This window comes from Alcanivorax sp. MD8A, assembly GCF_002888555.1.
In the GTDB taxonomy this organism is placed as follows: Bacteria; Pseudomonadota; Gammaproteobacteria; order Pseudomonadales; family Alcanivoracaceae; genus Alcanivorax.
Genome location: NZ_AQOQ01000006.1, coordinates 57,672 through 115,342, shown reverse-complemented (window position 1 = coordinate 115,342; position 57,671 = coordinate 57,672). Strand labels below are relative to the sequence as shown.

Annotated in this window: 54 protein-coding genes (2 of these 54 cut by a window edge); 42 read left to right on the top strand and 12 right to left on the bottom strand. The window is 57.8% G+C overall.

The window, feature by feature from the left end; all coding sequences use genetic code 11:
• From sdhA to sucD, 7 genes are all read left to right on the top strand, one after another.
• Positions 1-216: the 3' portion of a succinate dehydrogenase flavoprotein subunit gene (sdhA, locus tag A15D_RS05000; RefSeq protein WP_102791017.1), read on the top strand. The gene continues 1,560 nt to the left of window position 1, outside the view; only the last 216 of its 1,776 coding nucleotides appear in the window; the start codon falls outside the window, past its left edge; its stop codon occupies positions 214-216.
• 14 nt (positions 217-230) lie between these two features.
• Positions 231-947, top strand: coding sequence for a succinate dehydrogenase iron-sulfur subunit (locus A15D_RS04995; protein WP_022986642.1), 717 nt, complete (start codon positions 231-233; stop codon positions 945-947).
• A gap of 390 nt (positions 948-1,337) precedes the next feature.
• Entirely contained in the window at positions 1,338-4,172 is a 2,835-nt protein-coding gene (locus A15D_RS04990) for a 2-oxoglutarate dehydrogenase E1 component (protein ID WP_102791016.1), read from the top strand.
• A 13-nt stretch (positions 4,173-4,185) separates the two neighbouring features.
• The gene (gene odhB / locus A15D_RS04985; RefSeq protein WP_102791015.1) at positions 4,186-5,421 is read left to right on the top strand and encodes a 2-oxoglutarate dehydrogenase complex dihydrolipoyllysine-residue succinyltransferase; all 1,236 of its coding nucleotides are present in this window, start codon (positions 4,186-4,188) and stop codon (positions 5,419-5,421) included.
• Between the two features lie 65 nt (positions 5,422-5,486).
• Positions 5,487-6,929 (top strand): dihydrolipoyl dehydrogenase, encoded by a 1,443-nt coding sequence (lpdA, locus tag A15D_RS04980; RefSeq protein ID WP_102791014.1) that lies wholly within the window; start codon positions 5,487-5,489, stop codon positions 6,927-6,929.
• Positions 6,930-7,001: 72 nt separating this feature from the next.
• Complete coding sequence (sucC, locus tag A15D_RS04975; RefSeq protein WP_022986638.1) at positions 7,002-8,171, top strand: ADP-forming succinate--CoA ligase subunit beta; 1,170 nt, start codon at positions 7,002-7,004, stop codon at positions 8,169-8,171.
• Complete coding sequence (gene sucD / locus A15D_RS04970) at positions 8,168-9,043, top strand: succinate--CoA ligase subunit alpha (protein WP_102791013.1); 876 nt, start codon at positions 8,168-8,170, stop codon at positions 9,041-9,043. Before sucC ends, sucD begins: the two co-directional genes overlap by 4 nt.
• A 47-nt stretch (positions 9,044-9,090) precedes the next feature.
• Here sucD and A15D_RS04965 read toward each other — a convergent pair whose 3' ends face one another.
• Positions 9,091-9,327: a PA3496 family putative envelope integrity protein gene (locus A15D_RS04965; protein WP_102791012.1), complete on the bottom strand. Its 237-nt coding sequence runs from the start codon at positions 9,325-9,327 to the stop codon at positions 9,091-9,093.
• Between the two features lie 399 nt (positions 9,328-9,726).
• Between A15D_RS04965 and A15D_RS04960 the strand changes: the two genes are divergently transcribed.
• The 5 genes from A15D_RS04960 to sixA all read left to right on the top strand — a co-directional run bounded on the left by A15D_RS04960 (position 9,727) and on the right by sixA (position 15,974).
• Positions 9,727-11,391 carry a hypothetical protein gene (locus A15D_RS04960; protein WP_102791011.1) on the top strand — a complete coding sequence of 555 codons (1,665 nt, stop codon included), beginning with the start codon at positions 9,727-9,729 and terminating at the stop codon, positions 11,389-11,391.
• Entirely contained in the window at positions 11,388-12,299 is a 912-nt protein-coding gene (locus tag A15D_RS04955; protein WP_102791010.1) for a TIGR01777 family oxidoreductase, read from the top strand. The genes A15D_RS04960 and A15D_RS04955 overlap by 4 nt, the downstream gene beginning before the upstream one ends.
• 141 nt (positions 12,300-12,440) lie before the next feature.
• Complete coding sequence (gene htpG, locus A15D_RS04950) at positions 12,441-14,291, top strand: molecular chaperone HtpG (protein WP_102791009.1); 1,851 nt, start codon at positions 12,441-12,443, stop codon at positions 14,289-14,291.
• Between the two features lie 178 nt (positions 14,292-14,469).
• Positions 14,470-15,501: an NAD(P)H-dependent glycerol-3-phosphate dehydrogenase gene (locus tag A15D_RS04945; protein ID WP_102791008.1), complete on the top strand. Its 1,032-nt coding sequence runs from the start codon at positions 14,470-14,472 to the stop codon at positions 15,499-15,501.
• Positions 15,498-15,974 carry a phosphohistidine phosphatase SixA gene (gene sixA, locus A15D_RS04940; RefSeq protein ID WP_102791007.1) on the top strand — a complete coding sequence of 159 codons (477 nt, stop codon included), beginning with the start codon at positions 15,498-15,500 and terminating at the stop codon, positions 15,972-15,974. The genes A15D_RS04945 and sixA overlap by 4 nt, the downstream gene beginning before the upstream one ends.
• 247 nt (positions 15,975-16,221) lie before the next feature.
• Here sixA and A15D_RS04935 read toward each other — a convergent pair whose 3' ends face one another.
• From A15D_RS04935 to xthA, 4 genes are read right to left on the bottom strand one after another with little or no spacing between them, the layout of a single operon-like run.
• Positions 16,222-17,451, bottom strand: coding sequence for a serine/threonine-protein kinase (locus A15D_RS04935; RefSeq protein WP_199175764.1), 1,230 nt, complete (start codon positions 17,449-17,451; stop codon positions 16,222-16,224).
• Between the two features lie 51 nt (positions 17,452-17,502).
• On the bottom strand, positions 17,503-18,003 hold the full coding sequence (locus A15D_RS04930; protein ID WP_102791006.1) for a two-component system response regulator: 501 nt from the start codon (positions 18,001-18,003) through the stop codon (positions 17,503-17,505).
• 44 nt (positions 18,004-18,047) lie between these two features.
• Positions 18,048-19,076 carry a hypothetical protein gene (locus A15D_RS04925; protein ID WP_102791005.1) on the bottom strand — a complete coding sequence of 343 codons (1,029 nt, stop codon included), beginning with the start codon at positions 19,074-19,076 and terminating at the stop codon, positions 18,048-18,050.
• A gap of 5 nt (positions 19,077-19,081) precedes the next feature.
• The gene (gene xthA / locus A15D_RS04920; RefSeq protein WP_102791004.1) at positions 19,082-19,897 is read right to left on the bottom strand and encodes an exodeoxyribonuclease III; all 816 of its coding nucleotides are present in this window, start codon (positions 19,895-19,897) and stop codon (positions 19,082-19,084) included.
• Between the two features lie 162 nt (positions 19,898-20,059).
• On the opposite strand from xthA, the gene A15D_RS04915 reads away from it, so the two are divergent.
• The 6 genes from A15D_RS04915 to A15D_RS04890 all read left to right on the top strand — a co-directional run bounded on the left by A15D_RS04915 (position 20,060) and on the right by A15D_RS04890 (position 25,242).
• A complete protein-coding gene (locus A15D_RS04915) occupies positions 20,060-20,875 on the top strand; it encodes an alpha/beta fold hydrolase (RefSeq protein ID WP_102791003.1) in 816 nt (271 codons plus the stop codon).
• Positions 20,872-21,729, top strand: coding sequence for an alpha/beta fold hydrolase (locus A15D_RS04910; protein WP_102791002.1), 858 nt, complete (start codon positions 20,872-20,874; stop codon positions 21,727-21,729). Before A15D_RS04915 ends, A15D_RS04910 begins: the two co-directional genes overlap by 4 nt.
• Before the next feature lie 105 nt (positions 21,730-21,834).
• The gene (locus A15D_RS04905; protein WP_102791001.1) at positions 21,835-22,296 is read left to right on the top strand and encodes a MaoC family dehydratase; all 462 of its coding nucleotides are present in this window, start codon (positions 21,835-21,837) and stop codon (positions 22,294-22,296) included.
• 402 nt (positions 22,297-22,698) lie between these two features.
• The gene (locus tag A15D_RS04900) at positions 22,699-23,652 is read left to right on the top strand and encodes an alpha/beta hydrolase (RefSeq protein ID WP_102791000.1); all 954 of its coding nucleotides are present in this window, start codon (positions 22,699-22,701) and stop codon (positions 23,650-23,652) included.
• Complete coding sequence (locus tag A15D_RS04895) at positions 23,645-24,730, top strand: diguanylate cyclase domain-containing protein (RefSeq protein WP_102790999.1); 1,086 nt, start codon at positions 23,645-23,647, stop codon at positions 24,728-24,730. Before A15D_RS04900 ends, A15D_RS04895 begins: the two co-directional genes overlap by 8 nt.
• Complete coding sequence (locus tag A15D_RS04890) at positions 24,727-25,242, top strand: DUF2505 domain-containing protein (RefSeq protein WP_102790998.1); 516 nt, start codon at positions 24,727-24,729, stop codon at positions 25,240-25,242. Before A15D_RS04895 ends, A15D_RS04890 begins: the two co-directional genes overlap by 4 nt.
• A gap of 21 nt (positions 25,243-25,263) precedes the next feature.
• Here A15D_RS04890 and A15D_RS04885 read toward each other — a convergent pair whose 3' ends face one another.
• Positions 25,264-26,058 (bottom strand): SDR family oxidoreductase, encoded by a 795-nt coding sequence (locus A15D_RS04885; RefSeq protein WP_158245778.1) that lies wholly within the window; start codon positions 26,056-26,058, stop codon positions 25,264-25,266.
• Positions 26,059-26,146: 88 nt separating this feature from the next.
• Here A15D_RS04885 and A15D_RS04880 point away from each other — a divergent pair, with 88 nt between their 5' ends.
• Positions 26,147-26,380 (top strand): hypothetical protein, encoded by a 234-nt coding sequence (locus A15D_RS04880; protein WP_233192081.1) that lies wholly within the window; start codon positions 26,147-26,149, stop codon positions 26,378-26,380.
• Positions 26,381-26,419: 39 nt separating this feature from the next.
• Here A15D_RS04880 and A15D_RS04875 read toward each other — a convergent pair whose 3' ends face one another.
• From A15D_RS04875 to A15D_RS04855, 5 genes are all read right to left on the bottom strand, one after another.
• Complete coding sequence (locus tag A15D_RS04875) at positions 26,420-27,736, bottom strand: dicarboxylate/amino acid:cation symporter (RefSeq protein WP_102790996.1); 1,317 nt, start codon at positions 27,734-27,736, stop codon at positions 26,420-26,422.
• A 124-nt stretch (positions 27,737-27,860) separates the two neighbouring features.
• On the bottom strand, positions 27,861-28,475 hold the full coding sequence (locus A15D_RS04870) for a hypothetical protein (protein WP_102790995.1): 615 nt from the start codon (positions 28,473-28,475) through the stop codon (positions 27,861-27,863).
• Complete coding sequence (locus A15D_RS04865; protein WP_102790994.1) at positions 28,472-29,767, bottom strand: ammonium transporter; 1,296 nt, start codon at positions 29,765-29,767, stop codon at positions 28,472-28,474. Before A15D_RS04865 ends, A15D_RS04870 begins: the two co-directional genes overlap by 4 nt.
• A 155-nt stretch (positions 29,768-29,922) precedes the next feature.
• Positions 29,923-30,405 (bottom strand): EVE domain-containing protein, encoded by a 483-nt coding sequence (locus A15D_RS04860; protein WP_102790993.1) that lies wholly within the window; start codon positions 30,403-30,405, stop codon positions 29,923-29,925.
• Positions 30,402-30,785, bottom strand: a complete 384-nt coding sequence (locus tag A15D_RS04855; protein WP_102790992.1) for a hypothetical protein — start codon at positions 30,783-30,785, stop codon at positions 30,402-30,404. The genes A15D_RS04860 and A15D_RS04855 overlap by 4 nt, the downstream gene beginning before the upstream one ends.
• Positions 30,786-30,865: 80 nt before the next feature.
• On the opposite strand from A15D_RS04855, the gene prmB reads away from it, so the two are divergent.
• The 4 genes from prmB to A15D_RS04835 all read left to right on the top strand — a co-directional run bounded on the left by prmB (position 30,866) and on the right by A15D_RS04835 (position 35,655).
• Positions 30,866-31,792, top strand: coding sequence for a 50S ribosomal protein L3 N(5)-glutamine methyltransferase (gene prmB, locus A15D_RS04850; protein ID WP_102790991.1), 927 nt, complete (start codon positions 30,866-30,868; stop codon positions 31,790-31,792).
• A gap of 87 nt (positions 31,793-31,879) precedes the next feature.
• On the top strand, positions 31,880-32,977 hold the full coding sequence (gene aroC / locus A15D_RS04845; protein ID WP_102790990.1) for a chorismate synthase: 1,098 nt from the start codon (positions 31,880-31,882) through the stop codon (positions 32,975-32,977).
• A 32-nt stretch (positions 32,978-33,009) separates the two neighbouring features.
• Complete coding sequence (locus A15D_RS04840) at positions 33,010-34,158, top strand: MFS transporter (RefSeq protein WP_102791043.1); 1,149 nt, start codon at positions 33,010-33,012, stop codon at positions 34,156-34,158.
• Between the two features lie 246 nt (positions 34,159-34,404).
• The gene (locus A15D_RS04835) at positions 34,405-35,655 is read left to right on the top strand and encodes an MHYT domain-containing protein (RefSeq protein WP_102790989.1); all 1,251 of its coding nucleotides are present in this window, start codon (positions 34,405-34,407) and stop codon (positions 35,653-35,655) included.
• A gap of 2 nt (positions 35,656-35,657) precedes the next feature.
• On the opposite strand, the gene A15D_RS04830 is transcribed toward A15D_RS04835, so the two are convergent.
• Positions 35,658-36,527, bottom strand: a complete 870-nt coding sequence (locus tag A15D_RS04830; RefSeq protein ID WP_102790988.1) for a LysR family transcriptional regulator — start codon at positions 36,525-36,527, stop codon at positions 35,658-35,660.
• Positions 36,528-36,698: 171 nt separating this feature from the next.
• Here A15D_RS04830 and leuC point away from each other — a divergent pair, with 171 nt between their 5' ends.
• The 19 genes from leuC to A15D_RS04735 form a co-directional block, all read left to right on the top strand.
• Positions 36,699-38,117: a 3-isopropylmalate dehydratase large subunit gene (leuC, locus tag A15D_RS04825; RefSeq protein WP_102790987.1), complete on the top strand. Its 1,419-nt coding sequence runs from the start codon at positions 36,699-36,701 to the stop codon at positions 38,115-38,117.
• Positions 38,118-38,137: 20 nt separating this feature from the next.
• On the top strand, positions 38,138-38,776 hold the full coding sequence (leuD, locus tag A15D_RS04820) for a 3-isopropylmalate dehydratase small subunit (RefSeq protein WP_102790986.1): 639 nt from the start codon (positions 38,138-38,140) through the stop codon (positions 38,774-38,776).
• Between the two features lie 41 nt (positions 38,777-38,817).
• Entirely contained in the window at positions 38,818-39,258 is a 441-nt protein-coding gene (locus A15D_RS04815) for a hypothetical protein (RefSeq protein WP_102790985.1), read from the top strand.
• 42 nt (positions 39,259-39,300) lie between these two features.
• Positions 39,301-40,377, top strand: coding sequence for a 3-isopropylmalate dehydrogenase (gene leuB / locus A15D_RS04810; RefSeq protein WP_022986606.1), 1,077 nt, complete (start codon positions 39,301-39,303; stop codon positions 40,375-40,377).
• Between the two features lie 68 nt (positions 40,378-40,445).
• The gene (asd, locus tag A15D_RS04805) at positions 40,446-41,558 is read left to right on the top strand and encodes an aspartate-semialdehyde dehydrogenase (protein WP_022986605.1); all 1,113 of its coding nucleotides are present in this window, start codon (positions 40,446-40,448) and stop codon (positions 41,556-41,558) included.
• Positions 41,559-41,570: 12 nt separating this feature from the next.
• Positions 41,571-42,587 (top strand): aspartate-semialdehyde dehydrogenase, encoded by a 1,017-nt coding sequence (locus A15D_RS04800; RefSeq protein WP_102790984.1) that lies wholly within the window; start codon positions 41,571-41,573, stop codon positions 42,585-42,587.
• A 164-nt stretch (positions 42,588-42,751) separates the two neighbouring features.
• Positions 42,752-45,937 (top strand): FimV/HubP family polar landmark protein, encoded by a 3,186-nt coding sequence (locus A15D_RS04795; protein WP_102790983.1) that lies wholly within the window; start codon positions 42,752-42,754, stop codon positions 45,935-45,937.
• Positions 45,938-46,040: 103 nt separating this feature from the next.
• Positions 46,041-46,847 (top strand): tRNA pseudouridine(38-40) synthase TruA, encoded by an 807-nt coding sequence (truA, locus tag A15D_RS04790; RefSeq protein WP_102790982.1) that lies wholly within the window; start codon positions 46,041-46,043, stop codon positions 46,845-46,847.
• A 49-nt stretch (positions 46,848-46,896) separates the two neighbouring features.
• A complete protein-coding gene (locus A15D_RS04785; RefSeq protein WP_102790981.1) occupies positions 46,897-47,553 on the top strand; it encodes a phosphoribosylanthranilate isomerase in 657 nt (218 codons plus the stop codon).
• Positions 47,546-48,757, top strand: coding sequence for a tryptophan synthase subunit beta (gene trpB, locus A15D_RS04780; RefSeq protein ID WP_102790980.1), 1,212 nt, complete (start codon positions 47,546-47,548; stop codon positions 48,755-48,757). Before A15D_RS04785 ends, trpB begins: the two co-directional genes overlap by 8 nt.
• A gap of 13 nt (positions 48,758-48,770) precedes the next feature.
• Entirely contained in the window at positions 48,771-49,574 is an 804-nt protein-coding gene (trpA, locus tag A15D_RS04775) for a tryptophan synthase subunit alpha (protein WP_102790979.1), read from the top strand.
• A 10-nt stretch (positions 49,575-49,584) separates the two neighbouring features.
• Positions 49,585-50,463, top strand: a complete 879-nt coding sequence (accD, locus tag A15D_RS04770) for an acetyl-CoA carboxylase, carboxyltransferase subunit beta (RefSeq protein ID WP_102790978.1) — start codon at positions 49,585-49,587, stop codon at positions 50,461-50,463.
• The gene (locus A15D_RS04765; RefSeq protein ID WP_102790977.1) at positions 50,456-51,736 is read left to right on the top strand and encodes a folylpolyglutamate synthase/dihydrofolate synthase family protein; all 1,281 of its coding nucleotides are present in this window, start codon (positions 50,456-50,458) and stop codon (positions 51,734-51,736) included. Before accD ends, A15D_RS04765 begins: the two co-directional genes overlap by 8 nt.
• 3 nt (positions 51,737-51,739) lie before the next feature.
• Positions 51,740-52,378, top strand: coding sequence for an SPOR domain-containing protein (locus A15D_RS04760; RefSeq protein ID WP_102790976.1), 639 nt, complete (start codon positions 51,740-51,742; stop codon positions 52,376-52,378).
• 152 nt (positions 52,379-52,530) lie between these two features.
• The gene (locus A15D_RS04755) at positions 52,531-53,022 is read left to right on the top strand and encodes a CvpA family protein (RefSeq protein WP_022986595.1); all 492 of its coding nucleotides are present in this window, start codon (positions 52,531-52,533) and stop codon (positions 53,020-53,022) included.
• Positions 53,023-53,073: 51 nt separating this feature from the next.
• Positions 53,074-54,597, top strand: a complete 1,524-nt coding sequence (gene purF / locus A15D_RS04750) for an amidophosphoribosyltransferase (RefSeq protein WP_022986594.1) — start codon at positions 53,074-53,076, stop codon at positions 54,595-54,597.
• A gap of 40 nt (positions 54,598-54,637) precedes the next feature.
• Positions 54,638-55,846, top strand: coding sequence for an O-succinylhomoserine sulfhydrylase (locus tag A15D_RS04745; protein WP_102790975.1), 1,209 nt, complete (start codon positions 54,638-54,640; stop codon positions 55,844-55,846).
• Between the two features lie 49 nt (positions 55,847-55,895).
• On the top strand, positions 55,896-56,807 hold the full coding sequence (locus tag A15D_RS04740) for a MoxR family ATPase (protein WP_102790974.1): 912 nt from the start codon (positions 55,896-55,898) through the stop codon (positions 56,805-56,807).
• Positions 56,808-56,819: 12 nt separating this feature from the next.
• Positions 56,820-57,671, top strand: the 5' portion of a protein-coding gene (locus tag A15D_RS04735; protein WP_102790973.1) for a DUF58 domain-containing protein. 108 nt of this gene lie beyond the right edge of the window; the window shows 852 of its 960 coding nt (coding positions 1-852); it begins with the start codon at positions 56,820-56,822; its stop codon lies beyond the right edge, outside the window.

Genomic DNA, 57,671 nt, shown 5'->3' with positions numbered 1-57,671 from the left:
AACCTGCTGGAAGTGGCTGAAGCGACGGCGATTGCTGCTGAAGGTCGTACCGAGAGCCGTGGCGCCCATTCCCGCTACGACTACCCGGATCGTGACGATGAGAACTGGCTGTGCCACTCCATCTTCGACCCGAAAGCCAAGAAGCTGGGCAAGCGTGACGTGAACTTCAAACCGAAGACGGTCGACACTTTCCAGCCCAAGGCTCGGACCTACTAACGGAGAGTACTACGATGAAAGTTAGTATCTATCGCTACAATCCGGAAACGGACCGCGAGCCGAGCATGAAGGAGTATGAGGTTGATACCCAGGGTAAAGACCTCATGGTGCTGGACATCCTGGCTCTGGTAAAAGAACAGGATCAGTCCCTGGCATACCGTCGCTCCTGTCGTGAGGGTGTATGTGGCTCTGATGGCATGAACATGAACGGCAAGAACGGCCTGGCCTGTATCACTCCGTTGTCCCAGGTGGCACCGGGTGTACTGGAAGGCAAGAAACCCCTGATCCTGCGCCCGCTGCCGGGTCTGCCGGTCATTCGTGACCTGGTGGTGGACATGGGCATGTTCTACAACCAGTACGAAAAGGTACAACCGTACCTGCAGAACAACACTCCGGCTCCGGCCATCGAGCGTCTGCAGTCTCCGGAAGAGCGTGCCAAGATCGACGGTCTGTATGAATGTATTCTGTGTGCTTGCTGTTCAACCAGCTGCCCGAGCTTCTGGTGGAATCCGGACAAGTTCCTGGGTCCGGCGGCGCTGTTGCAGAGCTACCGCTTCCTGGCGGACAGCCGCGACAATGCCACTGAAGAGCGTCTGTCCAAACTGGACGACCCCTTCAGCCTGTTCCGCTGTCACGGCATCATGAACTGTGTGAGTGTTTGCCCTAAAGGTCTTAACCCGACCCGGGCCATCGGTCATATCCGTTCCATGTTGCTGGAGCGGGGCATCTGACCCTGCAGAAAAAGGCGGCCGTCATGGCCGCCTTTTTTGTTTGTAAATGACGGCTTGGCGTTGAATTTCTCTGTCTATTCGACGTTTTGCCAATTGTGGTCAAGAAGAGACTGATTCATAAATGAATTTATGAAATCGATGTCTAACAAAACCGCAATAAAAGGGCTACACTAGGCAGCGTTCGAGGCAACCCCTCGAGAGATACGGCATCGACCTGTCATGGCCTTACCCGGCCTAAGCAGGGTTTTGTTGTATCTTGTGGGTGGAGCAGGGCTTAAAAGGCGTTGCTCCTGACAAACAGAAGCGTACGGGAACAGGGTCACTCCCCTGTGGTCGCAGTTACACTTACCACAGCGTGTGACATCCTTCCCGCGGAAGGAACGAGCTAAAATGCAAGACAGTTCCATGCAGCGACAATGGCAGTCCTCGCACATTGGAGGAGCCAATGCTGCCTATGTCGATGAACTGTACGAATCCTATCTGACCGATCCTAATTCTGTGCCAGAAGACTGGCGCGTCTATTTCGAAAAACTCCCCAGTGTTGATGCCGCCGTCGAATCTGACGTTCCCCATGCGGCTGTACGCGAATATTTCCTGCTTCAAGCCAAAAATCGCTCCCGGGTGCAAAAGTTCGGTGCCGGTGCTGTCAGCACTGAGCATGAACGGCGCCAGGTGCGGGTGTTGCATCTGATTGCGGCGTACCGCAACCGGGGGCATCAGGTCGCGAAGCTGGATCCGCTGGGGCTGATGGAGCGTGAAGACGTTCCTGATCTCGAACTGGCGCATCATGGCCTGAGCCCGGCAGACCTGGATACCGTTTTCCAGACCGGCAACCTTTTCATTGGCAAGCCGGAAGCCACCCTGCGAGAAATCGTTGATTGTCTGCAAACGACTTACTGCTCCAGCGTTGGGGCAGAGTACATGCATATCGTCAACACCGCAGAAAAACGCTGGCTGCAGCAGCGCATGGAAGGCGTTCGTTGTCACCCCGAATATGGCAAGGACATCAAGGGACATATTCTTGAGCGTCTCTCCGCCGCCGAAGGCCTGGAAAAGTACCTGGGCAGCAAATACCCCGGTACCAAACGCTTTGGTCTGGAAGGCGGTGAGTCACTGATTCCGTTGATGGATGAAATGATCCAGCGGGTAGGCAGCTATGGTGCCAAGGAAATGGTCATCGGCATGGCCCACCGTGGCCGTTTGAATGTGCTGGTGAATACCCTTGGCAAGAGCCCCAAGGATCTTTTCGAGGAATTCGATGGCAAGAGCTTCATCGAATCCGGCTCCGGTGACGTGAAGTACCACCAGGGCTTTTCCTCCAATGTGTTGACCTCCGGTGGCGAAGTGCATCTGGCCATGGCGTTCAACCCCTCCCATCTGGAGATCGTCTCTCCGGTGGTGGAAGGCTCCGTTCGTGCTCGCCAGGATCGCCGTAATGATGAAGGCGGTGATCAGGTTGTGCCCATCCTCATTCACGGTGATGCGGCGTTTGCCGGTCAGGGCGTGGTGATGGAAACCTTCCAGATGTCCCAGACCCGCGGTTTCTACACGGGAGGCAGTCTGCATATCGTCATCAATAACCAGGTGGGCTTTACCACCAGCCGTCGTGAAGATGCCCGTTCTACCGAATACTGTACTGACGTCGCGAAGATGGTGCAGGCGCCGATCTTCCACGTAAATGCGGATGATCCGGAAGCGGTCTACTTCGTGACCCAGCTGGCGGTGGACTACCGCATGCAATTCAAGAAAGACGTGGTGATCGACATGATCTGCTACCGTCGTCTTGGTCACAACGAAGCGGACGAGCCGTCTGGCACCCAGCCGCTGATGTACAAGAAGATCAAGAGCCACCCGACCACTCGCACCCTGTACGCTGAGCGCCTGATCAATCAAGGCGTAATCAGTGAGCAGGAAGCCCAGAAAGCAGTGGATGATTACCGCGACATGCTGGATGCGGGGAACCACGTGGTGAAGTCCCTGGTGCGCGAGCCCAACAAGGCACTGTTTGTAGACTGGTCCCCCTACATCGGTCACCAGGTGGAAGATGACTGGGATACCTCGACTGCGCTGAAAAAATTGCAGGATCTTGCCAATCGTCTGGAAACCCTGCCGGAAGGCTTTGTGCCCCAGCGTCAGGTGAAGAAAATTGTGGAAGACCGCCGCAAGATGACCGCTGGCGCCATGCCCCTGAACTGGGGTTACGCGGAAACGCTGGCGTATGCGTCGTTGCTGGATCAGGGCTTCCATGTTCGGCTGACCGGTCAGGACTGTGGCCGTGGCACCTTCTCCCATCGCCATGCGGTGCTGCACAACCAGAAGGATGGCGAGCAATATGTTGGCCTCCAGCATCTTTATGGCGAGCAGCCGCGCTTCGACATCTACGATTCTTTGCTGTCGGAAGAGGCCGTGCTGGGCTTCGAATACGGTTATGCCACCACCACGCCGAAATCGCTGGTGATCTGGGAAGCCCAGTTCGGCGATTTCGCCAACGGCGCCCAGGTGGTAATTGACCAGTTCATTTCGTCTGGTGAAGCCAAATGGGCGCGTTTGTGTGGCTTGACCATGCTGTTGCCGCATGGTTACGAAGGGCAGGGCCCGGAGCACTCTTCCGCCCGTCTTGAGCGCTTCCTGCAACTGTGCGCCGAGCACAACATGCAGGTCTGTGTGCCGAGCACCCCTTCCCAGATCTTCCATCTGTTGCGTCGTCAGGCGGTACGCCCGCTGCGCAAGCCGTTGGTGGTGATGAGCCCGAAAAGCCTGTTGCGGCACAAGAAAGCCGTTTCTTCTCTGGAAGACCTGGCCCAGGGCAAGTTCGAGACCGTGCTGGATGACCAGGCGGACCTGAATCCCGAGAAGGTGAACCGGGTGGTGCTGTGTTCCGGCAAGGTCTACTACGACCTGCTGGAAAAACGGGACAGCGATGGCCGCACCGACACCGCTCTGGTGCGAGTGGAGCAGCTTTATCCGTTCCCTGAGCAGCGACTGAAAGAAGTGCTGGAGACCTACCCGAACCTGAAACACCTGGTGTGGTGCCAGGAAGAGCCGATGAACCAGGGTGCCTGGTACTGCTCTCAACACCACATGTACCGGGTTGCGTATCAGGTGGGTGTCGCCCAGGTGCATTACGCAGGTCGTGAAATGGCCGCGGCGCCAGCCGCCGGGTCCATGTCCCTGCACGTCGAACAACAGCAGCGTCTGGTTCAGGACGCCTTTGAGATCAAGTAAATAAGGATTAGTCATGGCGACTGAAATCAAAGCCCCGCAGTTTCCCGAATCCGTAGCCGATGGCACCGTTGCCACCTGGCACAAGCAGGAAGGCGAAGCGGTAAAGCGTGACGAACTGCTGGTGGATATCGAAACCGACAAAGTGGTTCTGGAAGTAGTGGCCCCCGCAGATGGGGTGATCAGCAAGATTCTGGCTGGCGAAGGTGACACGGTTGAGAGCCAACAGGTTCTGGCCAACTTCGAAGAAGGTGCCAGCGGTTCTGCTCCTTCTTCCGAAGCCAAGGACGCCTCTGCAGAGAAGGAAGAGGCTGCTGCTCCGGCGGCTGAAGCCAGCGACGACAGCAGCGCGTCTGACCAGGCCGGTCCTGCCGCTCGCAAGCTGATGAGCGAGCACGGCATTGCTGCCAGTCAGGTGTCCGGCTCCGGTAAGGGTGGCCGTATCACCAAGCAGGACGTGGAAAAGGCCATCGGCGAGAAAGCCGAGCAGCGTGCCAGCCAACCGGCACCGCAGCAGCCCGCCACCGCCGAAGTGCCTGCCGCACCGGGTGAGCGCGAAGAGCGTCGGGTTCCGATGACCCGTCTGCGCAAGCGTATTGCCGAGCGTCTGGTGTCAGCCCAGCAGGACGCGGCCATGTTGACCACCTTCAACGAGGTCAACATGAAGCCGATCATGGAGATGCGCAAGAACTACCAGCCGGAGTTCGAGAAGGCCCATAACGTGCGTCTGGGCTTCATGGGCTTCTTTACCCGTGCCTGTGTGGAAGCGCTGAAACGTTTCCCGGCGGTGAATGCGTCCATTGATGGTGACGATATTGTTTACCACGGCTACTACGACGTGGGTGTAGCAGTGTCTACCGAGCGTGGCCTGGTGGTGCCGGTGATTCGTGATGCAGATCAGCGAGGTCTGGCAGAAGTGGAATCCCAGATCATCGACTTCGGTCAGAAAGCCCAGAAAGGCAAACTGTCCATTGAAGAGATGACCGGGGGCACCTTTACCATTTCCAATGGTGGTGTGTTCGGTTCCCTGATCTCCACGCCGATTCTCAACCCGCCGCAGACCGCCATTCTGGGTATGCACAAGATCCAGGAACGCCCCATGGCTGTGGATGGCAAGGTAGAGATCCTGCCGATGATGTATCTGGCTCTGTCCTATGACCATCGACTCATTGATGGCAAGGAAGCGGTGCAATTCCTGGTAACGGTGAAGAACTTCATCGAAGACCCGGCACGTCTGCTGCTGGATATCTAACGCCTGCACGCAACACGCCCCACGCTGCCGCGGCAGGGTGGGGCAGTTTCCCGAGAGGAAAGAACATGTCTGACAAATTCGACGTCGTCGTTATTGGTGGTGGCCCGGGCGGTTATGTAACTGCCATTCGCTGTGCCCAACTGGGGTTGAACACTGCCTGCATCGAGAAACGTATTAACAAACAGGATGAGCCGGCATTGGGCGGCACCTGTCTGAACGTGGGGTGTATCCCTTCCAAGGCCTTGCTGGATTCTTCCTGGAAGTACCACGAGACGGAGTCATCACTGGCTGACCATGGCATCAAGATCAAGGGTTCCGACCTGGATCTGGGCACCATGCTGCAGCGCAAGGACACCATTGTTAAGAACCTGACCGGCGGCATCGCGCAGCTGTTCAAGGCCAACAAGGTGACCTGGCTGCAGGGCACTGGCCAGCTGAAAGCCGGTAAACAGGTAGAATTCCAACCGCTGGATGGCGGCGAGACACAGACCATCCAGGCTGAACATGTGGTGCTGGCCGCCGGGTCCGTGCCGGTGGATATTCCCGTTGCGCCTGTGGACCAGAACCTGATCGTGGACTCTACGGGGGCACTCGAGTTCGACAAGGTACCCAAGCGCCTCGGCGTGATCGGTGCTGGCGTAATCGGGCTGGAGCTTGGCAGTGTCTGGAATCGTCTGGGCAGTGAAGTGGTTGTACTGGAAGCTGTGGATGCGTTCCTGCCGATGGTCGACAAGCAGATTGCCAAGGATGCCCAGAAGCAACTGGAAAAACAGGGTCTGGATATTCGTCTGGGTGCCCGTGTGACCGGTTCTGAAACTACCAAGACCAAGGTCAAGGTGACCTACAGCGACAAGGATGGCGAGCACACAGAAAGCTTCGACAAGCTGATTGTGGCCGTTGGCCGTCGCCCCTATACCGAAGGCCTGCTGAGCCAGGATGCCGGTGTCAGCCTCGATGAGCGTAACTTCATCTACGTAGACAGCCAGTGCCGCACTGATGTGCCCGGCGTTTACGCCATTGGTGATCTGGTGCGTGGACCGGCGCTGGCCCACAAGGCCATCGAGGAAGGTGTCATGGTGGCCGAAGTCATCATGGATGAGCACACCCAGGTGAACTATGACGTGATCCCCGGTGTGATCTATACCCACCCGGAAGTGGCATGGGTGGGCAAGACCGAAGAAGAAGTGAAGGAATCCGGTGATGCCTACAAGACCGGTGTGGTGCCGTTTGCTGCCAATGGCCGAGCCATGGCTGCTGGCGAAACCGGTGGCATGGTGAAGTTTGTGGCGGACGAAAAGACTGACCGCATCCTTGGCATGCATATCGTTGGCCCGCAGGCTTCCGAGCTGATTCATCAGGGTGTGGTAGCAATGGAATTCGGCGCTACTGCAGAAGATTTGCAAATGATGGTGTTCGGTCACCCGAGCCTGTCAGAAACCGTTCATGAAGCTGCATTGGCTGTGGATTATAAAGCCATTCATGTGGCCCAGCGTCGTCGCAAGAAATAACGACACCGAACGGCAGCGAAAAATCGGCGCCCGCAAGGGCGCCAAATCATTCAACAGGATGGAAGTATTGGCATGAATCTCCATGAGTATCAGTCAAAGCAGCTTTTTGCTGACTATGGTCTGCCAGTCTCTACCGGTTTCGCTTGTGACACTCCTGAAGAGGTTGCAGCCAAAACCAAAGAGATCGGCGGTGACAAGTGGGTTGTGAAAGCCCAGGTGCACGCTGGCGGCCGTGGTAAGGCGGGTGGTGTAAAGCTGGTGGACAGCGCTGAAGAAGCCGCTGCCTTTGCCGAGCAGTGGCTGGGCAAGAATCTGGTGACTTTCCAGACCGATGAGAAAGGTCAGCCGGTGACCAAGATTCTGGTCGAAACCTGCACCGACATCGCCAAGGAACTGTACCTGAGTGCGGTCCTGGACCGTGCCAGCCGTCGTGTCGTTTTCATGGCCTCCACTGAAGGTGGTATGGACATTGAGACCGTGGCTGAAGAAACCCCGGAAAAGATCCTGCGTGCAGAGATTGATCCGCTGGTGGGTGCGCAGCCCTATCAGGCGCGTGAGATCGCGTTCCAGCTGGGTCTGGAAGGCAAGCAGGTCAACCAGTTTGCCAAGATTTTTGTGGGTCTGGCGCAACTGTTCATCGACAAGGATCTGGCCCTGATCGAGGTTAACCCGCTGGTGATCACCGAAGCCGGTGACCTGCACTGCCTGGATGCCAAGATCAACGTGGACGGCTCAGCCCTGTACCGTCATGCGGATATCAAGGCACTGGAAGATCCTTCCCAGGAAGATGCGCGCGAGCGTCGCGCGGCCGAGTGGGAGCTGAACTACGTAGCGCTGGACGGCAACATTGGTTGCATGGTGAATGGCGCAGGCCTGGCCATGGGCACCATGGATCTGGTGCAGCTGAAAGGTGGCGCACCGGCCAACTTCCTGGACGTGGGCGGTGGCGCGACCAAAGAGCGTGTAACCGAAGCCTTCAAGATCATCCTGTCCGACGACAAGGTGAAAGGCGTTCTGGTTAACATCTTCGGTGGCATCGTGCGTTGTGACCTGATTGCTGAAGGCATCATCGGCGCGGTAGAAGAAGTGGGTGTGACCGTACCGGTGGTAGTTCGTCTGGAAGGTAACAACGCTGAGCTGGGCGCGCAGAAACTGGCCGAGAGCGGCATGAACATCATCGCCGCAGAAAGTTTTGAAGACGCTGCCGAGCAGGTAGTGAAAGCTGTTGGAGGTGCCGCATGAGCGTCCTGATCGACAAGAACACCAAGGTTATCTGCCAGGGTTTCACTGGTAGCCAGGGCACCTTCCACTCCGAGCAGGCCATCGAATATGGCACGCAAATGGTCGGTGGTGTAACCCCGGGTAAAGGTGGCCAGACCCATTTGGGCCTGCCGGTTTTCAACACCGTGGCGGAAGCCGTTGCTGAAACCGGTGCCACTGCCAGCGTCATTTACGTACCGGCTGCGTTCTGCAAGGACTCCATTCTGGAAGCCGCTGATGCAGGCATCGAGCTGATCGTCTGTATCACTGAAGGCATTCCTGCACTGGATATGCTGTATGTGAAGGAATACATCACCCGCAAGGGCGGTGTGCGCCTGATCGGCCCGAACTGTCCGGGCGTGATCACTCCGGGTCAGTGCAAGATCGGCATCATGCCCGGTCACATCCACCAGCCGGGCAAAGTGGGCATCGTGTCCCGCTCCGGTACCCTGACCTATGAAGCGGTAAACCAGACCACCAAGCTGGGCTTCGGTCAGTCCACCTGTATCGGTATCGGTGGTGACCCGATTCCAGGCATGACCTTCATCGACGCGCTGGAACTGTTCCAGAACGATCCGCAGACGGAAGCCATCATCATGGTGGGTGAGATCGGCGGTACCGCTGAAGATGAGGCGGCTGCCTACATCAAGGAAAACGTGACCAAGCCGGTAGTGAGCTACATTGCGGGCGTTACTGCCCCCCCCGGCAAGCGTATGGGCCACGCTGGCGCCATCATCGCTGGCGGCAAGGGCACTGCAGACGAGAAGTTTGCGGCCCTGGAAGCGGCAGGTGTGAAGACCACACGTAACCCGGCCGGTATCGGCCTGGCGCTGAAAGAACTCACTGGCTGGTAACAGCCGATGAGCAACAAAAAAGGCCGGCAAAATGCCGGCCTTTTTTGTTAGTGGAGCATATCGTCGTCGAGCTCAAAGGACTCGTAATCATTGAGTTCCTTGCGCAGACGGCGCTCCTCCAGGCGATCTTCGATGCGATGGCGCATGTCCATGTTGAAGGCGCGGCTGCGCGCACTGCGCGCTTCCTGCTCTTCCTCATCCATATCGTCATCCAGGATATCGAAATCTTCGTTCATCAGCAGGTCTTCCGAATCGTAATCTTGATCTGTACGACGGTTACTCATGGTGGCCTCCTGTTGTGACCTCCTCAAACAACCACATTGTTCGGCCTGTTGGTCCGGATCCCCGGTTTTCCAAAGTCCACAGCGCCTATATATCGTCTCGAATTGGTCCATACAAGCATTTTTTTATTACCGTTGACGGGCGGTTTTTGAGGGCAGCCTGAAGGACGTTTCTGTGCCCTGAACGGCGGCCAGCAGAGGGTGGCTGGGCCGGCAGAGTGTGAAACAGATCAACCCTGACCATGATTGAGAAAAATCAGTCACTTAAGTGCTGGAATGCCGGGCGGCAGCTTTGTAAAGTGAGCTTCAGGTAGGATTGTCGTGGTTCCCTGGGTCGATTGCCCGGGGACAGCCAATGCCTGCGAATCGCTGAGGCGGGCTGTTCAGGAGAGAGAATAAAAAATGGCAGAGCTGCTAATCATTATCGGGGTGAGTGCAATTATTGTGACAACCCTGGGGCTGATGAACGAAGCCAGTCACCGGGGACACAGCCCGGTATTTTTTCTGGTTCCTGTGGCGAGCCTCGGGCAGGTCCAGGGTAATTGGGAAGGCTACCGTTGGTGGGCACTGGGGCGAGTAGCGGCGGTACTGGTTACGGCCGTCGGCATTGCCATGTACGTCACCGATAGCAGCGACATTCGAGGCCCAGGCAGTCAGCTCACTCACCAGACCGGGCAGGTGCAACGGGGTGAGAAAATGGCGACGACGACCTCTTTTGTGACCTCGGAAGAGGCTGCCTTGCTACTGGTAAAAGGGCAGGGCAAGCCATTGTCCGGCCGACTTCATGGCGAAAGCTTTCGTTATGACCGGGTGGCGCTGATCGATGGCGTGCTGACGGTGAGTCAGGGCGAAGATTTTCTCCCCGGGCTTGAAGTGCGTGTGCTGGTGGGATGGAAACCGTCCGAGATTACCGAGCGCCGTAGCGTGTTGGTGAACCCTTCCGATGACAATGCGCCGGTTGTACATCTTTCCTGGAAAGAGCCGGGTCAGGATTTCCCTGAAACCCGTATTTTCGAAGGGGGGTATCGGATGGAACTGGCCATGGCACCGCTGGATACGGGGCAGCTTTCCGGTTCTCTGTCTCTGGTCATGCCCGACAGCTTTAAAAGTTATCTGAGTGGCGAGTTCACTGCGTATACCAATCATCTCCGTTATGTCGGAGGCCAGGTTGACTTGCACTTTGATCATGAAGACACCCTGGCTTACGTGGCTCGTCAGTACTTCACGACCCAGTTTCCTGAAGGGGCACTCAAGTCAATCAAGACCCGTCACGTGATCCTGCGTCGTGCAGAATCCACCGGAGAGGTCACCAGCCGGGTAACTCTGACGAACGGGGCGGTGGAAGAGCGCGTGGTGCGGCTTGAGAAGAGTGATGTGGGCTGGTCGGTAGAGCCGGGGTCCATGAACACCCAGGTCATTACCCCTCCCAGAGAAGGCAGCATGGAGCTGGTGACGCCGGGGGCGCAACCCAGACAGGAAGCGCCCAAGGAAGTCCTGCCGCCGGTGGTGCAGACATTCCCCGAGCTGGTGGCCTACGTGGACCAGTCCGTGGTGCTGGAAACCCACAGTGGGCGCCAGCACGACGGGGTGTTGCGACGGGTGTCCGCCAAGCGATTGTGGCTGGAAATCAATGTCGGTAGTGGCGTGGTCGAGCGCAGTATTCCTGAGGAGGAACTGGCCTCGCTGACCCTGAATACAGGGCAGAAAATCCTCTTGCAGGAGCCCGAGCCAGCAGACCTGGAAAGCGGGCCCATGGCCACTCAAGGGAGCCCCAACAGCGCTGATCTGACTGGGGCGGCAGACTCCCCGGAGGTTGAGACTGCCCCGGCGGAAAGCAGTGGAAATCTGACGTCGCCCCCGGTCGTGGTCGATGATGAGCAGACCCGGCAATACCGGGAGTTAATCGGGAAAAATGTCACCATTACCGCAGATGAAGGGCCTGCGCGCACTGGTATCCTTCAGGCGGTAGATCAGGATCATTTGACCTTGAGTGTGCCGATGGGCGCGGGCAATATTGAGTTTTTCTACGATCTCAACAGTATCCGTTCTATCGAGGCTGCACGTTGAACATTCTTTTAACCGGTGGAAGTGGCTTCATTGGTCGTCATCTCTGCCGGCGTCTTGCTGCACATGGTCACCACCTGATTATCCTTACCCGTAAACCGCGGCGGGTAGCCCGAGGCTTGCCCGAAGAGGCTCGGCTTGTGTCATCGCTGGATGATATCGCTGACGATGAAATCATTGATGGCATTGTGAATCTGGCCGGCGAGAGCCTGTTTGCTGGCCGCTGGAGTCGCCGTCGCAAGGAGGTATTGTTGGCATCCCGGGTCGGGGTGACCCAGGATATCGTGAGCCTGGTGTCGCGCCTTGAGCGCAAACCGGCCGTGCTGGTATCCGGATCAGCGGTGGGCTTTTACGGTGATGCGGGTAATGCGGAGCTCACGGAAGACAGCTCAGCACGAAAGAAGGATTTCGGCTATCGCCTCTGTGACGCCTGGGAGCAGGCGGCCCGCCCGGTGTCCCGTCAGGGGCTTCGGTTGTGTTTGATTCGTACCGGCATTGTGCTCGGGCGTGATGGCGGCATGCTCAAGCAATTACTGCCGCTCTACAAGCTGGGCCTGGGTGCGAAGATGGGTGACGGCAACCAGTGGCTGAGCTGGGTACACATCGATGACATGGTCGCCATCCTGGTCCGGGCTCTGGAAACGCCAGGCATAGAAGGGGTCTTTAACGCCTGTGCGCCTGCGCCGGTGACTCAACGCGAGTTCCATCAACTACTGGCCAGCAAACTGCATCGGCCCGCGTTGCTGCGGGTGCCTGCCACGGCGTTGAAAGTCGGCTTGGGGGAATTGTCCGGCATGCTGCTCGGCGGGCAGCGGGTCTATCCCCGCCGATTGGAGCAGCAGGGCTTTCTGTTCCGTTACCCGGACCTTGCGTCGGCGGTGGACCACCTGATTTCGCGCAAGAAAGCCTAGGGAGCCTCTGAAAAAACACGTTGCAGGCCCGGTTTTTCTCGCGGGTCTGCAATTCAGGCGCGGCTGCGCCGTCCCCTCCCTTGAAAATCCCACCGTTGCCCTTATTTTTCTGGCAGTTTGCTACTGCTTCAGGAGTCTGTTGTGTCTACAGAAAAACAAACCCACGGTTTTCAGGCAGAGGTGTCCCGCCTGTTGCACCTGATGATCCACTCGCTGTACAGCAACCGCGAGATTTTCCTGCGTGAGCTGGTATCCAATGCCTCGGATGCCTGCGACAAGCTGCGTTTTCAGTCTCTGGATAATCCAGCCTTGATCGGGGAGGGCGCGGAGCCGGCAATCACCCTGACCATCGACAAGGAGGCGGGAACGCTGACCGTGGCCGACAACGGCATTGGGATGGATGAAAGCGATGTGGTGGATAATCTCGGTACTATTGCCCGTTCTGGTACAGAGAAGTTTCTTGCCCAGCTAAGTGGTGACCAGAAGAAGGATGCCCAGCTCATCGGCCAGTTTGGTGTGGGTTTTTATTCCGCGTTTATTGTTGCTGAAAAGGTCACCGTCGAGACGCGCAAGGCCGGCAGCGATAAGGCCTCGGGGGTGCGTTGGGAGAGTGACGGCCAGGGTGAGTTTACGGTGGAAGGTATTGAGCGTTTGCAGCCTGGTACTGCCGTGATACTGCATCTGCGTGACGATGCCCGGGATTTTCTGGATCCGTTCAAGATTCGCCAGGTGATCAATCAGTATTCCGACCACGTTGCCTTTCCGATTAATTTGCTGACGCCCGCTGACGGTGACGCTGAGGAGAGCAGTGAAACCCTCAACTCGGCTACTGCACTGTGGCAGCGCCCACGGCAGGAAGTTTCCGATGAGGAATACCAGAGCTTTTACAAGCATATCAGCCATGACTTTCAGGATGCCTTGAGCTGGAGTCACAACAAGGTTGAGGGCGCCCTGGAATACACGAGCCTGCTTTACTTGCCGGCCCGTGCCCCGTTTGACTTGTATCATCGCGATGCCAATCGCGGCCTGAAGCTGTATGTGCAGCGTGTTTTCATCATGGATGATGCCGAGCAGTTTCTGCCTCAGTATCTCCGCTTTGTGAAGGGCGTGATCGACGCGCCCGACCTTCCCTTGAATGTCAGCCGTGAGCTCCTGCAGGACTATGGGCCTGTGCAGAAAATTCGTGCGGCTCTGACCAAGCGTGTTCTGCAGATGCTCAAGAAGCTGAGTAACGATGAAGAGCAGTACAAGGCGTTTTGGAGTCAGTTTGGTCAGGTTCTAAAAGAAGGTATTGGCGAGGATGCGGATAACCGTGAAGCTATCGCCGCGCTGTTGCGTTTTGCGTCTACGCATGAGGAAGAGGGCGTTACCCGTCTTGATGCCTACCTTGAGCGTAAACCGGCTGAGCAAGAGAGCATCTATTATCTGCTTGCTGACACTCCCTCTGCGGCGCTGAACAGTCCGCACCTGGAGGTATTCCGTAAAAAGGGCATTGAGGTCCTGTTGCTCAGTGACCCCGTCGACGAATGGATGGTGAGTTATCTGGACAGCTATAAGGAAGTGAAACTGGTCAATGCCGCACGCGGAGAGCTGGATCTGGACGAGGCTGCCGGGGAGGCAGAAAGCGATAACCCGCTGGTGGCCCGATTGAAAGACAGCCTGGCAGAGCAGGTAGAAAGCGTCCGCGCGACTCGCCGACTGGTGGATTCGCCTTCTTGTCTGGTGTTGGCTGAAGATCAACTGGGCCCACAAATGCGCCGGATGCTGGAAGCGGCCGGTCAACCGGTACCGGAGAACAAGCCGGTGCTGGAAGTGAACCTGGATCATGATCTGCTCAAGGCGCTGGGGACGGTGGACGACGGTGAGCGTTTCAACGACCTTGCCGCGTTGTTGCTCGATCAGGCCATGCTGGCCGAGGGGCAGTTGCCGAAAGATCCGGCGGCCACGGCTCGTCGCATGCATCAGATGCTTGTCAATGCAGTGAACAATTAACAATTAACAGTGAACAGCTGCGCGGATAAGGTTTGATGCTGTATTCGTGTTTGGAGGCCGCGCCCAACGGTGGGCGCGGCCTTCTTGTTTGTCGAAAACACCAGCCTCAAACGCGTCACTGTTCACTATTCACTGTTAACTGCTTTATGATGCCCAAAAGCAGTAAAAAGGCGTTCTTATGACGCAGCAGAAATACAATGCCGCCATCCTGGGTGGAGGCAGTTTTGGCACTGCCATGGCCAGTATCCTGGCCGCTAATGGCCACGGCGTGAGCCTCTGGGTTCGTGACCCGGAAACTGCCGCGGCCATTAATCTGGACCGGGAAAACAGCCGTTACTTGCCTGGGGCTGAGTTGCCCGACGGTGTGACGGCCACCGACAGCCTTGAGGAAGCCCTCAATGCCGCTGATATGGTGTTTGTGGCGATTCCGAGCAAGGCGTTTGCCGAGGTGCTCGAGCAAGCTCGTCAGTGGGTGCCCGATGGCACTCTGGTGATCAGCTGTACCAAGGGCATCTATGCCGATGGCTTTTTACTGATGAGCGAGTTGTTGCATCAGTACTGGCCACACACCCGTATCGGTGTGCTCAGTGGCCCCAACCTGGCCAAGGAAATCGTCGAGCAGAAATTTACCGGGACAGTGATCGCCAGTCCCGACAGTGAGCTGTGCCAGACTGTCCAGTCGGCGCTGAGCTGCGACTACTTCCGGGTGTATGACAACCCGGATATCTATGGGGTCGAGCTTGGCGGTGCGCTCAAGAATATCTATGCGGTGGCGTCAGGCATGGCGGCGGCCATTGGTGTGGGTGAAAACAGCCGTAGCTTCCTTATCACCCGTGCGTTGGCTGAAATGAGCCGCTTTGCGGTGGAACTGGGCGCCAACCCGATGACGTTCCTGGGCCTGTCCGGGGTCGGGGATCTTATCGCCACCTGTACTTCCAGCCTCTCCCGGAACTATCAGGTTGGCTTTCAGCTTGGGCAGGGAAAATCCCTGGATGAAGCGGTGGCCACCTTGGGGCAAACGGCAGAAGGGATTAACACCATCAAGCTGGTGGCCGACAAAGCCTCTGAATTGGATGTCTATATGCCCTTGGCGACGGCACTGCATGAAATCGTCTACAAGCAGCAGCCTCTCCAGTTGATGATCCAGAATCTGATGAGTGGTGAATACAAGCACGATGTGGAATTCCAGCTAGCCGGGGCCAGCCAATGAAGCTGTTTATCAGCCGCCATGGACAGGCGGTGGCTATGGCGCCCAGCGACGATCTGCGGCCACTGACTGACAGTGGTCGCGTTGCGTTACTGGCACATTGGCAGCAAATGCGCGAGAGCGGCATTGTGGTGTCTGCATTGGTGGCCAGCCCTTATGTGCGGGCCCAGCAAACCGCAGACTGCATTGACCAGGTTTACGGAGGCTTGGCGAGGCAGGAATGTGAGTCTCTTGTGCCAGAGGCATCGCCCCAGGCCCTGTTTGACTGGTTGTTGGCGAACCCGCCAAGAGAGAATACCGTTCTGGTCAGTCATATGCCGTTTGTTGCCCAGCTGACAGCCCTGTGGACGGGGCATACCAGCCGCATTGGTTTCTCTGTGGGGACGGTAGCGTGTCTGGACATGGATGTGGCGGCAGCCGATGGTGCCAGGTTGATGTGGCTGCGTAGTCCCGGGGAGAGCATGGCGAGCCGTTAGTCGGCCAGAATCGACCCTCGATAGCGGAACTTCGACCGTTCGCCGATTGGCACTGGGCAGCCAAACGCCCGCTGACGTAATCTGACCTTGATGACGCATGAACGCATGGCAGACTCCTGACCGCGTCATCGGAACCACCCCTAAGGGGGGAAGGCGATGACTCCTTGCATCGTGACATTAGGCAGAAATTGAAGCACCAACCCCGGTTGGTGCTTTTTTTATGGCTGGCAGGAAGCCCTTTAGCCCGCTAGTCCTGGGGTGATTTTCCTGGTTTTTCCGCTTGCCACTCCAGTCGCTCAATGGCTTGGCCATCAGAGCCCACCAGATTCAGGGTGATAGGGAGCCGTGACAGGAATGTCATCCCTTCCAGTTGGCGCAGGCCTTTCAGGTATTCTTTTACGCGGCCGCTGATCCAGGGGTGGATGGTCGCCTTGATCGTTAATGACTGGCAGCGGCTGCCTCGCTGTTCATGCCAGTCCATCAATGCCGATTTCAGTACCGGGAAATGAGACTGGAACTGTTCAAAGTCGTCGGCGACCAGATACACATCATAGCGGTACAGGTTGCCGCGCCAGCTGAAGCCTTCCTTGCTTTCTTTCAAGCGTAGACGTGGGGTCAGTGCTGCGCTGGGGCTGTTGTCCTGGGGCCGGTAACGTGCCCGGTCTTTTGTGTAGTGCTCCGGGGCTCGCTCAAGCGTTTCAAGCTGTGCAATAACGTCATTTCCACTTTCCGGGCGATCGGCCGGGTCTTTGGCCAGCAACTTGCGAATGAGGGGCTGGTAGTGCCGTAGCTTGAGGGGGAGCAGGGGGACCGGTTCGCGTAAATGGGCCAAGGCCATAGCCGCATGATCCGGTGCCTTGTAGGGCGGTTCACCGCAGAGCATCTCGTAAAAAACACAGCCGAGGGAATACAGATCTGACTGTGGTGTCAGCACCTGGGAACGATGCTGTTCCGGACTCATGTATTTGGGGGTGCCCATCACGGTATTTCGCTGGGTCAGATCATTGTTGCGTAGCGCATTCGTCGCGATGCCGAAGTCCATTAGCAGGGCAGAGCCGTCACCACGGAACATGATGTTGTCAGGTTTGACGTCGCGGTGAACGAAGCCGTGCTGCCCGGCATAGTCCAGGGCGCTGGCCAGCTGGCGCAGAACGGATTCTGCCTCACTGGTCTCCATGCCGTTACGGATACGCTGCTTGAGGTTGCCCCCAGTCACGTACTCCATGCTCAAATAGTAATAGCCCTCATATTCGCCAACGTCGTATACCGGCACGATATGAGGGTGGTTGAGACTGGCAACAGTACGGGCTTCACGCATGAATTGCTCGGCAAAGCGTGGTTCCAGCGCAAGGGAAGGGGTCAGGATCTTGATCGCCACCTGGCGCTCAAAGGAATGCTGGGTGGCCAGAAACACATGGGCCATCCCGCCCTTGCCTAGCCGTTCGGTAATACGATATCCCGGAAGTCTTAAGGCCATGATTTACTGCTTTTGTGTCGTCCTGACAAAGTTCCCGATTTTTTACAGGGATCATTGTTCCCCGTACAGGGCTTTCATCTGCGCTTCCGACCGTCTGGCCTGTGCCAGTTTGGCCTCCAGCCGTTTTTTCTGCCGATCCAGGCCCAGAAAAAAGTTTACCTTGCTCTGCAACAGCATGGGCTCAATGGGTTTGAACAGGTAATCCACGGCGCCGCAGCGGTAGCCTTGCTGCACAAAACGGGTTTCCTTCGACAGCGCAGTGACAAAAATGATGGGAATGGTCTGGGTGCGCTGATGAGATCGCATTAACTCGGCTACTTCGAAACCATCCATGCCGGGCATCTGCACATCCAGTAACACCAGTGCATAGTCATGCTTTAGCAGGCGGGCGAGAGCAGCATCGCCACTGGTGACACTATCGAGCTCACAATCGAGATCTTCCAGTACCACTTCGAGGGCGACCAGATTCTGGGGCGTGTCATCGACCATCAATACCCGTGGGCGGGGCAGGTCGTTGTCCGCAATGGTGGTGGCGTTGGTGTTGTTATCCATGCTGATCCCGGTGGTAAAGGTCGTTTCCCCGTGGTTTGAGAGTATCAGTTTTGGGTACTGTCGTCCTGTTCTTCCAGCTTCCACTGCTGGACGGCGACTTGTTGTTTTATCTGTTCGAGAATGTCCATCAGGGTGTCGCGCAACAGGCTGTCGAGTTGCTCGCCTTCTTCGCCCATGGCAGCGCCAATGGCGTCATGCAGCAGCTGTTCCAGTTGCGGGCGATGGGCGGGTGAGGCCAGATCGTCGACCAGCTGATCGACGAACGCCGACCCTGTTTCGCGCACTGCCTCCCCTAGCAGCGCGATGGCTCTGGGACCCGCGACGGGGATCGCGGCCAATCGCCGTCCTGCCTGGGTCCGAATGATGGCTTCATCGGTAAGGTGGGCAAAGTAGCCAGCCAGTTCATCGCGGTATTCCCCATGGGTCTTGCGTGTCGCAGTCGCAATGCGCTCAGCGATGAACTGCACCAGCCGGTCCTGCCGTGGGGCCAGAACCTCAGACTCGATACGATGCAGTAATGGGCTGCCGCCTCCGATTTCCTTCTGGGCGCCGCTCAGCACATTGATGACCACCCGATCAGAAATTTCTTCGACCACCACGGTGTAGTACTTGATCAGGGTCTGGCCCAGCCAGGTCTGGGACAGATCAATAATGCCCATGCGTTGTAGCCGCAGCAGCAGGCTGACGACACGAAGAATCCGCAGCCAGCGGAAACTGCCGACCGGAATACACCCCAGCAAGTCATACCAGTGCGCGAAAGGGTAAAAAAACCAGCGGTGGTAGGTGTTTCGGACAATGGCCGCAATCCAGCGAACGACAAATTCGGTCAGATACACTGCCACAAAGCAGAGATCATAGAACAGGAAGTCGTTGTGAATGGTATCGCGGTAAAAATCATGAAACGCCGGCAACAGGGTCGCGAGGCCGGACTGAACAAACTGCACCTGAAATAACCAGTCGAACAGGATCAAACCCAGGTTGAACAGCACCAGGGCGATCATGAACAGGTCGATCAGGAAGCCGACGGAATCCAGATTGGCCTTGAGTTTTTCAGGGTGCAGTTTGATCTTCATGGCGCCTAGCCCTTGAAGCTTGCCCAGACCGGGCAGTGGTCAGACGGCTTTTCCATGCCGCGCAGCTCGTAGTCCACACCGGTCTGATTGAGTTTGGCCATCAGTGACTCGGTGGCCAGCAAGGTATCGATACGCAGTCCCCGACGGGGTTCACGTTCGAACCCGCGGGAGCGGTAATCAAACCAGGAAAACACATCATCGGTTTCCGGGTTCTGGTGACGGAAGGTATCCGTCAGCCCCCATCCAGTCAGTCGTGCCCACCATTCGCGCTCTTCCGGCAGGAAGCTGGTCTTGCCTTCGCGCAGCCAGCGTTTGCGGTTGGCTTCGCCAATGCCAATATCAAGATCGGTTGAGGAGATGTTGAAGTCGCCCATGACAACCACCTGCTGTTCCGGGCTTTGGTGCTGATCAAGGTAGTTCTGCAGATCCTGATAGAACTTTTCCTTGGCAGGGAATTTGACCGGGTGCTCGCGGTTTTCCCCCTGAGGGAAATAGCCGTTCAGGACGGTGATCAAGGAGCCATCACGATGCTTGAGTGTGCCAATGATCATGCGGCGCTGTGTATCGTCTTCATCGGTAGGGAAGCCGTATTGCACCGATTCCAGTGGCTCGCGGGTAATCAGCGCGACACCGTAGTGGCCTTTCTGGCCGAAATAGTAGGGGTGGTAGCCCATGTCCCGTACTGCCTGCTCAGGGAATTCCGGGTCGTGGACCTTGGTTTCCTGCAGGCCGATCAGGGCCGGCTGATACTTGTCGATGACCGCCTGGAGTTGGTGCAGACGGGCCCGAATGCCGTTGATATTGAATGAAATCAGGGTCATAGCGCCTCCTTGGTGCGCGCATTGTACACCATTGGCCGGTGTCCGAGGCGGGACTGCCTATGGCGTTATCGGACATGGCCCGGGGTAAACAGAGTTGGCTATGATGGTGGTTTTGTCGCACCTGACACACAGCGGGTCCTTGTGGACCTTGAGGGAGATTCCATGTCTGAAGTTTCTGGCCAAAAGCCGGTATTGGCCTTTGCCCATGCCAATGGTATTCCTGGCCACAGTTATGACACTTTTCTGGCCCCTCTCAAGGATGAATACACCCTCCATGTCGTTGACCGGGTTGGCCATAATCCGGCTTATCCCGTGGATTCTGGCTGGCACAGTTTGAGTCTGGAGTTGGAAGCTGAGCTGGCGCCATTGCCGAAGCCCCTGGTAGGCGCGGGCCATTCGTTGGGTTCCGTGTTGATGTATCTGGTTGCCCAGCGACGCCCGGAGTGGTTTTCTGCGCTGATCATGCTGGACCCGCCGATGATGAATGGCATCCATGGGGTGCTGATTGCGGCTGCCAAGCTGGCAAAGCAGGTTGATCGTGTGACGCCAGCGGGCAAGAGCAAGGGGCGCTTGGATTTCTGGCCTGACTGGACAGCGGTGGAAGGCTATTTCGGTTCACGGGGCCTGTTTCGTGCTTTCGATTCCCGTTGTCTGCAGGACTACCTCAAAGCCGGGCTGGAGCCGTTTAACGAGGGCTGGCGTCTGCGCTTCCGACCTGAAGTTGAGGTGGCGATTTTTCGCGAAACCCCAACGTCAGCAACCCGCATGCCACGACTGCGGGTGCCGGGGGCGATCGTCACAGGGCGTCATTCGCCAGCCCCGTTCCTGCATAGCGCGCAACGCCATGTGCGGCGCCATGGCATGTTGCACCGTATCGCGGACGGTTCTCACATGTATCCGCTGGAAAAACCCGACGCGACGCTCGCCTTGTTTCGGGAAACCCTGGATAGCCTGTTGGCACAGGAGGCTACGGTATGAAGCCGGTAGAACGACGTTTTTTGGTGTTTGGCCAGACCCTGACCGCGTTGCAGTGGGAGGGAGAGGGGGAGCCTGTGCTGGCCTTGCATGGCTGGCTTGATAATGCAGCGTCCTATGTGCCCCTTGCCGGGCATGTAGCGCGCCCGATGGTAGCGATGGATTTTTCCGGGCATGGCCATTCGGGACACCGCCCCCCTGAGGTGGTGACCCACCTGGTAGATCATGTAAGAGATGTCCAGGCCGTGGCGGATCAGCTGGGTTGGGAGCGTTTCACCTTGGTCGGACATTCCATGGGCGCGGGGATTGCCTGCCTGTTCGCAGCTGCTTGCCCGGAGCGAGTGTCCCGGCTGGTGCTGATTGAAGGGCTGGGCCCACCGGCGACGCCGGGCAAGGAGGTCGCAACGACCTTGCGCAAGGCGCTGGATGACATGCAGGCGCTGGAGGGCAAGCGCAAGCCGGTATACACCGAGGTGGCCGATGCCGTTGCGGCACGCACCAAGGGCTTTGGTGGGCTCAGTCATGAGGCGTCGGCGTTACTGGTAGAGCGGGGGTTGATGCCGGTGGACGGCGGCTGGACCTGGCGTGCCGACAGTCGCTTGCGGCTTACCTCGTCCCTGCGGCTGACAGAAGAGCAGGTAGAGGGCTTTCTGCGTCACATTACCGCACCGGTTTGTCTGGTGCTGGGCGAGCAGGGTATGGGAGGGCAGGGCACCTTTGATCATCGTCTGGAGTGGCTTGCCAGTGTCGAGGTGGTGCGGTTGCCCGGGCGCCATCATCTTCACATGGAGCAGCCCGGTGAGGTGGCTCGGGCCATCGAAGATTTTCTCCAGCGTCACCCTGTTGTCACAGACTGACCAAAACCATCAGGGCTGTGCGCCAGTGCGCCGCATTGGGTCATGGTGCCTGCCGGTGGCAGCTCGTTAAGCTGATGAAAAACACCGGTATTCGAGGAGTAACACATGAAAGTGGTTGAGGTTGCCGATCTGGCCAGCTACGTAGGGAAGGAACTGGGTGCATCCGAGTGGTTCCAGATTGATCAGGATCGCATCAATGCCTTTGCCGATGCCACCCTGGACCATCAGTTCATCCACGTGGATCCGGAGCAGGCCAAGAACACCCCATTTGGCACCACCATTGCTCATGGTTACCTGACGCTGTCCATGCTGCCGTATCTGCAGGCCACCATTGATGGCTTCCTGATGCCCAAGGGCATGAAGATGGCCATGAATTATGGCTTCGACAAGCTGCGCTTTATGGCGCCGGTGAAAGTGGACAAACGCGTGCGTGCGGTAGCCACGCTGATGGAAGCCACCGAAAAGCGTGAAGGTCAGTGGCTGCTGAAGTTCAATTTCGTCGTAGAAATTGAAGGCGAAGACAAGCCTGCCCTGATGGCAGAGTGGCTGTTGATGTACTTCGTCTGATACCCCTCTTGGTCAGGTCTGCTGTCTCCTGGTGGCAGGCCTGTTTTTTCCTTGTCGCGGCCAAGCTGATCGCTCATTCGAGCAGCAATCCTGATTCCGCAGGCCCGAGCCCTTTCGTGTTTCTTCCTGAGCCCTGGTTATTGCACGACACGTAGCGTGTTTCGGAGCAGCTGCGGGGGCATGCCTGTCAGTGTCGCTTCGGGTGGCCAATACCCTCTGTCAGTGGCAGGTCTTGATCATTGTTTGAGCTTTGCTGTTCAACTGTTTGATTTAGCACGCTTTGGGCTGGTGTTTTGTCCTCTCCGCATGCTGGTAATACCTGCCGATTCGACGTAATGTAAGCCTAATGTATTAGGCTGATGCCGCTGTGGCCTGTCAGTCTCGTCCTACTCAGGTGAAAGCATGTGGCACCGTTCCCGACAATGGCTACGCCGTCTGGTGGATAACCGTTCTGCCATCTTCCGTGATGCGCGGCTGGGGCTGACCCATGCGCGGGATATTCCTGCCATGTTCCTGCCGGGGGACGATGAGCCGGGCATTCGTTCGGAGTTGTCGCGTCGCTCCTATGCCAGCTTTGGTGAAGCGGCCCTGTCACTGGCGCAGCTTCTGGTGCCGGCCACCCGCGAATCCATCAGTCAGGGTACCCTGGTCTGCTATCCGCCGCGTATTCGCCATGAGCAACATTCTACCCGCTGGTTTTTCATCAACGGCATGGGCACTGCGGCCCCTGTGGCTATCCTCAATGCCAGTGAGATCGCGCGGGTGTTTCGGCGTCCTGTAACCCTGATCCACACCCCTACCTGGGGCGTCATCCGGGATGTGGCGGAGTCGATTACCGCACGTACCCTGCGCAAGGACGGCAAGTTGTCTCGCCCGGCGCTGAATGTGCTGGTTGATGCGTTGGAGCGTAATGAACAGGTGGTGCTGGTTTGCCACTCTCAGGGCGCGATTGTCGCCAGTTATATCGTGCGCAAGCTGTTGCGCAGCTCGAGTACCCGTCATCTGGTCAAAAAGCTGGAGCTTTATTGCATCGGTGGGGTGGCCGATAGCCTGGAAGTGGATCCACAGTTGACGCTGGCGGCGGGACATACCGTGCCTTATGTGGAACATTTCGCCAATGGGCGAGATTACCTTTCGCAGATTGGTATCCTGTCGCATCTGGACAGTACTGCGGGAACGGTCTATTGCCTGGCCGAAAGACGAGGGCATTTGCTTAATGCTCATTATTTACCGGCAATTGCCCGGGGGGATTATTGCCAGCGACGTTCACGACTCTACCAGTATGTGCGGGGACGTGAGCCGGGGCCCAAAGGGGCGTTGGCTGTAGTGAACAAGGAAATGGGGCTACATGGATAAGACAGAAAAGCCTCTGTTGCTGTTTGTTGATGATTCCAAGGTCATGCGACTGGCAGCAGACAAGATGTTGGGTGGGGAATTCCGGGTTGAGGTTGCAGAAGACGGTCTGCAGGCCTGGACTATCATTAGCCAGAACCCGGCTATCAGTGTGGTGTTTTCCGATCTGGCCATGCCGGAAATGGACGGCTATGCACTGCTCGAAAAAATCCGCACCAGCGACGACGACGGCATTGCAGGCCTGCCCGTCATCATCGTCACCGGTGCCGAGAATGATGAAGAAGCCCGCACCAAGGCGCTGCGACTCGGTGGCACGGACTTTATCAGCAAGCCGTTCAATTCCACCGATTTGCTGGCTCGCGCACGGGCGCATTCTCACTATCAGCAGGAGCGCAAGGAGCTGGCCCGTCAGGCCATGATTGACCCCCTCACGCGCCTGGGGAACCGTCGTTATCTGCAACACCGGCTGAAGCAGGAGCTGGCGCTGTCTGCCCGACAACAAACGCCTCTGTCAGTGGTGCAGATCGAGGTTTACCAATTCAATCAACTTTTCGTACAGCTGGGTAAACGCCGGGCTGATATGGTGCTGATGAAGCTGGCCCAGGTCTTGCGCAGCGTAGTACGCAAGGAAGACTCGCTAGCTCGTAGCAGTGTCGCCCAGTTTACGGTGTTGCTGCCTTCTGCCCGTGCAGAAGGCGCTCGGCGTTTTGTTGAGCGTGCCATGAAAGTCAGCGAGAAGCTGGCGTTTCAGCACCGTGGCAAGGTGCAACGCTTGCCACTGAATATTGCCGTGCACACCCCATCCAGTTTGGGCAACAGCGCGCCGGGACAGGTCGGCAAGGTGCTGGATGAGTACATGAAAAATGCCCGCAATGCCGGGGCGGATGCGGTGGTGTCTGATGGCGATGATGCCTGCCAGCAAGCGGATCCTCGCCCGCTACTGACGGTGGAACAGGCGCTGGCGCTGCTGCAGTCAGGCAAGGAACATGTGGTGGTGAATGCACTGCCAGATCTTAAACGCCAGTTGATGCCGCTGCTGCAACTGATGCGGCGGGTGTCAGCAGGTCAGGAGACAGTATGAGAGTGGTAGTCGATCGGGAGTACCCGGTCAGTGTCGAAAAACTGTATGACATCATGACCAGCAAGGCGTTTTTCGAGCAGCGTTTTGCCTGGGGAGGGATTGACGATTACCGGTTTGATGCCTTCGAGCAAACCCCGGAAGGGCTGCTGATCCGGATTGCCCAGCCGGTGCGTATCAAGACTGACAAGATCCCCGGCTTTGCCCGCCGCTTTGTGCCGGAACAGGGAGAGCTGGTGACGGAGTTTCTGTGGCGGCCAGCGTCGGAGTCCGGGGGCAAGGGTTATCAGGCCCGTTATCGCTTTCAATTGGGGGGCGTGCCGATGAATGTGGAAGGCACCATGACATTGGCAGAAGAAGGGCAGGACCACGCCATCCAGCGTACTGAAGTGACGCTCAGCTCTTCTGTGCCTCTGGTAGGCAAAAAACTGGTCTCGTTGCTGTCCCCAAAAGTGGATGATGCACTGGCCGGTGATTATCGGCAGACACTGAGGTACGTGGAAAACTGTGTCTGATCATGCTCGTTTGTTAGGCCGTTATCGATAGCGCACTGCCCGGGCTTTCATGAATGCCTGCCAGCGTTTCCGGAACCAGCGTTTCTGACGCCACTGCTGCCGAGTTCGTGGCGCGGGCACGGTAAGCGCATCCTGGCTGGCCAGCGCATTCAGTACGTCTTCGCCAATTTCCCTTTCACTGTAATCGCTGGCCGCCAGCTGCCGCCGGAAGCGGGCGGCGCTCAGCGGGTCGGTGGCTGACAGCCCGGTTTGCTGACCGCTGCTGGGCGGAATCACGATGGTGCCCACATGGATGCCCAGAGGGTGCCACTCGCTGTGCAGGCTGTCTGTGAGCGCACGAATGGCCGCCCCCATGGCTCCCTGGGCGCTGGAAAGTGGCCCCGGTAGCAGACCATATTCATGGATCACATTGAGAATGCGACCTTCTCCCTGATCACGCATGGCATGGTTTGCGCTTTGGCACAGGTTAACGGTCGCCATCAGTTGAGTCTGGTACAAAGACTCCCAGTGACGCTGTGTCATGGCTTCGAAGGGGCCAACAGTGAGGGAGGCGGGCAGATTAATGATGGCGTCGAGCTGTTGCCAGCGACGCAATACCCGCTCTACGGCCAGCTGAAAATCCCGTGGCTGACCGTCCCGGATTTCCAGTACCAGCGCTTCTCTGCCGCTCGCATGCAGTTCACGACACAGGCTGTCTCCGCTGTGTGTGTCGCGGCATAACAGGGCGACACGGTAATGTTCACAAGCCAGCCTGGCGATGGCGCTGCCGAGCGGGGTACAGGCGTTGTGAATCAGCAGGGTAGGGGCTTGTTTCAAGAGAACTCCAAAATAATGTGAACATGTGTTGACATGATCATATCTGATGTTAACATGTGTTCACTAATCATTGTTAAGGAGTTCTCCAATGGCGTTCTTCATGCAGCTTCTCAAAAACCCGCAACTGTACAAGAATATGTTCGCGCTGGTTGTGGCTGTCAGCACAGCCATTGTACTGATGGCGGGTCTGTCGCAGAACAGTGAAACCCTGTTTGCTTCATTGCTGGCCTTTGCCGTGATGGTGCCCGTTATCGGCAGTGCTGCTGTGGCACTGTACCGTGACGTTGAGCGTGCACTGTCTGACGACCGCCACTTCGCCTGAACCCTGCCCCCGTGTCAGTTACGCTGACACGGGGCTGTTTCAAGGGCCAGTGCGGGCCTCTGCCTTTTCTGGCCCTGCGGCTTCCATGTCATCTACGGGTAATGACAATACCCGTTCTTCACCCTCACTGCGGGCCAACAGTACGGTTACCACGCTGTCGCCCCAGACGTTCACCGCCGTGCGGCACATGTCCAGCACCCTGTCAGTCACCAGAATCAGCCCGATGGCTTCCGCTGGCAGGCCGATAGCCCCAAGAATGACCGTGATGGCAACCAGAGAGGCCGCGGGAATGCTGGCCACGCCAATCGACGTCAGCAGGGCTGTAATCACGATCATGAACTGGGTCGCCAGGGACAGCTCGAGGCCGTAGGCCTGGGCAATGAACATGGCTGCGACGCATTCATAGAGTGCCGTACCGTCCATGTTTACGGTGGCCCCGAGGGGAAGTACAAAGCTGCTGGTTCGGCGTGACACTCCGGAGCGTTTTTGCACGCACTCCATGGTCAGTGGCAGGGTCGCTGCCGAGCTGGCCGAGGAGAATGCGGTCAACAGGGCAGGGGTCATGGCCTGAAGATGGCGCAGCGGGGAGCGCCGTGCCATCAGCAGGATCAGGGCGGGCATAAAGACGAAGGCATGGACCGCCAGCGCGATGACCGCGCACAGGAAAAACCAGGCCAGTGGCTCGATGGCATCCAGGCCTGTGCGTGTTACTGTCGCGGCGATCAGCGCCATGACCCCAAGCGGAGTGAAGCGGATAATCAGCATGGTGATGCGCATGACCACTTGGTAAATGCCATCGATCATGTTGCGAAGGCTTTCTCCGGCAGGGCCTTCTTCCGTTCGCAGATAGAAGCCGAACAGCAGGGCGAAGACAATCAGGCCCAGCATCTGGCCATTGGCGGCGGCTTGTACCAGGTTGGGTGGCAGCATCTGTAGCAGGATGGCGGTAAAGTCTCCGGCTCCACGGCCTTCGATCTTTTCCATGACGGTGCCGGTGTCACGGGCGAGCCCCAGCAGGTCTTTCGCCGGCTCACCGTCAATGATCCCGGGGGTGAACAGGTTAACCAGCAGCAAACCGGTGAGCACAGCGGCCAGGGTGGTCATCATGTACAGCCCCACGGTCTTCATGCCCATGCGGCCCAGATTCTTCCCGCCCCCCACGCCGACCATGCCACTTATGATGGCGGTGACGATGAGCGGAACCACCACCATCTTGAGCGCATTGATAAACAGGGTGCCGACCAGATCGTAGCTGGCCAATACCGGCACACCGAGCAGGGTACTCTGTTCCTGGGTGACGGCGCCAAGTGCTGCGCCAATCAGCATGGCAAGAAAAATCTGGTGATGTAGCTTCATGCTTTCCCCCTGTCATCCGGACATGAACCCAAGAGTAACGGATATCAGGCCCGGTAACAGTGGGGCAGCTCACCGTTGCAGCGTCGCGAACAAGGCGTTGCTGCAGCGTGGGCAGATTCTGAGCCTACATCAGGGATGTCAGTGCCTCCCTGGACTGGACTTTGCTGCCAGCCATCCGGTAGGCGTCACGCAATAGCCGGTCTGCTTCCACCGGTCCCTGTCGTTCACAGAGAATCACGTAGGCATTGTTCAGCTGCTGTCGGAGACTGGCCAACGGCAGGCCTGCCAGGTGGCGACTGGGGTTCTGCAACCAGTATTCGAGTGTCAGCCGCGCTTCAGGTCCGGTCTGATGGCTACGCAACTGGGCGGCAAGATCAAGACGAAACTGGTTGGCGGTATGCGTATCCATCTGTGCCCAGAGACTTTCCACCAGTACCTGAAAGGCCTGGGTGCAGGGGTGGTGGTCCTCGCTGGGAGTCTGTTGGGCAAGAGGATCGCTGGCCAGCTCCTTGTCAGAAAGTGTCATGGCCTGCACCAGACTCATATGGATCTGGTGTCGTCTCTCGGCCAGGTCGAACAATCCACACAGGTCGCTGACAAAGCCTTGCAGGCTGAAGCGGGGTCGCTCTGCATAATGCTGCTGCCAGTGGCTAACCGCTTCCATAAGCAGCGTTTCGTTCATGTAAGGGGTGAGCCCTGTGACGATGGCGCGCCGACGGCGCTGTAGCTCCTGACTCATGGACGGTTCTCCACGGTTCGAGCCAGGCTCGCGTCATACAGTGAGTTTTGCGGGAATTCCGGGTACCCGGTTTCGGCGTGCTCGCTCAGATCCAGCCCCCGTTGTTCATGCAGTGCTGGCGCTCGCAGCCCGGCGATCACCGATACCGCAAGATACATGATCAGTGCAGCGAAGAAGGCCCAACAGAAGGCCACGACAATCCCCAGCAGTTGCACAGTGATGCGTTCGGGGTTGAACAGATCACCGTCATAGAACAGGCCTGCAGCCAGCGTACCCCAGGCTCCGGCAAAGGCATGTACGGGAACCGCGCCAACCACATCGTCGAGACGCATGCTCAGCATCAGTCGGGCGCCCAATGCTGCCAGGGCACCGGCGACAAGCCCTGTGAGTACGGCAAAGCCGGGTGACATCACGGCACAGCCAGCGGTGACGGCGACCAGCCCCGCCAGGCTGCCGTTGACGGTTTCGGTGAGCAGTACCGGACGGCGGCTTAGCATCCGGTACAGCGTGCTGCCCACGGCGCCTGCAGCCGCGGCCAGCTGGGTGTTCAGGTTGACCCGGGCAATGTCTACGCTGGCCGAGAGCGTAGAGCCGCCGTTGAAGCCGAACCAGCCGAACCAGAGAATAAAACCGCCCAGCGCAACATAGGACAGGTTGTGACCGGGCAGGTCTCGGGGTTTACCGTTCTTGTCGAAGCGTCCCAGCCGTGGCCCCAGCACCAGGACACCGGCCAGCGCGCACCAGCCGCCAATACTGTGGACCACCGTGGAGCCCGCAAAATCAATGAACCCCAGCTCGGCCAGCCAGCCATTACTGTTCCAGGCCCAGTTTCCATAGAGGGGGTAAATCACCCCGGTAATCACAACGGCGCCACACAGGTAGCCCACATAGCGGGTACGCTCGGCCATGGCGCCAGAGGCAATGGTGGCTGCGGTCGCGGCGAACATGATCTGGAACAGCAGCATGGCCCAGGTGGTGCTGTCGGCCTGACTCAGCATGAAGCCATCTTCGCCAAACCAGCCGGTGCTGCTGGTGCCGAACATCAGGCCGTAGCCGATTGCCCAGAACACCAGTGTGCCGACGCAGAGGTCCATGTAATTCTTCATCACTACATTGAGTGAGTTCTTGGCCCGGCTCAGGCCGCTCTCCAGTAGTGCAAAACCCGCCTGCATGAAAAACACCAGGGCCGCTGCCACGGCGATCCACACGGTGTCGGTGGCTGTCAGGGAATCGGCCTGGGCCAGGCCGGGCAGAAGCAGTAGAGCAAGGCTGTGTTTGCATCGCACTCGCATAGATTGAACCCTATTCGTGGTTGTCGGACGAGGAGGGCAACTGCAACGGTTGTGCCAGAGACAAAATCGCGGGGATTGTGGTGGGAGTTAGTTCTTTATTACTAATTGGGGCACCATTCTGGTGCCCTGGGGAATTGGTGGTGCACGGTGTTGCACTATGCTGTGACATCCATCGGTTGGCATAGCGCCTGGACGAGCTGGTACTGCCGGTCAGTGAGCTTCTGGACGGACAGGCGCGGCCGTACCACCAGTTCCATGTCGGCAAACTCGGGGTTCTGTTTAAGCAGTTTCAGGTACACCGGGTTCGCATAGCGCGCCCTGAAAGCGATGTCGACCTGATACCAGCGTGGATCAATCTGGGTACTACGGGCATCGAAGCCCGGGTGATCAGGCAGGAATTGACTGGGGTCCGGGTAGGCGGCTCGGGTCACTTGAGCCTCGCCGACAATGGCCGGCCTGGCACAGCTGGAATGATAGATCAGCACACTGTCGCCGACTTTCATCTCGTCGCGGATACGGTTGCGGGCTTGAAAGTTACGCACGCCGTCCCAGCCGGTGGTGCCCTTTGGTGACTGCGCCAGATCCTCGATGCTGAACGAATCGGGCTCGGTTTTGAGTAACCAGATGGTTTGGCTCACAGGGGCTCCGGTGGGTGTTTTTCCAGAAGGAGCTGCTGAGCCTGCTTGACCGAGTCGCAAATGTAAACCGGGAATTGAGGCTGATTCAGTTTTAGCATCATGTTGGCGAAAGTGCGGTTCAGCACATTTTGCAGCACCAACACCTTGGCCTCGGTGATCTCGGCAAAGTCCTTTCCGCAGGCGTAGCGACTGGCATTGAAGTCCAGACCCTTGATACGCCCCACGTAAATGGCCAGCTGTTTTCGCTGTGGCTGACGCTGAAACAGGGCGAGTCGCTGACGGTAAATGGACAGCTCCAATGCCATGTCAACCTGGGTATCATTTTTTATATCTACCATGACGAAGTGACCGTCCTGGTAGACTCTGGCTGCACTTTTCATGCGTATCCTTTCATATTCGTGACAGGCGTTTATACCGGATTCTGTGATAATCTTCAGCGCCTGTTAACGGGAGGATTGCGGTGATCAGTAGCGAACTCATCCATGAAGCCAGTGACGCGCTGCATACCGTGCGTGACTGTCTGCGTTTTGGCGAAAGCCGGCTGCGTGCCGGAGACATCTTTTTGGGGCACGGTACCGATGATCCATGGGATGAAGCCCTCGCCCTCTTGATGAAGGTACTCCACTTGCCGCAGGATGCCGACCCCAGAATTCTTGAGGCGCGTTTGTTGCCCACTGAAGTGCGTGAATACCTGGCATTGCTGGCGAAACGGGTTAACGAGAAAGTGCCTGTGCCTTATTTGACCGGCGAGGCCTGGTTCTGTGGCTTGCCCTTTATCGTGGATGAACGGGTGCTGATCCCGCGCTCGCCGCTGGCCGAGCTGATTGAGCAGTCGTTTGCGCCCTGGCTGGACCCTGAGCAGGTGCATTCGGTGCTCGATTTGTGTACCGGAAGTGGCTGTATCGCCATCGCCTGTGCCTATGCCTTCGAGCATGCCCGGGTCGATGGCAGTGACATCAGCGAAGATGCACTGGCGGTGTTTGAAGAGAATATTGCCCGCCACGGTATGGAAGGGCAGGTGCAGCCAATATGCTCGGATGGCTTGAGTGCGGTGCAGGGGCCCTATGATTTGATCGTGTCCAATCCTCCTTACGTGGATGCCCTGGATATGGCCAACCTTCCGGGGGAATACCGTCATGAGCCCGAGTTGGCTCTGGCTTCAGGGGATGATGGCCTGGATTTCACCCGGCGATTGCTGCGTGAGGCGCCGGAGCATCTGACGGAGCAGGGTGTGCTGATCGTTGAAGTGGGCAACAGCGATGAAGCCATGATGCTGGCGTGGCCTGAAGTGCCGTTTTTCTGGTTTGAGTTCGAGCGTGGCGGCCACGGGGTATTCATGCTTACCCGCCAACAGCTGTTAGAATACCGCCACGTGTTTAGTGCGTGAGCTTCGGTGTCTGAATAAACGAGGCTTATGCTCGCTGCCAGCCACATCTATGTTGGCTGCAGTTACTGTATAAATTAAGGAAGTCGCATGTCCGGCAACAGTTTTGGTGAGCGTTTTCGCATCACGACCTTTGGTGAAAGTCATGGCCTGGCGCTGGGGGCCATCGTGGATGGTTGCCCGCCAGGGCTGGAAATCAGTGAAGAAGATTTGCAAGTAGAGTTGGACCGCCGCAAGCCGGGCACCAGCCGCTATACCACCCAGCGCCGCGAACCTGACCAGGTGAAAATCCTGTCCGGGGTATTTGAAGGCAAGACCACGGGCACGTCGATTGGTCTGTTGATTGAAAATACCGACCAGAAGTCCAAGGACTATTCCAATATCGCCGGGACATTCCGCCCTGGTCATGCAGATTACACTTACACCCAGAAATACGGTTTCCGCGATTATCGTGGGGGCGGTCGCTCATCAGCCCGTGAAACGGCCATGCGGGTGGCTGCTGGCGCCATAGCACGCAAATTTCTGGAGCAGCGTCTGGGGATCCGGCTCTACGGGGGCTGTACCCAGATTGGTGATGTGAAAGCGGAACGCTTTGATTGGTCGCAAGTGAACAGCAATCCTTTCTTCTTTCCGGATGCTGATCAGGTTCCCGCCCTGGAATCCCTGATCAACGACCTTCGCAAGAATGGCTCGTCGATCGGCGCCCGGGTGGAGGTGTTTGCCGACGGGGTCCCGCCGGGTTGGGGGGAGCCGGTGTTCGACCGCATCGATGCCGATCTTGCCAAGGCCATGATGTCGATTAACGCCGTTAAGGGTGTGGAAGTGGGTGACGGTTTTGCGGTCGTCAATCAGCGCGGGGAACAGCACCGTGATGAAATGACGCCACAAGGCTTTCTCAGCAACCATGCCGGTGGCGTGCTTGGTGGAATCAGTTCGGGGCAGACGATCCGGGTGGCCATGGCGCTCAAGCCCACCTCCAGCATCCTGATACCTGGCAAGAGCATCGGACTGGATGGTCAACCTGCAGAAGTGGTGACCAAAGGGCGTCATGACCCTTGTGTGGGTGTGCGTGCGACGCCCATCGCTGAAGCCATGCTGGCGCTGGTGCTGATGGATCACTATCTGCGTCATCGTGGTCAAAACGCGGATGTGGATGTGCCGTTTGCGCCCATTCCGGGGCAGGCGTGACACCGGGCCCTCTCGCTGAGAGGGCATCGCCACTGCCGTACTACTGGCGATTGTCCGGGTTCTATTTTTTCTATTTTGGCTTGTTGGGCACGCTGGTGCCGTACTGGTCCCTGTACCTGAAGCAGTTGGGTTTCAGTGCGGTGGGTATCGGTGCCCTGATGGCCATTCCTCAACTCACCAAAATCGGTGCTCCCAATCTGTGGGGCTGGCTGGCAGACCGTTCCGGCAAGCGCTTGCGGATCATTCGTGCGGGGAATCTACTTGCTGCCATCGCCTTCCTGCCGGTGTTCTGGGTGGATTCTTTCTGGGGGATGGCGGCGCTATTGGTGTCGTTCAGCTTTTTCTGGAATGCGGTGCTCGCACAATTTGAAGTCCTGACCTTGCAGAGCCTTGGAGACCAAGCTCACCGGTACAGTCATGTACGCCTGTGGGGGTCGGTGGGCTTTATTGTGGCGGTGTTGGTGCTGGGCGAGGTGCTTGACCGTCTTGGTACAGGGCTGTTGCCCTGGGTGCTCAGCGGGCTGTTATGGTTGCTATGGTTTGGCACCTTGACCTTGCCGCAAGGGCAGGGCCGACGCCGGCCGTTGAGTGAGGCGACAGACTCTCTATGGGTGATCCTGTCGCGACCTCCGGTCTGGTTGTTTCTGCTGGCATCTTTCCTGATGCAGATGTCCCATGGGCCGTACTACACCTTTTACAGTATCTATCTGGAAGGGATGGGGTTCAGTAAATTCCTTGTCGGGCTGCTCTGGGCATTGGGGGTCGTGGCAGAAGTCGGCTTGTTTCTATTCATGCATCGGCTGATGCAGCGTTTTTCCATTCCCTGGATTCTGACCGGCAGTTTGCTGTTGGCGGCACTGCGGTGGTTGCTGATTGGGGTTGCCGGTGACAGCCTCTGGTGGCTTGCTGCTGCCCAATTACTGCATGCGGCGACGTTTGGAAGTTTTCATGCAGCCAGTATTGCCTGGGTACATCGGCAGTTTGGTGAGGCCCTGGCCGGGCAGGGCCAGGCACTGTATTCCAGCTTGGGGTTTGGTGCGGGTTGGGCTGCGGGGGCCGGGTTGTCCGGACTGCTCTGGCAGCAGTGGGGTGTCTCCCTGTTCTTTGCCGCTTCGGCACTTGCGTTGGTGGCTGCCGGCCTGCTTGTGGTGGGTGGGGTTGTGAATGAAAAAGCCGAATAAAAGTATAAAAAATGTTTGTTATGGCTGATTTTTACTTTGTAAAAATTTCAAGGTGAGTTCCCTTGGCTGATGTTAGTTGCAGTCAGCTATCTTGTTGAAAAGTCGTGGAAGTGGTTTTTTATTGGGTAAAACGATAGCTCACGACTATTTCTGTGATTTATTTCATCGATTGCCTGCATGTGTAGCGTTTTGTAACTTGCGCGCCGTTTTGGTTTGCCGCTCTTTCGCTGATTCATGGGGTGTTTCATGCAAGGTAGTTACGATCCAGTACTGGTTTTTGCGTCCTACTGTGTGGCGGTAATCGCCGCCTATATTGCGTTGTATTTTGGAACGCGCCTTTTTCAAATCGAGGGGCCAGCCCGCAAGTTCTGGCTGGTCATGGGCGGGCTGTGCCTTGGCTCGGGTATCTGGTCCATGCATTTTGTTGGCATGAGTGCCTACACCATGCCTATGGACATGGAGATGAGCTTTGATTTATCGCTGACGGCCCTTTCCTGGGTGCCGGCCATGCTGGCCTCAACGCTGGCGCTGTATGTGATCACCCGACAAACCGTCAAGCCGCGTAGCATCATTGCCAGTTCACTGATTATGGGGGCGGGCATTTGTGCCATGCACTATGGCGGAATGTATGCCATGCAGATGCATCCCCAGATTGGTTATGACCCTTTGTTGTTCTGGATCTCGGTGGCGATCGCGGTCGGTGCGTCGGGTGCGGCGCTGGTGATCTGCCGGCAAGTGCGCAATGTGCCTGAGCGTTATGTCTTTATCACCAAGACCGCTGCGGCCCTGGTCATGGGGGCGGCGATTTGCGGCATGCATTACACCGGTATGGCGGCCGCCATTTATAGCCCGGAGGCCAGTCTACCAGCAGCTAACCTGTTACGGGGTGACTGGATGGGGATCCCCATGGCTGTCGTGGCAGCGGTACTGCTGCTCATTGCCTTGATTGTGGCTCTGCAGGATTTTCGCGAGATCGAGCGGGTGAAACGCAACCAGGAGCGCCGTGACGCCTGGGTGAGCGAGGTGACACACAACGATGCGGTCTCAGGGCTGGCAACCCGTCAGCACTTCGAAAAATCGCTGTTGCAGCGTATCGCCGGGGGCGGGCAGGCACATTTCAGTGTGTTGTACCTGGAGTTGCACGGCTACCGGGATCTGGTCAGCCGCCAAGGGGAAGAGGCGGCCAATCAGTTAGTGCGAGAGGCCGCTCAGTGGTGGGTAGCGTATCTGCCCGCAGATGCCCTCTGCGCCCGATATAACCGCAACAGCTTTATGGCGCTGTGCCCGGCATTGTCTGCGGATCAGATTGAGGCGGTCAGTGAGGGGCTTCGTGAGGGGCTGCAGAAATCTCTCTATGCGAGGGAGTATGGTCATTGGGGGTTGGGCTTCAGCTCGTTCCCCGACTCGGCGGGCAACAGCCGCAGGCTTCTGGACATGGCGCGCAGCCTTACGGTTCAGGTACGTTACGATGAAACATCAGGCGGCGTGGCCGCCTGATGTCAGGCCTGCTGCAAGGCGCGCAGGAAGGCTTTGGCCGCGTTTGACTGACTGCGCGCGGGGTGGGTTACCACGCCCAGTTCCCGCTCGGGCAGGGGCGCATCCACTGGCAGCTGCACGACCCCCTTGTCCACCATGGTGGCGGGCAGCACGCTCCAGCCCAACCCGATGGAGACCATCATGTGAATGGTCTCCAGATAGTTGGTGGACATGGCGATGTCCAGCTTCAGATTGTGTTCATCGAACAGTTTTTCCACGATCCCGCGGGTGAATGTGACCGGCGAGGGCAGGATGGCGCTGTGACCCGTGAGGGCTTCGAGTGTCAGGTGCTCTTGTCTGGCCAGCGGGTGCTCCGGTGCACACATGAACACCAACGGGTCAGTCCAGATCACATCACTCTGCAGCCGGTTATCCGGTTGTGGTGGCAACGTCACCACCCCCATCTCCAGTTCGCCGTGCAATACGCCTTCCCAGGCTTCTTCTGAGTCAATGAAGTGGATATCCAGCGTGACCTTGGGGTAATCACGGGAAAACTGCCGTAGCACGGGGGGGAGACGGTGCAGACCGATATGGTGGCTGGTGCCGATACGCAGCTTGCCTGATACCTCGCCAGACAGGTCATGGATGGCACGGGCCATGTCTTCCACATCCATCAATACCTGGCGGGCCCGGGGCATCAGGGCATTGCCCGCCTCGGTGAGCTTGATCTGGCGGCCAACCCGGTCAAAAAGGCGGGCGTCCAGCTGTTGCTCAAGCAAGGCGATGCGCTTGCTGATGGCGGGTTGCGTGATATAGAGGCGCTCGGCGGCGGCCGAAAAGGAGCCTGTTTCGGCAACAGCCATGAAGGCGGTGAGGGTCGGCGTGTCTATCATTCCCAGGGATCCTGATTGGTCTCTGATGGTGATAATAATTGGTTATCTTAAAAATGAAAAATATGAATTGGATTTATTGATCAGCGAACCCTACATTATTAACCAGTGATAGACCAGCGTATTTTATGGTCTCAGCCAGTGGTGGCCTTATTCAGGCCAAGGGAGAAAGTAATGGCCGGTAAGACTCTCTATGACAAGCTGTGGAACGCCCACCTCGTAACCGAGCGTGAGGACGGTTCTGCACTGATTTATATCGATCGCCAGATCATCCACGAAGTGACCTCGCCACAGGCGTTCGAGGGGTTGCGCCTGGCGGGCCGCAAACCCTGGCGTATCAATGCCAGCGTGGCCACTATCGACCATAACGTACCCACCACGCCCTTCAAGTCTGCGGCCGAGATTCAGGACGAAACGTCCCGTATTCAGGTGCAGACCCTGCAGGACAATACCAAAGAGTTTGGCATCACTGAATTCGGTATTGGCGACGTGCGTCAGGGCATCGTTCACGTGATGGCACCGGAGCAGGGCGCAGTGGTGCCGGGCATGACGGTGGTCTGCGGCGACTCCCATACCTCGACCAATGGTGCACTGGCGTGTCTGGCCCACGGCATTGGTACCAGTGAGGTAGAGCATGTACTGGCAACCCAGACGCTGGTGGCCAAGAAAATGAAGAACATGCGTGTCAGTGTCGAGGGCGATCTCGGCCCCGGCGTGACCGCCAAGGATGTGGTACTGCACATCATTGGTGTCATCGGTACCGCTGGTGGTACAGGCTACGCACTGGAATTTGCCGGTAGCGCGATTCGTGGCCTGTCCATGGAAGGTCGTATGACCATCTGCAATATGTCCATCGAAGCTGGCGCTCGTGCAGGCATGGTAGCGGTGGACGATGTGACCATCGACTACGTGAAAGGCCGCCCGTTTGCTCCCAAGGAGGCAGACTGGGACAAGGCCGCAGCGTACTGGCGCACTCTGGTGTCTGATGCGGATGCGGTGTTCGATGAAGACATCACGATCAATGCGGCGGATATTCGCCCGCAGGTGTCTTGGGGTACCAGCCCGGAAATGGTGATTTCTGTGGATGCGAACTTGCCCGATCCTGCCGCCGAGAGCGATGAAGTCAAGCGCTCCGGGATGTTGCGTGCCTACGAATACATGGGGCTGAAACCGGGTATGCCGGTCACGGATATCAAGGTGGACCGGGTGTTTATCGGCTCCTGTACCAATTCCCGTATTGAAGACCTGCGTGCCGCTGCCGAGGTGGCCAAAGGGCGCCGCAAGGCAGATTCAGTCAAGCAGGTGCTGGTGGTACCAGGCTCGGGTCTGGTCAAGCAGCAGGCCGAGAAGGAAGGGCTCGACAAGATCTTTGTGGAAGCCGGTTTCGAGTGGCGTGAACCGGGCTGCTCCATGTGTCTGGCGATGAATCCGGACCGTCTGGAGGCGGGCGAGCATTGTGCTTCAACCTCCAACCGGAATTTCGAAGGTCGGCAGGGTAATGGTGGTCGAACCCACCTGGTAAGTCCTGCCATGGCGGCAGCAGCGGCGGTGGCCGGTCATTTCGTGGATATCCGCGAGCTGGGTCAGGCCTGAGGCGGAGCGAGGAGAAAATCATGGAAAAGTTTGTACGTCATGACGGTCTGGTTGCTCCGTTGGATCGCGCCAATGTGGATACGGATCAGATCATCCCCAAGCAGTTTCTGAAGTCGATCAAACGGACCGGTTTCGGCCCCAACCTGTTTGATGAGTGGCGCTACCTGGATGAGGGATTTCCCGGCCAGGACAACAGTAAACGCCCGAAAAATGAAGAATTTGTGCTCAACTTGCCCCGTTATCAGGGGGGCAGCATTCTGTTGACCCGCCGCAACTTCGGGTGTGGTTCCAGTCGTGAGCACGCGCCTTGGGCGCTGATGGATTTTGGTTTTCGGGCCATTCTGGCACCAAGCTTTGCTGACATCTTCTACAACAACTGCTTCAAGAATGGGCTGTTGCCCATTGTGTTGTCGGAAGATAACGTGGAAGCCCTGTTCCAGGCGGTAGAAAGCAAGGAAGGCTTCCGGATTACCATTGATCTGGAAAACCAGCAGGTCATCCCGGAAGCGGGGGAGCCGCTGCCGTTCGAGATTGATGAATTCCGCAAACACTGTTTGCTGAACGGTCTTGATGAGATCGGTCTTACGCTCAACGAGGCCGATACCATTCGTGCCTATGAACAACGCCGTGCTGAGCAGGAACCCTGGGTCTTCGAATAACCGAGCCCGGGCGATTAAAAGAAAAACACCAAGGAGGCGTTATGTTAAGGATTTTGTCGATTGTATCGGTGCTGGTTTTGGCCGGCTGTGCATCTACCGGTATGTACGATGCTCCACAAGGGGAAAACCTGGCCAGACTGGCGGTGGATAACCAATTGTCGGCGCCAGCCAGTGACGATGATGCGGGTGGCTGGCAAATGCCAACCAGTTCGACTGCCAAAGCATCCATCTTCAAAGTGGATGGTGAGCGGGTATCCGAACAGGCTGGTGCCGATACCGTCAATCTGGAAGCAGGCAAGCATACTATCGAGGTGTTTGCTGACCAGGGTGGCATTCTGCGTTTTGGCAAGTTTCGTCACACTTTCGACGAAGGTGGTACGTACCAGGTACGGATCAAGCCAGCGGCAGGCAAGGGTGATTACACCCTGGAACTGATCAATGCGGCTGCCCCGGATACCGTGTTGAAAACCAAAAACTTTTAATCATGCCCGTAAGGGTATAGCAGTAGAAACAGGAAGCAGTGAATGAGCAAGGTACTGGTGTTGCCCGGTGACGGAATCGGCCCGGAAATCGTTAATGAAGCGGTAAAGGTGCTGAACGTTGCAACCGAAAAATTCGGCCTCAATATCGAGTTGGATGAGGCTCTGGTGGGCGGCGCGGCAGTGGACGCTGAAGGTGACCCGCTGCCGGAAGGTACTCTGGCCAAGGCACGTGCCGCGGATGCGATTCTGTTTGGCTCTATTGGTGGCCCCAAGTGGGATGCGATTGAGCGGGACAAGCGTCCGGAGCGCGGCCTGCTGCGCCTGCGTTCTTCGTTGGGGCTATTTGCCAACCTGCGCCCGGCGATTCTGTTTCCGCAGCTGGCAGATGCCTCAAGCCTGAAACCGGAAGTGGTTTCCGGCCTGGATATCCTGATTGTGCGAGAGTTGACCGGCGGTATCTATTTCGGTCAGCCCCGCGGCATCAAGGAAGAGAATGGCGAGCGTGTGGGTTTCAATACCTACGTGTACTCCGAATCCGAGATGCGCCGTATCGCCAAAGTGGCTTTCGAGCTGGCCATGAAGCGCGACAAGCGTGTGCTGTCAGTCGACAAGGCCAACGTGCTGGAAGTGACCGAGCTATGGAAAGAAGTGGTCACGGAAGAAGCCAAGAATTATCCCGAAATCGAGTTGTCGCACATGTATGTGGACAACGCGGCCATGCAGTTGGTGCGTGCGCCGAAACAGTTTGATGTGATTGTCACCGGCAACTTGTTTGGTGACATTCTCTCTGATGAAGCCGCCATGCTCACCGGCTCCATTGGAATGTTGCCCTCTGCGTCCCTGGATGAAAACCGCAAGGGTCTGTACGAACCCTGTCATGGCTCGGCACCGGATATTGCCGGCCAGGGCATTGCCAACCCGCTGGCGACCATTATGTCGCTTGCCATGCTGTTGCGTTACAGCCTGGAGCGCGGTGATGTGGCTGATGCCATCGAAGCGGCAGTGGAATCGGTCCTGGATAAAGGACTGCGTACAGCGGACATTTACACGGATGGCACTCGCAAAGTGAGCACCGAAGAAATGGGTAGCGCCGTGGCCGAGGCTCTGGCCAGCGCGTAACAGCCGTGAGGCTGAAACCTGTTTATTCACTTAAAGAAAGGGCAAACCTTTCAGGAGACAAGTTTCCAATGAAGAAAGTCGGTTTTGTCGGCTGGCGTGGCATGGTGGGTTCCGTATTGATGGAGCGCATGATTGCTGAAAATGATTTTGCAGATATCGAACCGGTCTTTTTCTCGACCTCCCAGGTCGGACAGGCTGGCCCGGATGTGGGTAAGGACATTCCTGCGTTGGGCGATGCCAAGAGCATTGATGAACTCAAAGGTCTCGATGTGATCGTGACCTGTCAGGGTGGTGATTACACCAATGACGTGTATCCAAGGCTGCGCGAAGCAGGTTGGAAGGGCTACTGGATTGATGCTGCCTCCGCTTTGCGGATGGCGGACAACAGCGTAATTGTGCTGGATCCGGTTAACCGCAGCGTGATTGATCAGGCGCTGGATAACGGTGTTAAGGACTATGTGGGTGGTAACTGCACCGTCAGCCTGATGCTGATGGCGCTGGGTGGCCTGTTCAATGAGGGGCTGGTGGAGTGGGCCAGTTCCCAGACGTATCAGGCGGCATCTGGCGCCGGTGCCCAGAACATGCGTGAGCTGATCGCACAGATGGGCAAGATCCACGGAGATGTGTCAGATCGTCTGGCGGATCCTGCCAGCGCGATTCTGGATATTGATCGCCAGGTGGCGGCCACCATGCGCAGCAATGACTTGCCTGCAACCCATTTTGGGCATGCTCTTGCCGGCTCCCTGTTGCCCTGGATCGACAAGGAAATGGAAAACGGGCAGAGCAAGGAAGAGTGGAAGGCCCAGGCAGAGACCAACAAGATTCTTGGTCGTTCTGCTAATCCTATTGCTCTGGATGGCACCTGCGTTCGTATCGGCGCCATGCGTTGTCATGCCCAGGCGTTGACTGTGAAGCTGACTCGGGATGTGCCTCTGGATGAAGTTAACGACATCATTGCACGCTCCAATGATTGGGTGAAAGTTGTGCCCAACAACAAGGAAGAGACTCTGCGTGACCTGACGCCGACAGCGGTAACCGGGACACTGGGGATTCCTGTTGGCCGTCTGCGTAAACTCAACATGGGCAACGATTTTCTCAATGCCTTTACCGTCGGTGACCAGCTGTTGTGGGGGGCTGCCGAGCCTCTGCGTCGCATGCTGCGTATCCTGATGGAGCGTTAAGGAAGTAACACAATGGATAGGTCTGTAAACCTGGCCATCGTCGGTGCCACCGGCCTGGTCGGAGAGGCCATTGTCAAACTGCTCGCCGACCGGAAATTTCCGGTCGGCGAGCTTTTTGTTTTGGCGTCAGAAAATGGTGCGGGGGCGAAGGTCGCCTTCGGGGGCAAGAACCTGACGGTGGGGCTTGCCGAGTCGTTCGATTTCACTCAGGTAGAAGTCGCGATTTTTGCGGCAGGTGCGGCAGTGAGCCAGGCGTTGGCTGAAAAGGCTGCCGACAGTGGCGCGGTGGTGGTGGATCTCTCACCCGCCTATCGTTATGAGCCCGATGTGCCGTTGCTGGTGTCCGGGGTTAACGATGAGCTGCTGGCCGGGGCTCGGGAACGGAATCTGGTGGCCTGTGCGGATGCGGCGACAGTGCAGCTGACCCGATCGCTGATTCCCTTGCTGGAACTGGGTCCGATCGCCGATGTGACAGTCACCCAGCTGCAGGCGGCGTCTGCTACTGGCAAGGCGGGTGTGGATCAGTTGGCCCAGCAGAGCGTTCGACTGCTTAATGGTCTGGCTCCCAGTGAAGCCGCCCAGGCGCAGATCGCCTTCAATGTACTGCCTGTCAGTGGCCAGCTTCAGGAAAACGGCTATACCAGCGAAGAGCTGAAGTTGATGCTGGAAACACGACGGATTCTGGGGGAGCAGGTGGGCGCCGTGACCGCTACGGTGGTGCGTGTCCCTGCTTTTTATGGTCATGCGCAAAGTGTGTCGGTTCGTAGCATTCAGGGGATCTCGGCCGGGCAGGCTCTGGCTCTCTGGGAAACCCGGGAAGGGCTTGAAACAGGTGATGCAGAGGATGCGCAGACCCTTTCACCGGTGGCCTCCGCGGAAGGGGAGCCCAGTCTGTGTATCTCCCGTGTACGTGAAGATATGGAAGCTTCCGGCAACCTGAGCTATTTTACGGTCGCTGACAATGTCCGCTGGGGGGCTGCCCTGAATGCGGTAGAGATAGTCGAGAAGTTGATAAAAGACTATCTGTAATGGATACTTACTGACATTATGTGACGCGGTTTCTAGGTTTTGCGCCCAAGCTGGGGCAGAATGTGTGAACAGTGTCATAGGACTGCTTGCCGCCTCGGGTACGTCCGGTAGCGCCCGCGGGATCGGGCTGAGCGCGGGAAACATAATAAATAAAGGGTTCGACCATGCTTCGAAAACTTGGGTTAGGCTTCACCGCACTGGCGATCATGACGCCGGGAATCGCGGCAGCATTAGGGGTTGGGGAATACGAACTGAATTCCTATCTGAATCAGCCACTGGATATGGAAGTGTCTCTCCATGAAGTGGGTGACCTGACAGCTGAGGAAATTCTGGTCAATCTGGCGCCCCAGACAGAGTTTGATGCCGCAGGGGTTGACCGTACCTATTTCCTGAACCGGCTCGAATTCGCGGTAGAGGTGACCAGCAAGGACAAGGCTGTCCTGCATATCACCACCGACCAGCCGGTTCGCGAACCCTACCTGAATTTTCTGGTTGAATTCCTGTGGCCTACCGGCCGTTTGATGCGTGAATACACCGTGTTGCTGGACCCGCCCAGCTTCGCGGAAACCGCGACCACCACGGCGCCGGTGATTACCCGTGCTCCCGAACCCGTGACCCGTACCCAGGCGCCGTCCCCGACCCCGGCACCTGCGAGTCGTGCTCCCGCGCCAGCCAGCGCACCAGTGGCAACGTCTTCGCCCTCGCAGCCGGCAGCCAGCGGCCCTCGCAAGACCTACACGGTCAAGTCTTCTGACACCATGTGGCAGATTGCGCTGAACAATCGTCCTGCCAACAGTGTGTCTGTCCAGCAAATGCTGGTGGCCATTCAGGAAATGAATCCTGATGCCTTCATTAATAACAACGTTAACCTGGTACGTGAGGGGACCGTGCTGCGGATTCCCAGCGAACAGGAAGTACGCAACATTTCCACTCGCTCTGCCCTGGCAGAAGTGGCAGACCAGAACCGCAAATGGCGTGACATGCTCGAAGAGCGCGGTGTGCAAATGCCGCAACAGCGAGCCCAACTTGATGGTAGTCGTCAGACCGCGGACAGTGATGACACTGCAGCGGGGCCCGAAAAGGGTCAGGTGAAGCTGGTCGCCCCGGAATCCACTGCTGGCGTCGGTGATGGTGACAGCACTGGCTCGTCTGAACAGGGCAGTGCCAATACAGCGGTCCTGGAAAATGAGCTGGCGATCCGTGATGAGACAGTTGATCAGCTGGACCGCGAAAATGCAGAACTGAAGTCGCGACTGGATGATCTGCAAGAGCAGAACGCCACCAGTGAGCAGTTACTCAAGCTGCGAAACGACCAAATCGCCCAGTTGCAGGAAGAACTGCGCAAACTGCGTGAAGCTAAGGGTGTGGAAAGTGGTAGCGATGATCCGCTGATGGCGGAGCCCGAGCCTGTCGCAGAGGCTGGCGAAGCCGAGGCGGATGCAGCTGTTGCTGAGGCAGAGGCTGCGACGGACGAGGCCGTGGAGCCGGAAGCTGTTGACGAAGCGGAATCTTCCGAGTTGATGGTTGAAGGTGAAGAGGCTGGCGAAGAGGCCTCAGAGCTGGCTGACACTGATGCCACCACCGAGACAGATGCCACAGGTGATGACGCTGTGGACGCGGATTCCGAAACGCAAGAGCCCGTGGCCGCCGAGCCGGCAGTGACCAAGGCCCCTGAAGTCGTGAAACCCAAGCCGGCCGCGCCTGCGCAGCCGCCTGCCGTTTCCGAGCCAGGCATTGTCGATCTGTTGATGGAAAACCTGTTGTACATCGCACTGGGTCTTCTGGCGCTTCTGCTGGTGATCTTCCTGGTGCTGCGTGGCAAGAGCAAGGACACTGCAGAGAGCGAAGCCTCCCTGTTTGATGACGCCGACAACGTTGATGACCAGGATGAGTTCGGTCTGCAGCTTGACGACGAGCAAACCGCCCCTGTCGTAGAGGCTGATGCCGAAGACGATGATGCCGAGGCTGCCGTTGCCGCCGCTGGGGGCAGTCAGGACCCGATGGAAGATGTGGACGTGTACGTGGCCTATGGTCGCTACCCGCAAGCCGTCGATTTCCTGCGCAACGAAATCAACAAGCATCCCCAGCGCGACGACCTGAAAATCCGCTTGCTGGAATTGCTCAAGGAAATGAATGACGAGGCCGGCTTCCAGCAGCAGGCTACCGCCTTTAGCGGTGTGTCAGGTGATGTGGACGCAGCCATCAGCCGTCTGGGTGGTGACGTGTCTGCCGTCGCAGCGGACACCGAGGAAGAGTTGTCTCTGGATGACCTGGAAATGGGGCTGTCCTCAGATCTGGACGAGCCGGAAATTCCCACCATGGAAGCGGACACCGATGAGGTGCCCACCATGGAGCCTGAAGAGAGCGAAGCTGACGTTTCGGCAGCCGCGGACGAACTTGCGGACTTTGATTTCGAGCTGGATGACAGCGCGGCTGGCAGCGAAGACCAGACCCTGATTCTGGATGAAGCCACTGAAAATGCCGATGATGACTTCACTCTGACGCTGGATGAGCCGCAAGCGGAGCAGCCTGCAGAGCCCGAACTCAGTGACGCTGACAAGCAGTCGCTGAAAGCCTCGTCGCTGCTGGATCTGGATGATGTGGGTAGCGCGTCTTTCGAAGGCGATGACGACACCCAGTATGGTGATCTGTCTCTCGATGACATGAGCAGCGAGTTCACTGAAGTGAGCGAAGAGCCAGCCAAAGACGAAGAGCTGGACCTGTCTCTGGATGACTTGGAACTGGATGGCGATGACGCTGGTGACAGCAAGGTTGAGCAAGAAGACACCCTTGCCGATCTGGACCTGGAACTGGACGAAGCCGAGAAAGCGCTGGACGCAGACGCATCAGCGGACCTGGACGATATTACCGCTCTGGATTTTGACGCCGCCGAGCTCGAATCGCCGACCACTGAGGTGACCGGGGTTACCGCAGACGAAGACGAATTGTCTCTCGAAGACTTGGTCGCCGACGACAGTGATGACGTGCTGAGCATCGAGTCGGGTGAAGACGCACCAGCCGATGCGCTGGATGTGGATCTGGATGATGCGTCCTCTCTGAACGACGTGTCTTTCGATGCTGAGCCTGAAGTGCCTGTGAATGTGCCGGAACCGGTTGCTGAAACGCCGGCTGCGGATGTCGCGGGCAGCGACGATGACATGCTCAGTGACGAAGATGACTTCGACTTCCTGGGTGAGACTGACGAGAATGCCACCAAGCTTGATCTGGCCAAGGCCTACATCGACATGGGTGACTCTGAGGGCGCCAAGGATATTCTTAACGAAGTAATCGCCGAGGGGAATGATCAGCAACAGGCGGAAGCCCGTGAGTTGATGTCCCAGGTCGGTTAATCTTCACGACCCGGCTGGGAAAAAAGGGGGCGATGCCTTAAGGTATCGCCCCCTTTGTTTTATCCGTGGCGTTGATCACTGATCACAGCGAATAGAGAGAGTCATGGCCCGTATCGCCCTGGGTATCGAGTACGACGGAACCGATTTTCGGGGTTGGCAGACCCAGCAAGCTGGTGTGCGCACGGTACAGGAATGCCTCGAAAAGGCGATCTCAAAAGTGGCCAATCATCCGGTTGCCGTGGTCTGTGCCGGGCGTACCGACGCCGGTGTGCATGGCACAGGGCAAGTCGTACATTTTGACTCGGATGCCCCGAGAGCCATGAAAAGCTGGATCATGGGGGTGAACACGAATCTTCCTTATGATGTCTCGGTACGCTGGGCAACTCCGGTCAGCGATCAGTTTCACGCCCGCTTTTCTGCGGTCAGTCGTCGCTACCGTTACGTGATTTACAACAATGGTCGACCTCCCGCTCTGTATCGCAATCAGGTGACCTGGAATCACCGGCCTTTGGACGTGCAGCGCATGCGCGAAGCGGCATGCCTTCTGGAAGGGACTCACGATTTTACGTCCTACCGCAGCGTTCACTGTCAGGCGAAATCGCCAGTCAAGACACTGCACAGCCTGAGGCTGTACGAGCACGGCAAAGTATTGATTCTGGAAGCTCACGCTAACGCGTTCTTGATGCACATGGTGCGTAATATATCTGGTGTGCTGATGACCGTTGGGGCAGGCAAGCAGGCGCCAGGCTGGGCAGCAGAGGTGCTCGAAGCCCGTGATCGGCGAGTCGGGGCTGCCACTGCGCCGCCTTATGGGTTGTATCTGGTGGATATCGAATACCCGCCGGAATTCGCACTGCCCAAGGAGCCGCTGGGCCCGCTATGGCTGCCTCACCAACTGGGTGAGTCTTGAGGCATAATAGCCCCCCGGATTCTCCGCCATCTGTTAAACTGGAGCACCCATGACCATTCCCCGGGTCAAAATTTGCGGCATTACCCGAATTGAAGACGCCCTTGCTGCTGCGAGAGCGGGTGCGGATGCCATCGGGCTGGTGTTTTATGAGCCCAGCCCCCGTTACGTGTCAGTGGCGCGCGCTGCTGCTATCTGTGCTGCCTTGCCGCCGTTCGTGACCACGGTGGGCTTGTTTGTGAATGCCCCTGAGCAACAGGTGCAGGATGTGCTGAGTACTGTCCCTCTGGATCTGCTTCAGTTCCACGGTGATGAGACGCCGGTGTATTGCAGCCAGTTCGCGCGTCCGTGGATCAAGGCGGTTCGCATGAAGGATGATGTGGATCTGCATGCCTGTGCCGGCCAATACCATGAGGCCGCAGGTTTGCTGGTGGATAGTTATGTCGCTGGTGTACCGGGAGGAACCGGGGAAACCTTTAACTGGGACAGATTGCCCGGCAATTTGTCCCTGCCGTTGGTGCTGGCTGGTGGCTTGCACCCGGGCAACGTGGCCGACGCCGTGACACAGGTGAGGCCCTGGGCTGTGGATGTAAGCGGCGGCGTTGAACTGTTGACGGTTCAGGGTCGACGCCAGGGCGGCATCAAGGATGCCGCTGCTGTCCGAGCCTTTATCAATAGTGTCAAAACACGAGGAGTAGCTGGTGTCTGAACGCCCTGATTTTTCTGCTTTTCCTGACGCAAGTGGCCATTTCGGTCCCTATGGCGGCTGCTTTGTCTCCGAGACCCTGATGGGGGCTCTGGACGAACTGAAGGCCATGTATGAGCGTCTCAAGGATGATCCGCAATTCCGTGCGGATTTCGACTATGACCTGGCCCATTACGTGGGCCGTCCGTCTCCGCTTTACCTGGCAGAGCGATGGTCGAAGCAAGTGGGTGGCGCAAACATCTGGCTCAAGCGTGAAGACCTGAACCACACTGGCGCTCACAAGGTAAACAACACCATCGGTCAGGCGTTGCTGGCCAAGCACATGGGCAAACCTCGGGTGATCGCCGAGACCGGGGCAGGGCAGCACGGTGTTGCCACCGCTACCGTGGCGGCGCGTCTTGGGCTCAAGTGCCAGGTATATATGGGTGCGGAAGACGTGGAACGTCAGAAGCTCAATGTGTACCGCATGAAGCTGTTGGGCGCGGAAGTTATTCCCGTGACTTCGGGTTCCAAAACCCTGAAAGACGCCATGAATGAAGCCATGCGCGACTGGGTCACCAATGTGGATGACACTTTCTACATCATCGGTACCGTGGCGGGGCCCCACCCCTATCCGCAACTGGTGCGTGATTTCCAGTGCATTATTGGCCGCGAAGCCCGCGATCAGAGCCTCAAGCAAGCCGGTCAGCTGCCGGATGCGCTGGTGGCCTGTGTCGGGGGGGGCTCCAATGCGATCGGCCTGTTCCATCCGTTCCTGAATGACGATGGCGTGGCCATGTACGGGGTAGAAGCGGCGGGTGACGGTATCGAGACGGGCCGCCATGCGGCGCCATTGTCAGCCGGCCGTCCGGGCGTGCTGCATGGCAACCGTACCTACCTGATGGAAGATGATAACGGTCAGATCATCGAAACCCACTCTGTCTCTGCCGGGCTGGATTACCCCGGTGTCGGGCCCGAGCACTCCTGGTTGAAAGATGTAGGTCGGGTGCAATACGTGGCGGCGGATGATCAGGAAGCCCTGGCGGCGTTCCGGGAGCTGACCCGGGTAGAGGGCATCATGCCCGCTCTGGAATCGTCTCATGCGCTGGCCTATGCCAAGAAACTGGCGGCCACCATGAGCCCGGAGCAGAACATCGTGGTCAACCTGTCCGGCCGTGGGGACAAGGATATTCTGACCGTCGCCGACATTGACGGTATCAAGTTTTAAGGAGTTATCGTTAATGCGTCGTATCGAACGTTGTTTTGAGCGTCTGGCCGGTGAGAATCGCAAGGCTCTGATTCCTTTCGTCACCGCTGGAGATCCCCAGAAAGCCGTGACGGTGCCGCTGATGCACGACATGGTCAAAGCGGGTGCCGATATCATTGAGCTGGGGGTGCCGTTTTCCGACCCGATGGCCGATGGCCCGGTGATTCAGCTGGCCTGTGAGCGTGCCCTGGCCCAGAACACCTCCACCCGTGACATTCTGGGCATGGTGAAAACCTTCCGTGAAACCGATACCGAGACGCCTGTCGTCTTGATGGGTTACCTGAATCCGGTCGAGGTGATGGGCTACGAGGCGTTTGCCAGCGCGGCGTCTGAGGCTGGGGTAGATGGTGTGCTGCTGGTCGATCTGCCGCCGGAGGAAGCTCTGGAGGTTAAACCGATCATGGATGCCAACGGCCTGGACATTATTTTTCTGGTCGCGCCGACGACATCGGATGCCCGTATCAAACTGATTGGCGAGGCGGGTTCAGGGTACTTGTACTATGTGTCCCTGAAGGGAGTAACGGGCTCTGCTGCCCTGAATGTGGACGAAGTGGCGAGCCGGGTTGAAACAATTCGCAATCTTGCCAAATTGCCCATCGGGGTCGGCTTTGGTATCAAGGACGCAGAATCGGCGCAGGCTGTCAGTCGTGTGGCCGACGGTGTCGTGGTGGGCAGTGCTCTGGTGAACCAGATTGACAAGTTCCAGAAGGAACCTGCAGCCATCAACGGTGCTATCGGTGACATTCTGTCTGCCATGCGCACCGCCATGGACACGTAAGGACCTTTGCATGAGCAGCAGCAACTGGCTGGAAAAAATCCTACCCGCAGTACGGCGCCCCCAGGAAAGCCGTCGGACCAATATACCCGAAGGGCTATGGCGCAAGTGTCCGCGCTGTGATGGAGTGGTTTACCGGCCAGAGCTGGATCGCAACATGGACGTGTGCCCGAAGTGCGAGCATCACCTGCGCATCGGTGCCCGCAGGCGCCTCAAGCTGTTTCTGGACGAAGGAACCCTGACGGAGATCGGGGCCGGCCTGGCGCCGGTGGACCGTCTCAAGTTCAAGGACTCCAAGAAGTACAAGGACCGGCTTGCCGCAGCCCAGAAGGACACTGACGAGAATGATGCTCTGATTGCCATGAAAGGCTCCCTGCACGGTGAGCCAGTGGTGGCCTGTGCCTTCGAATTCAGTTTTATGGGTGGCTCAATGGGGTCGGTGGTCGGTGAGCGCTTTGTACGTGCGGTCAACGTGTGTCTGGAGCACAAGTTGCCACTGATCTGTTTTGCGGCAAGTGGCGGCGCGCGGATGCAGGAGGCGCTGTTTTCGCTGATGCAGATGGCGAAAACCTCTGCTGCGCTGGAAAAAATGCGTCAGGCGGGGCTACCCTTCATTTCCGTGCTGACAGACCCCGTCTATGGTGGCGTGTCTGCCTCGCTGGCCATGCTGGGGGACGTGAACGTGGCAGAGCCCAACGCCCTGATTGGCTTTGCCGGTCCGCGAGTGATTGAGCAGACCGTACGGCAGAAGCTCCCGGAAGGCTTCCAACGCAGCGAATTCCTGCTCGAGCACGGTGCCATCGACATGATCGTGAGCCGTCACGAGATGCGCGATACCCTGCACCGTCTTTTGGCCAACATGCTGGGTTGGCCTCTGGCCGTGAATGACTGACCCTTCTCACCCGGCGGTGCCGGCGTCTCCCGCCGCGGAGGCGCTGGCCACCTGGTTGTTCCGTATTGAAGCGATGCACCCGGCTGACATTGAGCTGGGTCTGGGACGTTTACTTGAGGTAGCGGAGCGTCTTCAGGTGGCTAGCCTGGCCATGCCGGTTATTACCGTAGCGGGCACCAATGGCAAGGGGTCGACCCTTCGCTTGATGACCGCTCTGGCCGAGCAATTGGGCCTCAAGGTGTGTCTTTATACCTCGCCACATATCCTGCATTTCAATGAACGGGTGCGCTTGCCTGACGGGCTGGCCAGCGATGCCCAGCTTTGTGCGGCCTTTGATCAGGTCGAGCTGGCACGACAAGGGCACGGCGACGAGCCGCCTGTGCCGCTGACCTATTTTGAATTCACGACCTTGGCCGCGCTGTGGTTGTTCCGCGATAGCGGGGCGGACCTCGTCTTGCTGGAGGTGGGACTTGGCGGGCGGCTGGATGCAGTGAATATCGTCGACCCCGATGTGTCCGTGGTGACCTCGGTGGGCCTCGATCATCAGGATTGGCTGGGTGATACCCGCGAAGCCATTTGCGCCGAAAAATGTGGCATTGCCCGGCGCGGAATCCCTCTGGTATTTGGCGAGCTGGATTGGCCCGCTAATCTGACTGATTGTGTTGCGCAATACGGGGCCCGGGGGGTATTGGCCGGGCGAGATTTTGGCCTGCACGAGGGGCTGTTGCGGCTCTGCGATGGTCAGCGAATACCGCTACCCACAGAGGTGACCCTGGGAAGGGACAACCTGTGCACTGCTGTTCAGGCCATGACGCTGGCCGGGTTTTCCTTGCAGGCTCACCAGATTGCCGCAGTAGCGGGGGTGACGCTCATGGGGCGTTGCGAATACCGTCGTATTCAGGGCGCCGACTGCTGGTTTGATGTGGGACACAACCTGCCTGCGGTGCAGCGTTTCCATGACCTGCTAGCGGATTGCCCGGGCCGCCGTCATCTGGTTTTCGGCATGATGGCCGATAAGCCCCGTGAAGCCGTTGCCGGTGTCTTTGCGGAGGATACCCGTGCGATCTGGTATCTGGCCGCCCCTGCGATAGCCCGGTCTGCTTCTACAGCGGCACTGCGTGCTGTGCTGCCTGCGGATGCCGCAGCGGCAGAATATGCTTGTGTGGCAGACGCGGTCCACGCAGCCCTGTCGGCTGCCATTCCCGGTGATCAAGTGGTAGTCTTCGGCTCGTTCCATACTGTTGCAGAAGCCTGGCAGGCTGTGGAGGAGTAGACGGTGGAAAAGCGCACGCGCCAGCGTATAACCGGGGTGGTATTGCTGCTGATTCTGGCGGCGGTCCTGTCGCCTCTGGTGTTCCGTTCGCCTGAACAAATTCGTACGGCACTGAATATGGAGATCCCCCCCGCGCCGGATTATCAGGCGGTGGTCGTGGAGCCTGTCATTGAGGAAGAGGTAGAAGCGGCGGCTCGCGAGCGATTGGTGACCGATCGTGAGGATGTCATCGCTGAGGCGGGGGAGCCTGTAGCTGAGCAGCCCGACCCAGAGCCTGAAGCACCTGAAGAGGCACAAGATGAGGTGCCAGAACGTGTGGAAACCGCGAAAAAGGATGGGCTTCGCACCCTGACTACGCCGCCAACGCCGGCTCGGCAGCCGGGGGATGATCCCATATTGGCAGGCTTCGTTGTCCAGGTCGGCAGTTATAGCCAGCAGGACAGTGCCACGGGGTTGGTGGAACGCCTTAAAAATGCGGGCTATCGGGCGTATACCGAAAGCGATACCCAGAATGGCAAACTGCTGCATCGGGTCATGGTCGGTCCGGAAATTCGCAAGGAAGACGCTGAGCAGACCCGCCAGCGGCTGGCCGATGATAGTCGATTCAATCTGAAGGGGCTGGTCCGTATCTATGCCCCCTGAACGGGTCAGCCCGGGTTCTGCTCATCGGCCATGCATCGCCGGCCCGGCTCTGGTAAACTTCGCCGTCTGAATTCTCTCCGGCAGCCAGTGCCCGCCAATGGGCCCGCTACCGTTCAATCCAGGCATTTACCGCAGGCGAGAGCACGCGTTTCATGAATTTGGCAGACGGCATCATTCTGGTCGTGATTGCGGTATCAGCACTGCTCAGCGTCCGCCGCGGCTTTACCCGCGAAGCCTTTTCATTGCTCACCTGGGTCGCCGCCTTTATTATCGCGCGCCTGTTCAGCCCCGCGCTGGAAATCGTGCTCCAGGAACAGATCAGCACCCCCAGCCTGCGTACCGCTGTTGCCTTCGGTACCCTGTTTGCCCTGACGCTCATTGTCGGGGCGCTGATCAATCACTTGCTGGGCGAACTGATTCGGGTAACTGGCCTTAGCAGTACCGACCGCCTTCTGGGCATGGTCTTTGGTGCGCTAAGAGGTGTCCTGTTGATGGTGGTACTGGTGGCGCTGGGTCGTCACCTGTTTGCTGCCGATAAATGGTGGCAGGACTCCACGCTGGTTCCCCATCTGGTCATGATGGAAACCTGGACCCGGGAAATGGGTGAGAATGTTCTCGCCTGGGTCATGAATACAAGTAGTTAAGGGGCCTCAGCATCCCCTTTAACGCGCCACGCCTGACGAGAGGAAAAAACCATGTGCGGCATTGTGGGCATTGTCGGCCATAGCTATGTGAATCAGGGCATTTATGATGCGCTGACCGTTCTGCAACATCGCGGGCAGGACGCGGCAGGTATCGTGACCTGTGACGGCGACCGGCTCTATCTGCGCAAGGATAACGGTATGGTGCGAGATGTGTTCCGCACCCGCCACATGCGTCGGTTGGTTGGCAACATGGGTATCGGTCATGTGCGTTACCCTACCGCCGGAAGTTCCAGTTCGGCAGAAGCGCAGCCTTTCTATGTTAACTCCCCCTACGGCATTACCCTGGCCCATAATGGCAACCTGACCAATGCGGAAGACCTGGCGGAGCACATCTTTCGTGCCGATCTGCGCCACATCAACACTACCTCAGATTCTGAGGTGCTGTTAAACGTCTTCGCCCACGAATTGCAGAGCCGTGGCAAGCTGCAGCCGGAGCCCAGCGATATTTTTGATGCAGTCGCGGCCGTTCACAAGCGTGTGGAAGGGGCCTATGCGGTGGTGGCCATGATCACCGGCTACGGCATTCTGGCGTTCCGTGACCCCCACGGTATTCGTCCGCTCTGCTTCGGGCGCAAGGACACTCCCCAAGGCCCGGAATACATGGTGGCATCCGAGTCGGTGGCGCTGTCTTCTTTGGGCTTCCATCTGGTGCGTGATCTGGCGCCTGGCGAGGCGATCTACATCACTGCAGAGGGCGAGATGCATACCCGCCAGTGCGCCGAGTCACCCAGTCTGCACCCGTGTATTTTCGAGCAGGTGTATCTGGCGCGTCCTGATTCCATCATCGACGGTATTTCTGTTTACAAGGCTCGCCTGCGCATGGGTGAGAAGCTGGCAGAGAAGGTGGAGCGTGAGTGGCCGGACCACGATATTGATGTAGTGATTCCGATTCCGGACACCAGCCGCACCTCGGCCCTGCAACTGGCCAACCATCTGGGTGTGAAGTACCGTGAAGGCTTTATCAAGAACCGCTATATTGGCCGCACGTTCATCATGCCGGGCCAGCAGCAACGCAAGAAATCCGTGCGCCAGAAACTGAACGCCATCGAGCTGGAATTTCAGGGCAAGAATGTGTTGCTGGTGGATGATTCCATTGTCCGTGGCACGACCTGTAATGAAATTATCCAGATGGCCCGCGAAGCGGGTGCGAAGAACGTGTACTTTGCGTCTGCGGCGCCCGCGGTGCAGTACCCCAATGTATACGGCATTGATATGCCCGCAGCCCAGGAACTGATTGCCCACGGGCGCACGACCGAAGAAATTTGCGAGCTGATCGGTGCCGACCGGTTGATCTATCAGGACCTGAATGATCTGGTGGAAACCTGCCGCGAGGGTAACCCGGATGTGGCATCGTTTGATTGTTCCGTATTCAATGGTGAGTACTTGGCGGGCAACATTACCGCAGACTATTTGAGTATGCTTGAAGCGCGTCGCAACGATCTGGCCAAGGGCAAGAGTGAAAAAAGTCAGGCTCTTGCGGATAATGAAATTATCGACCTGCACAATACCAACTGAGCCGACTCAAGAGGCTCACTACGCACTGGCGAGGCTGTGAATGAACGATCTGGATCCGAGTGAATTTGATGTCGATACCCTGGCTATCCGCACTGCGCAGCTGCGCACGGATGAGATGGCCCACTCGGATCCGATTTTTCTGACGTCCAGTTTCGTCTATGAAAGTGCGGCCCAGGCGGCGGCGCGCTTTGGTGGCCAGGAACCAGGCAATATTTATTCCCGGTTTACCAACCCCACAGTGCGTGCCTTTGAGCAGCGCCTTGCCGCGCTGGAAGGCGGAGAGGCCTGTGTGGCGTTTGCTTCTGGCATGGCCGCCATTAGCGGTACTTTCTTTTCCTTGTTGGCCCCGGGCGATCATGTGGTCAGTTCCCGGAGTGTGTTTGGCACGACCAATGTGGTCTTCGACCGTTACCTGAAAAAGTTCGGCATCGAAACCACCATGGTCGACCTGACTGACCTTGCCGACTGGGAAGCGGCCATTCGGCCGGAAACCAAACTTCTGTTCCTTGAGACACCGTCCAACCCGCTGTCAGAAGTGGGCGATATTCGGGCACTGGCGAAGCTTGCCCATGACAATGGGGCGCTGCTGGTCGTGGATAACTGTTTCTGTACTCCGGCGTTGCAAAAGCCGTTGGAGATGGGGGCTGACATTATTATCCACAGTGCCACCAAGTATCTGGACGGGCAGGGCCGTTGTCTGGGTGGCGCCGTCGTCGGAGCCAAGCCTCAAATGGATGAGGTGTTGGGTTTTGTCCGCTCAGCCGGGGCGTGCATGAGCCCATTTAATGCCTGGGTCTTCCTGAAAGGGTTAGAGACATTGAGTCTGCGCATGAGCGCTCAGAGCGCCCGGACCCTGGAGTTGGCACAGTGGCTGGAAACCCAGCCGGGCATTGCCCGGGTGCATTACGCGGGCCTGCCGAATCACCCCCAGCATGCATTGGCGGCAAAACAGCAGTCTGCGTTTGGTGCGGTGATGTCCATCGAAGTGGAAGACGCTGCGGGTAACCGTGATCGTCAGGCAGCCTGGCGTTTTATTGATGCCACTCGGCTGATTTCCATCACCGCCAATCTGGGGGATGTTAAAACCACAGTCACGCACCCGGCCACCACAACCCATGGCCGGGTCAGCGAGGAAGAGAAACAGCGTGCCGGTGTCACGGAGAACCTGATCCGTCTGGCGATTGGTCTGGAGTCCGTCGCGGACCTCAAGGCCGACCTGTCTCGAGGGTTAAAAGCGCTGGCCGTATAACCCGGCCTTGCCGTCAATCCTCGCTAACAACACGACAATAAGGGGATTCATGCAGGCTCTGACAAAAGCCCTGGCCCAGGTAGGGCAGGTGGTATTGGGTAAGGAAGAACAGCTCAAACTGGCGCTGACCTGCCTGATGGCCAATGGCCACCTGTTGATAGAAGATCTGCCCGGGATGGGCAAGACGACACTGGCCCATGCGCTGGCGCGGGTGTTCCAACTGGATTACCGGCGTGTCCAGTTCACCAGTGACATGTTGCCGGCGGATATTTTGGGGGTTTCCGTTTTCGACCCCAAGTCGCAGGACTTCTCCCTCCGTGAAGGACCGGTTTTCACCCAGCTGCTACTGGCCGACGAAATCAATCGCGCGACGCCCAAAACCCAGGGGGCATTGCTGGAAGCCATGGAAGAGCGGCAGGTGACCCTTGACGGCGTCAGCCGCAAATTGCCCGAGCCTTTTTTTGTGGTAGCGACCCAGAACCCGGTGGATCAGGCTGGCACCTTTGTGCTGCCCGAGTCCCAGCTCGACCGCTTTCTGATGCGTATTTCGCTCGGTTATCCCGCGCCAGAGGTAGAGCGAAACCTGCTGGCAGGGGGCGACTTGCGAAGCCAGGTACGCAACCTCAAAGCGGTTATCAGCAGCGAAGGGTTGATCAAGTTGACTCGAATGGTCGACAAGGTGCGTGCCACAGACGAACTGATCGATTATGTGCAACGCCTGTTGGATGCGACTCGCAGTGATGATCGCTTTGTCGCGGGTCTGTCGCCCCGTGCCGGTCTGGGGTTGCTCAAGGCCGCCCGGGCCTGGGCGTTAATCGGTGGGCGTGATTATGTTGTGCCGGAAGACGTGCAGGCGGTGTGGGCGGCGGTTGCCGAGCACCGACTGGCGGCCCGACAGGGGGGAAGCGTGGCAGCAATGACGCAATCCCTGCTGCAGTCTGTTCCGGTGGTACGGCGATAAACGGGGCCTTCCATGCGCCTTCCTGCTCCCCTGCGCGATCTCTACGAACGCTGGTTGTCGCGGCGATTGCCGCGCTCCGGTCGGGTTGTGCTTAATCAAAAGCGCATTTTCATTTTTCCTACCGGCTACGGTTTCTTTTATTTGTTGGTTGCCAGTCTGTTGTTCATTGGCGGTATCAACTATGAAAACAACCTGATTCTTGCCTTGTCTTTTTTGCTGGCGAGCCTGTTCCTTGTCGCTATCTTGCATACCTACCGCAACCTTTCCGGTCTGGGGATTCGTAACGGCGATAGTGAATCCGGGTTCAGCGGTGCCAGTGGTGCATTGGAAGTCATCCTGTTTCCCGAGCGCCGTAATCATCTCTGTTTATGGCTGTACTGGCAGGGGCAGTCTGCCCAGCAGGTCAGTGTTACGGGGGGTGAGGAGAGCAGCCTGTGGCTGAATATGCCCCTGACCGAGCGTGGCCGGGTCATGGCCCCAAGGCTGAAGGTGGAAAGCCGTTTCCCCCTGGGACTGCTGCGAACCTGGTCGTATGTTTCACTGGATCACTATTGCCTGGCCTGGCCGCAGCCACAGGAGTGGGCGGAGTGCCCGGCCGACGGCGGTGACGAGCATAGCCAGCAAGTGCCCACCGGTCGTGCAGGCAACGATGAGTTTCAGGGGCTTCGTGAATATTCCCCCGGTGATTCCTTGCGGCGTATCGACTGGAAAGGTTATGCCGCAGGCAAGGGGCTGAATACCAAGTTATTCGAGGAGCCTGCGGGCGGACGGTTATGGTTACGTTGGGACAGACTGGAGGGGATGGGCGATGAGCAGCGCTTGTCGATCCTGTGTCACTGGATTCTGACGCTGGACCAACAGCAA

Bases quoted from the DNA above. Each gene is read 5' to 3' on its own strand.
- A15D_RS04995 (WP_022986642.1), top strand. From the start codon at position 231: ATGAAAGTTAGTATCTATCGCTACAATCCGGAAACGGACCGCGAGCCG.
- A15D_RS04990 (WP_102791016.1), top strand. From the start codon at position 1,338: ATGCAAGACAGTTCCATGCAGCGACAATGGCAGTCCTCGCACATTGGA.
- odhB (WP_102791015.1), top strand. From the start codon at position 4,186: ATGGCGACTGAAATCAAAGCCCCGCAGTTTCCCGAATCCGTAGCCGAT.
- lpdA (WP_102791014.1), top strand. From the start codon at position 5,487: ATGTCTGACAAATTCGACGTCGTCGTTATTGGTGGTGGCCCGGGCGGT.
- sucC (WP_022986638.1), top strand. From the start codon at position 7,002: ATGAATCTCCATGAGTATCAGTCAAAGCAGCTTTTTGCTGACTATGGT.
- sucD (WP_102791013.1), top strand. From the start codon at position 8,168: ATGAGCGTCCTGATCGACAAGAACACCAAGGTTATCTGCCAGGGTTTC.
- A15D_RS04965 (WP_102791012.1), bottom strand. From the start codon at position 9,327: ATGAGTAACCGTCGTACAGATCAAGATTACGATTCGGAAGACCTGCTG.
- A15D_RS04960 (WP_102791011.1), top strand. From the start codon at position 9,727: ATGGCAGAGCTGCTAATCATTATCGGGGTGAGTGCAATTATTGTGACA.
- A15D_RS04945 (WP_102791008.1), top strand. From the start codon at position 14,470: ATGACGCAGCAGAAATACAATGCCGCCATCCTGGGTGGAGGCAGTTTT.
- sixA (WP_102791007.1), top strand. From the start codon at position 15,498: ATGAAGCTGTTTATCAGCCGCCATGGACAGGCGGTGGCTATGGCGCCC.
- A15D_RS04935 (WP_199175764.1), bottom strand. From the start codon at position 17,451: ATGGCCTTAAGACTTCCGGGATATCGTATTACCGAACGGCTAGGCAAG.
- A15D_RS04930 (WP_102791006.1), bottom strand. From the start codon at position 18,003: ATGGATAACAACACCAACGCCACCACCATTGCGGACAACGACCTGCCC.
- A15D_RS04925 (WP_102791005.1), bottom strand. From the start codon at position 19,076: ATGAAGATCAAACTGCACCCTGAAAAACTCAAGGCCAATCTGGATTCC.
- xthA (WP_102791004.1), bottom strand. From the start codon at position 19,897: ATGACCCTGATTTCATTCAATATCAACGGCATTCGGGCCCGTCTGCAC.
- A15D_RS04915 (WP_102791003.1), top strand. From the start codon at position 20,060: ATGTCTGAAGTTTCTGGCCAAAAGCCGGTATTGGCCTTTGCCCATGCC.
- A15D_RS04910 (WP_102791002.1), top strand. From the start codon at position 20,872: ATGAAGCCGGTAGAACGACGTTTTTTGGTGTTTGGCCAGACCCTGACC.
- A15D_RS04905 (WP_102791001.1), top strand. From the start codon at position 21,835: ATGAAAGTGGTTGAGGTTGCCGATCTGGCCAGCTACGTAGGGAAGGAA.
- A15D_RS04900 (WP_102791000.1), top strand. From the start codon at position 22,699: ATGTGGCACCGTTCCCGACAATGGCTACGCCGTCTGGTGGATAACCGT.
- A15D_RS04895 (WP_102790999.1), top strand. From the start codon at position 23,645: ATGGATAAGACAGAAAAGCCTCTGTTGCTGTTTGTTGATGATTCCAAG.
- A15D_RS04890 (WP_102790998.1), top strand. From the start codon at position 24,727: ATGAGAGTGGTAGTCGATCGGGAGTACCCGGTCAGTGTCGAAAAACTG.
- A15D_RS04880 (WP_233192081.1), top strand. From the start codon at position 26,147: ATGGCGTTCTTCATGCAGCTTCTCAAAAACCCGCAACTGTACAAGAAT.
- A15D_RS04875 (WP_102790996.1), bottom strand. From the start codon at position 27,736: ATGAAGCTACATCACCAGATTTTTCTTGCCATGCTGATTGGCGCAGCA.
- A15D_RS04870 (WP_102790995.1), bottom strand. From the start codon at position 28,475: ATGAGTCAGGAGCTACAGCGCCGTCGGCGCGCCATCGTCACAGGGCTC.
- A15D_RS04865 (WP_102790994.1), bottom strand. From the start codon at position 29,767: ATGCGAGTGCGATGCAAACACAGCCTTGCTCTACTGCTTCTGCCCGGC.
- A15D_RS04855 (WP_102790992.1), bottom strand. From the start codon at position 30,785: ATGAAAAGTGCAGCCAGAGTCTACCAGGACGGTCACTTCGTCATGGTA.
- aroC (WP_102790990.1), top strand. From the start codon at position 31,880: ATGTCCGGCAACAGTTTTGGTGAGCGTTTTCGCATCACGACCTTTGGT.
- A15D_RS04835 (WP_102790989.1), top strand. From the start codon at position 34,405: ATGCAAGGTAGTTACGATCCAGTACTGGTTTTTGCGTCCTACTGTGTG.
- A15D_RS04830 (WP_102790988.1), bottom strand. From the start codon at position 36,527: ATGATAGACACGCCGACCCTCACCGCCTTCATGGCTGTTGCCGAAACA.
- leuC (WP_102790987.1), top strand. From the start codon at position 36,699: ATGGCCGGTAAGACTCTCTATGACAAGCTGTGGAACGCCCACCTCGTA.
- leuD (WP_102790986.1), top strand. From the start codon at position 38,138: ATGGAAAAGTTTGTACGTCATGACGGTCTGGTTGCTCCGTTGGATCGC.
- A15D_RS04815 (WP_102790985.1), top strand. From the start codon at position 38,818: ATGTTAAGGATTTTGTCGATTGTATCGGTGCTGGTTTTGGCCGGCTGT.
- leuB (WP_022986606.1), top strand. From the start codon at position 39,301: ATGAGCAAGGTACTGGTGTTGCCCGGTGACGGAATCGGCCCGGAAATC.
- asd (WP_022986605.1), top strand. From the start codon at position 40,446: ATGAAGAAAGTCGGTTTTGTCGGCTGGCGTGGCATGGTGGGTTCCGTA.
- A15D_RS04800 (WP_102790984.1), top strand. From the start codon at position 41,571: ATGGATAGGTCTGTAAACCTGGCCATCGTCGGTGCCACCGGCCTGGTC.
- A15D_RS04795 (WP_102790983.1), top strand. From the start codon at position 42,752: ATGCTTCGAAAACTTGGGTTAGGCTTCACCGCACTGGCGATCATGACG.
- truA (WP_102790982.1), top strand. From the start codon at position 46,041: ATGGCCCGTATCGCCCTGGGTATCGAGTACGACGGAACCGATTTTCGG.
- A15D_RS04785 (WP_102790981.1), top strand. From the start codon at position 46,897: ATGACCATTCCCCGGGTCAAAATTTGCGGCATTACCCGAATTGAAGAC.
- trpA (WP_102790979.1), top strand. From the start codon at position 48,771: ATGCGTCGTATCGAACGTTGTTTTGAGCGTCTGGCCGGTGAGAATCGC.
- accD (WP_102790978.1), top strand. From the start codon at position 49,585: ATGAGCAGCAGCAACTGGCTGGAAAAAATCCTACCCGCAGTACGGCGC.
- A15D_RS04765 (WP_102790977.1), top strand. From the start codon at position 50,456: ATGACTGACCCTTCTCACCCGGCGGTGCCGGCGTCTCCCGCCGCGGAG.
- A15D_RS04755 (WP_022986595.1), top strand. From the start codon at position 52,531: ATGAATTTGGCAGACGGCATCATTCTGGTCGTGATTGCGGTATCAGCA.
- purF (WP_022986594.1), top strand. From the start codon at position 53,074: ATGTGCGGCATTGTGGGCATTGTCGGCCATAGCTATGTGAATCAGGGC.
- A15D_RS04745 (WP_102790975.1), top strand. From the start codon at position 54,638: ATGAACGATCTGGATCCGAGTGAATTTGATGTCGATACCCTGGCTATC.
- A15D_RS04740 (WP_102790974.1), top strand. From the start codon at position 55,896: ATGCAGGCTCTGACAAAAGCCCTGGCCCAGGTAGGGCAGGTGGTATTG.